Origin of the sequence: Pseudomonas sp. B329 (genome assembly GCF_023127835.1) — a bacterium.
In the GTDB taxonomy this organism is placed as follows: Bacteria; Pseudomonadota; Gammaproteobacteria; order Pseudomonadales; family Pseudomonadaceae; genus Aquipseudomonas; species Aquipseudomonas synxantha_A.
Genome location: NZ_SPKP01000016.1, coordinates 1 through 57,275, shown reverse-complemented (window position 1 = coordinate 57,275; position 57,275 = coordinate 1). Strand labels below are relative to the sequence as shown.

The window sequence follows — 57,275 nt, the reverse complement described above, 5'->3', positions numbered from 1 at the left end:
GCGTCGAGGCGTTCGCGGTCCTTGGCCAATTCCCGTTGCTGGTCCACCAGCAACTGCCGGGTTTGCTGGCTGGCCTCCTGAGCGGCTTGCAACTGCTGCTGAAGGCGCCCGGCGTTTTGTTGCAGGTTGAGCAGGGCGTCCTGGCGTTGTTCGTCCTGAGTGAGGCTCTGGGTCAGTTGGGCCAGTTGCTGAGCCAGCCAGCCGCTGCGTTTGGCCGCGTCCTGATTGAACAACGAGGCGTACAGCGGATGGGCCTCCAGGCTCTGTGCCAGGCCTTGCTGTTGTATCGCCAGCTGTTCCTGTTGGCGCAGGAACTCCTTCTGTTCGGCGATCAGTCCACCGACTTCACCGCGCAGTTCATTGAGTTTTTCCTTGAGGTCGTCGACCGCCTTTTGCGCCGTGGCTTCTTCGTTCTCGTCATGGCGACCCAGGCTCTGCAACAGGGCTTCGGGCTGGTGATACGGATGCTCGTGGCTGCCGCACACCGGGCAGGGCTGGTCATCCTGCAATTGCGCGCGCAACTCTTCGACGCTGGCGCTGCGGGCCAGGCGCTGACGTTCCAGCAGTTGCTTGGTCACCGTCAGGGTTTGCTCAGCCACGCTGAGTTCGGCCTTGGTTTGCAAACCGCTCTGGTTCAGTCGCTCGCGGCGTTGCGCGGCATCGGCGAGTTGTTGTGTCAGCGCGCCTGTCTGTTGATCCAGTTGCTGCTGGCTGTCCCACAAGCGGGCCAGGTCTTCGAAAGCACGCTGTTGCTTGCGATTATCCTGCAGCAGGCTGGCCAGCAACTGAATTTGCTCGGCCACCGCGTGGGGTTCGGCACCGGCTTCCTGATAGAGCAGGTCGAGGGCTTCGCGCTGTTGGGTGAACTGATCGGCGGCGGCGCTGGCACGCTGTTCGAGTTGCGGCAGTTCGGCCTCGCCCTTGTTGAGGCGATTGCCGATCACCATCAGCTGTTGCAGACGGTCGCGGTAGGCGTTCCAGGCCTCGCTCAGCGGGGCAAGGGCGGCGCTGTGCTCAAGCTCGGCAGCCAGGCGGTGCAGGCGCTCGGCGACTTGGGTTTGCGTGTCTTGCAAACCCTTGAGCAGGGCGTGGCCTTCGTTGCAGGCGCTTTGCTGTTGTTGTTTTTCTTCGCTGCGCTTGGCCAGTTCCCGGGTCAAGTGGGCGAGGGTGTTCTGTTCTTCAACGGCCTGGCGCAGCAGGGGAGCCGCCTCGGCCTGGTTTTTCAGGGCGTCGGCCAGCGCCGCTTGGGCGGCCACTTGCTGTTGTTGCGCCTGGTCCTGGCGGGTATGCAGGGCGACTTGCTGCTCCAGCTGTTGCTGAATCTGTGCCGCGAGTGGCGTCAGCAGGGTGCCGAGTTCAGCCTGGCGCAGGAAGTGATGACGTTGCGGTGCCAATTGCTCCAGGCGATTGAGGTCCTGGCGTTGCGGGCCTTGGTTGTCCCACTGCTGCTGGGCCTGCTGCAGTTGTTCGACGGCGCTGAGCTGGCGCTCTTGCCACTCACGCAACTCTTTGAGCCAGGTGTGCTGCAACTCCAACTGCTTGAGCTGGGCCTGCTGAGTCTTGAGTTGTTGCTGGGCCTCGGCCAACTGTTGATCGAGTTCGGCGCGAGCTTCAGGTGCCAGGGGTACTACGCCGGTGGCCTGGTCTTGTAGCTGTTTGTGAGCATCCCTGGCCTCCTTGGCCTTGTCGAACGCACGTCGACCCAGTTGGGTGTACAGTGCGGTGTCGGTGAGCTTTTCCAGCAGTTCGCTGCGCTCATTGTCATTGGCCTTGAGGAAGGCGCTGAACTCGCTTTGCGCCAGCAACACCGCACGGGTGAACTGCTCGAAGTTCAGGCCCAGGGCCAGCTCAAGCTGAGTCTTGTATTCGGTTTTCTGGCTGGCCAGCAGTTGCTCGCTGTCCAGGTCGATCAAGCTTTGCCGGCTGTTCTGCAACTTGCCGCTGGCCTTGTCGCGGGCGCGGTTGGCTTCCCAGCGCGCACGGTAGCGACGGCCACTGACGCCGACGAAATCCACTTCGGCATAACCGCCGCCGGTGCCGCGCCGAATCAGCGTGCGCGGATCGCCAATGGAAATATCGGTGTCGGCGTCCGGCATCTTGGCCTGGCCGGTATCGCCCAGGCGCGGCACCGCGCCGAACAACGCCAGGCACAATGCGTCAAGCAGCGTGCTTTTACCCGCGCCGGTCGGCCCGGTGATAGCGAACAGGCCCGCACTGGCCAGGGGCTCGGCGGTGAAGTCGATCTCGAACGGGCCGGCCAGGGAGGCGAGGTTTTTCAGGCGGATAGCGAGGATCTTCATGGCTGTTCGCCCTCCTGTTGCACTTCCTGGAGCAGCACGGCGAAATCCTTCAGGGTTTGTTCATCCACTTCGCTGCCATAGCTGTCCTGCCAGGCACGGCTGAACAATTCCTGGGGCGTGAGCTGGTCGAGTTCGATCAAGCGCTCATCGTCGCTTTCGCTGTTGCCGCGCTGGCCGGCGTATTCGGCGGCGATGCGCACCAGGCGTACGGCCTTGCCTTGCAGGGCGGTTTCGATCTGCTGGCGCAGGTCTGGCTGTGGTTCGTCGAGGCGTACCCGCACTTCCAGCCAAGGGTGACGTTGGGTTTCGGCCAGCAGGTCGATGTCCGGCAGGTCGCGCAGCTGCTTGAGGATGTCCGCCAGCGGTGCGGCTTCCAGACGTTGCAGGTTGACTGAACGGGGGATCAGCAGCGGTTCGACGCCCACCAGCCGTTCACCCTGGAACGTCACGTCGAGCACCTGATGCTTGTAGCCAATCTCGGAAAACGACAGCGGAATCGGCGAGCCGCTGTAGCGAATGCGCTCTTCGCCATTGACCTGTTGCGGCTTGTGCAAATGGCCGAGGGCAACATAGCCGACGGTTTTGTCGAACAGGCTGGCCGGCAGTGCCTCGGCATTGCCGATGATCAGGCTGCGCTCGGAGTCTTCCGATACCGACCCCCCGGCCATGTGCGCATGACTGATGGCTATCAGTGCCTGGCCTTTTTTGCGTTTGGCATTGGCGGCGGCGATCAGCCATTCATGCACCTGGCCGATACCCCGCAAGTAGTCGTCTCCCAGATGCGCACCGGTAACTTCCGCCGGGCGCAGGAATGGCAGCGCCAGGCACCAGGCGGCAATCTTGCCTTTGGCATCCGGCAAGGGGATCAGCAGGCGTTCTGCGTCCAACTGGCCATCGTCGAGCCACAACACCCGGCCCAGGGCATGAGTGCGCAGGCGGCGCATCAATGGCGCGGGCAGCTCGATACGCGAGCCGGAGTCATGGTTGCCGGCGATCATCACAATCGTCAGCGTCGGGTTTTGCTCGTGGGCGCTGATGATGAAGTCATACAGGCGTTCCTGGGCCTTGAGCGGCGGGTTGACCGTGTCGAAGATATCGCCAGCGATCAACAGCGCATCCGGGCGCTGGGCCTTCAGTTGGCCCAGCAGCCACTCAAGGAAACAGGCATGTTCGAAGTCGCGTTCCTGGCCGTGGAGGTTTTGGCCCAGGTGCCAGTCGGAGGTGTGAAACAGACGCAAGGCGAACTCCGTGGAGAAGATGAAAAGGAGGGGAGTTTACCTGTAAACACGCACACAGTGCCTGCCAGTGGCCCAGACCCGATATAGCAGAGGACTTGCCCCGATGACGGTGAATCAGATATGGATTAATTGGCTGATCCACCGTTATCGGGAGCAAGCCCCCTCCCACAGGGGTTATGGGTGTTGACGGGGTTGGGGGGGGGCAGGCAGGCCATTGCGCGGGCCATGTCGAGTTGGGCGCCAGCCGTGGGGAACGGTTGGGCAGGGGAGGACCACACACTCACGTGGACGCCTTAATTAACCTTCGGAATCAGAGACTCACCATGACAGTTTCAATAAATGCATCCCCTATTAGTCCTTTTCACGTGATGCCTCAGCAGGTGAACCCTGAAAAAACCTCACCCTCGTCCAGCCATCGGCAAGCGCGAAGCGCTGAGGCCCAAGCCGGCGCCCCTCACGCACGTCCTTTTGGTGGAGTGACCGACCGGCAACTGATAGGGCTGGTCCGCGACCACTTTCGCGAGTTCGCCGCCGGGGCGACAGACAGCTACGTAAACTTCAATGAATTGAAAGAAGCGGCCGGTCTGATAGCCAGCGACAGGTCATTTTCTCCAGAGGCACACCACACGGCACTGGAGTTGTTGTCACGCCCCGAACTGCTGCGCAAGCTGGATATCGGCATCAGCTTCTTTGGTGGCCCCGGCAAGGAAGATGGCCGGTTCGATATGGATAACCTGAACTATCTGTACAAATTCCCCCATCGTGAATGGAAGGTGCCGCGCCGTAATCACTAACATCCAGATGGATGTCGAACAGGCGACACCGCGCAACTGTGGGAGGGGGCTTGCTCCCGATAGCGGTGGGTCAGTTAAAGATGTATCAACTGAAACTCTGCCATCGGGAGCAAGCCCCCTCCCACATGAGTTTGCGGTATTACTTGGGATACAACGGCGGCAAGCTGGTGGTGTCGGTCGCCGGGTCCTGCTCGCGTTCGGCCACGGGGATGGCCTTGATCGCACGCCACAGGTCTTCACCCAGCCAGTACTGGCCGCTTTCGCTGTACAGCGCGCCGTTCAAGCCATCCAGGGCATCTGACAATGGCACAAACCGCGCCGCCATGTCGGCCAGGGTTTCCGGCTGTTGACGCGCCCAGGCATCGAGGGCCTGGCGGGTGGCTTGCGGATCGTTGGCCTGGGTGGCGCGCTTGAGGTCGTCGAGCAGGGTGCGCGGGCTCGGGCCGGTTTGCGCGGCGCGCTGTACGGCCGGCTGCCGACGGGCGCGCCACCACAGGCCGAAGCCCAGCAACGTGGTGCATGCCAGGATCAGTGTGCTCAGTTGCCACAGCCACAGGCGCTCATCGTCGGGTGCAGTGATGATGGTCGGCGTGGCGGGTGCGTCCACCACCAGGCTGGGATTGACCGCCACTTGCACAGTGCGCGCCGGCAGGCTGGTGCGTTCCAGGTGATCTTCGTGGGTGTTCCACCACACCACTTCCACCGGCGGCAGTTCCAGCTCGCCGGCGCGGGTTGGCACCAGGGCTTCGCGGTCTTCACGGCTGCCGATCAGGCCGCGGTCGCTGGTCTGGTTGCCCAGTACCGGTTGGTCCGGGTAGCGGCGCAGGCCGTTGACGTCGGCGCTGGGCAGCGCCGGCAACTGTGCGCTGGATAAGCCCTCGGCCTGCACGGTGAGGCTGCGAGTCAGAGAGTCGCCGACCTGCACGTGGTCCGGCGTAGGGTTCCAGCCTTCGCTCAGGGTCAGGCTGCGCGCCGGCAGCCAGGGAGCGTCGGCGGGGTAGAGGTCCGGCTTGGGTTTGATCGTCAACGGCAGGGCCGCAGAGCTGACGTGGATCATCTTGCCCGGCTTGGTGCCCTGCAGTGTGTTTTCCTGGGGTGGGCGCGATTCGACCAGGGTAGCGCTGAAGGTCTGCGCCGGAATCACCACCGTGCCGCTGTGCTGCGGGTAGACAGCGTAGCGGGTCTCGATCACGCCATGGCGGATGCTGTTGATGACCTTCTCATAGGTACGCGACTCGCCCAGTTGTTCGACACGTGCATCGGGAATCTGCAAGGGCGTGAGGCTGCTGTCGTCATACAGCGATACCGAGTGGTACACGCGTACGGTCAACAGCGCTTGGGCCTGGACGTACACGGCGGTCTGGTCGAGGTTGGCCTCGATAAATACTGGGGCCAGCTCGGTGCTGGTGTTCTGGCTGGCGGTTTCGACCACTTGCAGGGTGATCGGCTGGGTCTTGAGTGCGCCCACTTGCAACGGCGGGATGATCACGTTGCCGTTTTCCTTGGGCAGCAGGGTGATGATCCAGCGGGTGGTGGCGTGGTTATCGCCGCCCAGGGTGGTGAGCTGGTTGATCTGGCGGGTGCCGCTGACTTCAAACTGTGCGTCCAGGGGCGACAGGTCCGGCTTGCCGAATTGGGTTACATCGCTGGACTCCACCGTCAGCTCCACCGTTTCCCCGGAGTTGAGGCGGTTACGGTCAACGCTGGCAACCAGGTTCGCCGCCTGGGCGTGGCCTGCCGACAACGCGAGCAGAAGCAAAAGGGTGGTGCGGCGGCTCATCGAGTCGTGTCCTGATGTTGTTGCTGTTCGTACCAGAATTTGCGCCGCAGCAGCTCACCGGGATTGTCCGGGATCTCTTGCAGCCATTGCTCCAGCGCCTGGCGGCGCTCACCTTCAAGGCGGGTGTCGACAGGGCGCAGGGGCGGCGTGGTGGTGTGCTCGTCGCCCAGTTCGCTGCCCGGCACTTCATTGTGGCCTGGCTGTGGGGTGGCGCCGGCCTGAGTTTCACCGCTGCTGGCTTCGCCCTGGCCCTGGGGCGATTGTTCGCCGCTCTGGCCCGTTTGCCCGCTGGCCCCCGGTTGCGCAGTTTGGCCGGGTTGGGGGCTTTCGTCATCTTCGTTTTTTGCAGGCTGGGTCGGCTCGGGCTCGGCTTGCTCTTGCATCAGGGTTTCAACCAGGGCCTTGTTTTTCAGCGCCGGTTGCAGATCGGGCTGGGCTTCCAGGGCTTGCTCGTAGGCGTCGATAGCGGCTTCAAGTTCACCGGCTTTGGCCAGGGCATTGCCTCGATTGTAGTGGGAATAAGCGTCGTTGCCCTGGGCAAAACGTTTGATCGCCTCGGCGTAATTGCCGGCTTCGTACAGGGCTACACCTTGCCATTGCGGGTCTTGAAAGTGTTCGGCGGCTTCGGCTGGGCGCTTGTGCTTGAGCAGGTATTGACCTTGCTGGTCGGGGCGCAGCCACAGGTCCTGAAGGCCAAAGGCGTAACTGGGTTGTGGTGCGCCCAGCAGCAGCAAAGGCAGGCAGAACAGCCAGCCGCGACGCCCGGCGCAGGCGGCCAGCAGTAACAGCGGCAGCAGCAGCCAGTAACCCTGATCGGCCCAGGTGTCCAGGTGCAGCACTTGGCCGTCGTTGCGCAGGGCTTGTACGCTGTCGAGCATACCCAGTTGGCGCAGGTCTTTGTCATCCAGGCGCGCCGCACGGTAGCGGCCACCCATTTCACTGGCGAAGGCCTTGAGCGTCGGGCTGTCGAGGCGTGGCACCAGGATCGCGCCCTGGTCGTCCTTGAGGAACTCGCCGCTTTCCTGGGTCACCGGTGTGCCTTCACGGCTGCCGATGCCGAGGATCGACAAGGGCGGTGCCTGGGCGCTTTGCAGTTGCAGGCGGATGCCTTGGCGCTCCTGTTTCGACAGCGAGGAGCCGATCAGCAGCAGGCGCCCCTGGCCGAGCCCGCCTTGCTTGAGCAGGCCGAGGGCTTTTTCCACGGCCAGATCGGCGCGATGGCCGGGCTCGGGCATGATCGAAGGGCGCAGGGCCTCCAGCAGATTGCGGCTGGTGGCCAGGTCGTCCGACAGCGGCACCAGCGTATGGGCGCTGCCCGCATACACGACGATGGCGGTTTGCGCATCGGTGCGTGCTTGCAGCAGGTCATACAGCTTGCGCCGCGCCTGCTCCAGGCGGTTGGGCGGGCTGTCGGTGGCAAGCATTTCCGGGGTCAGTTCCAGCAGTACCACCAGCGGGTCAGCGGGTTTCTGACTGGGCTGTTCAACCCGTTGCCAACTGGGCCCCAGCAACGCCAGCACGGCCAACAGCCAGGCGATGCCCAGCAGCACCCACGGCGATTTGCTCTCGCGGCCGTTGCCGCCACTGAGCAGTACGGCATGGAAGGCCGGTGGCAGGATCATCTGCCAGCGGCCGGCGCGCTTTTGTCGGTGCCACAACTGCCACAGCAACCAGCCGAGCAGCGGCAGCAGCAACAGCCACCAGGGCCGGAACCAGTGCGGCCACAGGGCGATCATCGACGTCTCCGCAAACGCAAGCGCTTGAGGCGCTGGCGCCATTCAGGGTGTTGTTGCAGGAAGATCCCTTTGCTCGACAGCTTGTTGAACCCGCGTTGCAAGGCGTTGTTGGGCCAGCGTTCCTGGATCACCAGCAACAGGCTCAAGATCAGCGCCAGCGCCAGCGGGCCGCTGTACAACGCCTGGGCCGGTCGCGCTTGGGTGGGTTGTTGTTCGACGGGCTCCAGGGTGTCGAGGGTCTCCTTGATCTGCTGCAGTTCCTCGCCGTCATGGGCGCGGAAATATTGACCGCCGGTGGCCTCGGCCATCGCCTTGAGCGCCGGCTCGTCGAGGTCCAGGCTCGGATTTACGCCGAGAATGCCCAGGGAACCGGTTTGCTCCGGGTCGGCGCCAATGCCGATCGGGTAAATCTTCACGCCTTCTTCGGCCGCCAGTCGCGCTGCCGTCAACGGGTCGATCTGCCCGGCGTTATTGGCGCCGTCGGTGATCAGGATCAGCACACGGCTTTGCGCCGGGCGTTGGCGCAGGCGTTTCAAGGCCAGGCCAATGGCATCGCCGATGGCGGTGTTCTTGCCGGCAATGCCGATACGCGCTTCGTCCAGCCAGGTACGTACGGTGCGCCGATCAAAGGTCAGCGGTGCCTGCAGGTAGGCTTGAGTACCAAACAGGATCAAGCCCACGCGGTCACCTTCGCGTTCTTCAAGAAAGTCCCCGAGCAGGTGTTTGACCAGGGCCAGGCGACTCACGTCCTCACCCTGCCAGTGCATGTCGGGGAAATCCATGGAGCCTGACACGTCGACCGCCACCAGCAAGTCCCGGCCACTGGCGGCAATTGGCAAAGGCTCGCCCAGCCATTGCGGGCGTGCGGCGGCAGTCAACAGCAGCAGCCACAGCACCACGAAGGGGGCCTGCTGGCGCCAGCCTGGCAGGTTGGCGCGGGCGCGACGGCGGGCCAAGCCTTCGAGGTCGCTCAGGTAGCTGACTTTCAATGCCGGTTCGCCGCTGTCGGCCACGGGCAGGATCAGGCGCATCAACCAGGGCAATGGCAACAGGGTAAAGATCCACGGCCAGGCGAACTCAAACATGTTTGCGGATCCAGGTGTCGACAGCTTGAGTCAGGCCGGCGATAGCTTTGTCGTCGAGTTTGCATTCGGGCTTGTAGGCGCCTTCCACCAGTACCATCCAGCGCGTCAGGCCGGCGGCGGGGCAGCGGTTGTCGAGGAAGGCCAGCCATTTGCGGCCGTTGAGGGTATGGCTCTGGCTATACGGGTAGTCGTTACGGCACAGGCGCTTGAGCAGGCCGTTGAGTTGTTGCAGCCAGGCACCTGCGGGCGCGCCGTCGTAGGGCTTGGGCATCAAGGCCAGTTCGGCGAGGGCGGCGATGCGCAGCGGGTCCAGCGGTTGTTCGGCGCGGGCCACGGGGCGGCGGGTTGGCAGGAAGCGGCGCAACCACCACAGGCCCCAGCCGAGCAGCGGGATCACCAGCAGCAACAGCCACCAGCCGGGCGCAGGCGGCCAGAAGCCGATGGCCGGCGGGGCGATCAGCGGTTGCAGTTGGTCCAGGCTGCTCATTGTTTTTTAACCGGGCGTTGCGGGTTGAGGTACTCGCGCAGTTGCTCGACCATTTCACTCTGTGTGCTCAACGGCATCAACAGCACCCGCAGCTTTTGCGCGAGCCGTTCCCAGCGGGCGATACGTGCTTCGGCCTGGGCTTTGTAGGCCTGGCGCAAATCAATGTTCAGGGTGTCCAGTTCCAGCTGTGCGCCGCGTTCTGCGAAGCGCAGTAACCCGGCGGCGGGCAGGGCGTGATCAAGCGGGTCGGAAATGGGCAGCAGCAACAGGTCGCAATGTCGCGACAGCAGGCTCAGCTGTTGCTCGGCGCTGTCAGTCAGCGCCCGTTCATCGCAGATCACAATTCCCAGGCTGCCCGGTCGCAACACTTCACGGCCACGGCGCAAGGCCATGCCCAGGGCGTCAGCTTCGGGGCGGCTTTCGGTGTTCAGGCTCTGGTTGACCCGCACCAGGCGGTTAAGCAGCTGCAACAGGCTTTGTTTGCTGCGTCGAGGCTTGATTTCGTAGTGCTCGCTGTCGCCGAACACCAGTCCGCCGACCCGATCGTTATGCCCCAGGGCCGCCCAGCCGATCAGGCTGGCCGCTTGTGCGGCGAGCACCGACTTGAACATCTGCCCCGAGCCGAAGAACAGACGGCAGCTTTGCTCCACCATGATAAAGATCGGCCGTTCGCGTTCTTCGTGGAACAACTTGGTGTGCGGTTCCTGGGTGCGCGCTGTCACGCGCCAGTCGATGGTGCGCACGTCGTCGCCCGCCTGGTACACCCGCACCTGATCGAAGTCCACACCGCGCCCGCGCAGCTTGGAGTGGTGCAGGCCGATCAACGGGCTGCGCTGGCCGGGAGTGGAGAACAGCTGCACTTCGCGCACGTGGTGACGCATCTCAATCAGTTCACTGAGGGTTACGCGTATACCATCGCTGGCGTTCATCGGCTTCAAGCGACGGCAACAACGTCAAGAATGCGTTGCACCACGCGGTCCTGGTCGATCCCGGCAGCTTCGGCTTCGAACGACAGGATGATGCGGTGACGCAGCACGTCGAACAGCACCGCCTGGATATCCTCGGGGCTCACGAAGTCGCGACCGGCCAGCCAGGCGTGGGCGCGGGCGCAACGGTCCAGGGCGATGGAGCCTCGGGGGCTGGCGCCATAGGCGATCCACTCGGCCATTTCCGGGTCGAACTTGGAAGGCGTACGCGTGGCCATGACCAGTTGCACCAGGTATTCCTCTACCGCATCGGCCATGTACAGGCCAAGGATTTCCTTGCGGGCGGCAAAGATCGCCTGTTGGCTGACGCGCCGCTCGGGCTTGGTTTCGCCATTGAGCGCTTCGCCGCGGGCCTGCTGAAGGATGCGCCGTTCGACGGCGGCGTCCGGGAAACCGATCTTCACGTGCATGAGGAAGCGGTCGAGCTGGGCTTCGGGCAGAGGGTAGGTGCCTTCCTGCTCGATGGGGTTCTGCGTGGCCATCACCAAAAACAGCGGCGATAGCTCGTAAGTGCTGCGGCCCACGCTGACCTGGCGCTCGGCCATCGCTTCAAGCAAGGCCGACTGGACCTTGGCCGGGGCGCGGTTGATTTCGTCGGCGAGCACCAGGTTATGGAATATCGGCCCCTGCTGGAACACGAAACTGCCGGTTTCCGGGCGATAGATCTCGGTGCCGGTGATGTCGGCGGGCAGCAGGTCGGGGGTGAACTGGATACGATGGAACTGCGCTTCGATGCCTTCGGCCAGCTCCTTGATCGCCTTGGTCTTGGCCAGCCCCGGTGCGCCTTCGACCAGCATATGGCCGTCGGCGAGCAGGGCGATCAGCAGGCGATCGATGAGTTTTTCCTGGCCGAGAATCTGCGTAGAAAGAAAGGTTCGCAGCGCAAGCAGCGCTTCACGATGTTCCATCGATGACGGTTCCTGGAAAGATGAGCCTGATGGTGGAGCGCGAGCGCCAGGCTTGGGAGGCTTACTTTAATGCATCGAAGGGGGTGGCGACTAACGACGTCACGGGTATTTTCAGAAAAACTTGTAGGCTTTTGGTGTGGGAACACGGTCAATGTGGGAGGGGGCTTGCCGCCGATGCCCGTGTGTCGGGCACCGATGTAATAACTGGCCCGCCGCTATCGGGGGCAAGCCCCCTCCCACATTTGAACCAGGGTGCAGCTCAAGTCCGGATGAAAGTGCCAGTGCCTGCGAGGATTTTCTGCAAGGTTTCCTCCACTTCAGCCAGGTCGGATGCGGCCGTGGCGTGGGTGATCTCCAGATGATCCTTGCCACCCAATGCATCGGCATCACCGGCTGCAAGTTCGATCAGCAACGTCGTGGCACTCAAGGTGATCTTCAGCCCATCCAGCGTCGACGGCTCGTAATCCCAGGTCAGTTCCACTTCCTCTTCATCCGGGTAGCGGCTCAACATGAACATTTCGCCGTTTTTGCCGTGGCAGCAAAGCATGGCCATGTTGTCTTCTTCTTCGTCGCACGGGGTGGCCATCAGGGCGTCGGTTTTCAGCTGCAGCATGGGAAATCCTGTGTGGAGGAGGGCGTTGCGCTGGCAATTGTGCCATTGCGGCGAATTTTATGCTGCAGGGTGTGTCAGATCCAGGGCATGACCTGGCGTGCGGTATCAGTCATTTTCGGTACTCAGAGGGCTGAAAAACGCAGGTTTTTTGCCCGGAAAAACGCGGTTGCCCAAGTTGCAACCTATTGCCTGCTTACCGATGACCGAATATGTCGCAGCGTCGCAAGCAGCGGTCTTCCTACACTCGTTAAGCTGCGCAACGGATGTGCCCCGCGCCCGGCGCCTGACCTGCCCGTCGTACCGTCACCCGGCAAGGTGTGCATCTTGTGGAAGTTGTATGTGACCTGACTGTCCTGTCCAGCTTCACCCACCTGTCGGCCTGATTCGTTTATCGTGACCCACGAACAGAGCTGACGGTCTCCCCGCAAGGGGATAACACGCGACGCTTCCATCAATAACAAGCCCAAGCGGAGTACCACAGATGGCGTTCTTCACCGCAGCCAGCAAGGCCGACTTCCAGCATCAACTGCAAGCGGCACTGGCGCAGCACATCAGTGAACAGGCACTGCCACAAGTGGCGCTGTTCGCTGAGCAATTCTTCGGCATCATTTCCCTGGACGAACTGACCCAGCGTCGCCTTTCCGACCTGGCCGGTTGCACCCTGTCTGCCTGGCGCCTGCTTGAGCGCTTCGATCACACCCAACCGCAAGTGCGGGTCTACAACCCCGATTACGAACGTCATGGCTGGCAATCGACCCACACCGCGGTCGAAGTGCTGCACCATGACCTGCCATTTCTGGTGGACTCGGTCCGTACCGAGCTGAACCGCCGTGGCTACAGCATCCATACCCTGCAAACCACCGTGCTCAGCGTGCGCCGTGGCAGCAAGGGTGAGTTGCTGGAAATCCTGCCCAAGGGCACCCAGGGCGAAGGCATCCTGCAAGAATCGCTGATGTACCTGGAGATCGACCGCTGCGCCAACGCCGCCGAGCTGAACGTGCTGAGCAAAGAGCTGGAGCAGGTGCTGGGCGAAGTGCGCGTGGCCGTGGCCGATTTCGAACCGATGAAAGCCAAGGTCCAGGACCTGCTGGCCGGTATCGACGCCAGCGCATTCACGATCGACGGTGAAGAAAAAGCCGAGATCAAGAACTTCCTGGAATGGCTGGTGGGCAACCACTTCACCTTCCTGGGCTATGAAGAGTTCGTGGTACGTGACGAGGCGGACGGCGGTCATATCGAATATGACGCCAGCTCCTTCCTCGGTCTGACCAAGCTGTTGCGCGCCGGCCTCACCGCCGAAGACCTGCGCATCGAAGACTACGCCGTGGCCTACCTGCGTGAACCGACGGTGCTGTCGTTCGCCAAGGCTGCACACCCAAGCCGCGTGCACCGCCCGGCGTATCCGGACTACGTGTCGATCCGCGAGATCAGTGCCGACGGCAAGGTCATCAAGGAACACCGCTTCATGGGCCTCTACACCTCCTCGGTGTACGGCGAAAGCGTGCGAGTGATCCCGTACATTCGCCGCAAGGTAGCGGAAATCGAGCGTCGCTCGGGCTTCCAGGCCAAGGCGCATCTGGGCAAGGAACTGGCCCAAGTGGTTGAAGTGCTGCCCCGTGACGACCTGTTCCAGACCCCGGTCGACGAGCTGTTCAGCACCGTGATGTCGATCGTGCAGATCCAGGAACGCAACAAGATCCGCGTGTTCCTGCGCAAAGATCCGTACGGTCGTTTCTGCTACTGCCTGGCCTATGTGCCGCGCGATATCTACTCCACCGAAGTGCGCCAGAAGATCCAGCAAGTGCTGATGGATCGCCTCAAGGCTTCGGACTGCGAGTTCTGGACCTTCTTCTCCGAGTCCGTGCTGGCCCGTGTGCAACTGATTCTGCGGGTCGACCCGAAGAACCGCCTGGACATCGACCCGCTGCAACTGGAAAAAGAAGTGGTGCAAGCCTGCCGCAGCTGGCAGGACGACTACGCCAGTCTGGTGGTGGAGAGTTTCGGCGAAGCCCACGGCACCAACGTGCTGGCGGACTTCCCCAAAGGCTTCCCGGCCGGCTACCGCGAGCGTTTCGCCGCGCATTCGGCCGTGGTCGACATGCAGCATCTGAACAGCCTCACCGAAGCCAACCCGCTGGTGATGAGCTTCTATCAGCCGCTGGGCCAGGTCTCCGGTCAGCGCGAACTGCATTGCAAGCTCTATCACGCTGACACCCCGCTGGCGCTGTCCGACGTGCTGCCGATCCTGGAAAACCTCGGCCTGCGCGTGCTGGGCGAGTTTCCGTATCGCCTGCGCCATGCCAATGGCCGTGAGTTCTGGATCCATGACTTTGCATTCATCGCCGCCGAAGGCGTGAACCTGGATATCCAGCAGCTCAACGACACCCTGCAGGACGCATTCGTGCACATCGTGCATGGCGACGCCGAGAACGATGCATTCAACCGCCTGGTATTGACCGCCGGCCTGCCATGGCGTGACGTTGCGCTGCTGCGTGCCTACGCCCGTTACCTCAAGCAGATCCGCCTGGGCTTTGACCTGGGTTACATCGCCAGCACCCTGAACAACCACACCGACATCGCCCGCGAGTTGACAAGGTTGTTCAAGACCCGCTTCTACCTGGCACGCAAGCTCACTGCCGACGACCTGGAAGACAAACAGCAACGCCTGGAACAGGCGATCCTCACCGCCCTGGACGACGTTCAGGTGCTCAACGAAGACCGTATCCTGCGTCGCTACCTGGACCTGATCAAGGCGACCCTGCGCACCAACTTCTACCAGACCGACGCAAACGGCCAGAACAAGTCGTACTTCAGCTTCAAGTTCAACCCGCACGCGATCCCTGAGCTGCCCAAGCCGGTGCCGAAGTTTGAAATCTTCGTGTATTCGCCACGGGTTGAAGGTGTACACCTGCGCTTCGGCAACGTCGCTCGCGGCGGCCTGCGCTGGTCCGACCGTGAAGAAGACTTCCGTACCGAAGTGCTCGGCCTGGTAAAAGCCCAGCAAGTGAAAAACTCGGTGATCGTGCCGGTGGGCGCCAAGGGCGGCTTCCTGCCGCGTCGCCTGCCATTGGGCGGCAGCCGGGACGAGATCGCGGCCGAGGGCATCGCCTGCTACCGCATCTTCATTTCCGGCCTGTTGGACATTACCGACAACCTGAAGGACGGCGCCCTGGTGCCACCGGCCAACGTCGTGCGCCATGACGACGATGACCCCTACCTGGTGGTGGCGGCGGACAAGGGCACTGCAACCTTCTCCGACATCGCCAACGGCATCGCTATCGACTACGGCTTCTGGCTGGGTGACGCGTTCGCTTCCGGCGGTTCTGCCGGTTACGACCACAAGAAAATGGGCATCACCGCCAAGGGCGCGTGGGTGGGTGTGCAGCGTCACTTCCGTGAACGCGGCATCAACGTGCAGGAAGACAGCATCACCGTAGTGGGCGTCGGCGATATGGCCGGTGACGTGTTCGGTAACGGTTTGCTGATGTCCGACAAGCTGCAACTGGTAGCGGCCTTCAACCACCTGCACATCTTCATCGACCCGAACCCTAACCCGGCCACCAGCTTCGTCGAGCGCCAGCGCATGTTCGAGCTGCCGCGTTCGTCCTGGACCGACTACGACACCAGCATCATGTCTGAAGGCGGCGGTATCTTCTCGCGCAGCGCCAAGAGCATCGCCATCTCGCCACAGATGAAAGAGCGTTTCGACATCCAGGCCGACAAGCTGACCCCGACCGAACTGCTCAACGCCTTGCTCAAGGCGCCGGTGGACCTGTTGTGGAACGGCGGTATCGGTACCTACGTCAAGGCCAGCACCGAAAGCCATGCCGACGTGGGCGACAAGGCCAACGACGCGCTGCGTGTCAACGGCAACGAGCTGCGCTGCAAGGTGGTGGGCGAGGGCGGTAACCTCGGCATGACCCAACTGGGTCGTGTGGAATTCGGCCTCAATGGCGGCGGTTCCAACACCGACTTCATCGACAACGCCGGTGGCGTGGACTGCTCCGACCACGAAGTGAACATCAAGATCCTGCTCAACGAAGTGGTGCAGGCCGGTGACATGACCGACAAGCAACGCAACCAGTTGCTGGCGAGCATGACCGACGAAGTCGGCCACCTGGTGTTGGGCAACAACTACAAGCAGACCCAGGCCCTGTCCCTGGCCGCACGCAAGGCTTACGAGCGCGCCGCCGAGTACAAACGCCTGATGAGCGACCTGGAAGGCCGTGGCAAGCTGGACCGCGCCATCGAGTACCTGCCGACCGAAGAGCAGCTCACCGAGCGCGCTTCGACCGGCAAGGGCTTGACCCGTCCGGAGTTGTCGGTGCTGATTTCGTACAGCAAGATCGACCTCAAGGAAGCGCTGCTCAAATCCCTGGTGCCGGATGACGAATACCTGACCCGTGACATGGAGACCGCGTTCCCACCGAGCCTGGTGGCCAAGTTCTCCGAAGCCATGCGTCGCCATCGCCTCAAGCGCGAGATCGTCAGCACCCAGATCGCCAACGACCTGGTCAACCACATGGGCATCACCTTCGTGCAGCGACTCAAAGAGTCGACCGGCATGAGCCCGGCGAACGTCGCCGGTGCCTATGTGATCGTGCGCGATATCTTCCACCTCCCGCACTGGTTCCGTCAGATCGAAGCCCTGGACCACCAGGTGTCGGCCGACGTGCAACTGGAGCTGATGGACGAGCTGATGCGCCTGGGCCGTCGTGCTACGCGCTGGTTCCTGCGCAGCCGTCGCAACGAACAGGACGCCGGGCGTGACACTGCGCACTTCGGTCCGCATCTGGCAGCATTGGGCCTCAAGCTCGACGAACTGCTGGAAGGTCCGACCCGTGAAGGCTGGCAGAACCGTTACCAGGCCTACACCCAGGCCGGCGTACCGGAATTGTTGGCACGCATGGTTGCAGGCACTACCCACCTGTACACCTTGCTGCCGATCATCGAAGCCGCCGACGTGACCGGGCATGACGCCGCCGAAGTGGCCAAAGCCTACTTCGCCGTCGGCAGCGCCCTGGACCTGCCGTGGTACCTGCAGCAGATCAGCGATCTGCCTGTCGCCAACAACTGGCAGGCCCAGGCCCGTGAGGCCTTCCGCGATGACGTGGACTGGCAGCAACGGGCGATTACCATTTCGGTACTGCAAATGGCCGACGCGCCACAAGACATGGAAGCCCGCGTGGCCCTGTGGCTTGAACAGCATCAGGACATGGCTGATCGCTGGCGTGCCATGATGGTGGAAATTCGTGCTGCGGTTGGCACGGACTACGCCATGTACGCGGTGGCCAATCGTGAGTTGCTGGACCTGGCGTTGAGTGGTCAGTCGGTGTTGCAGCCGGCTTGATGCTTCGGTAAACCAAAAGCCCCCGCATCGTGAGATGCGGGGGCTTTTTATTTGATCTGGAATGCGATCAATGTGGGAGCTGGCTTGCCTGCGATAGCGGTGGGTCAGTTAATAATCGAGTCACTGGTGCACCGCTATCGCAGGCAAGCCAGCTCCCACAGTTTGAACTTCATTCGGAATCAGTGGTGTTTCAGTAGCCGGGTTTCCAGGTGATCCAGGTGCTGGGTCATCAGGGCGACAGCCGTGTGGGCGTCGCGCTGTTCCACGGCATCCACAATCGCCACATGCTCCTGCCACGCACAATACGTGCAGGCCTTCGTTTCAAATTGCGCAATGATCAACGACGTCAACGGCACCAGGCTGTTGAGAAACTGTGCCAACGGCGCATTGCCTGCCATGTGCGCCAGTTGCAGATGAAACTCTCCAGAAAACCGGATCGCCGGCCCACGCTGGTCACGCTCAATGGCGTCGCGCTCCTGCGCAATCAGCTCGCGCAGTTGGCGGATTTGCATCGCTGTGGCCTGGGCGCAGGCCAGTTGCACCACGGTCATTTCGGTCAGGCGCCGTGCTTCCAGAATCTGCCGTGTGTGCTGGGCATCCGGCGCGGCGACCTGGGCGCGCTGGTTGGGGCGCAGGATGACCACTTGCTGATGGGACAGCTTGGCGAGCACCCGGCGAATCACGCTGCGGCTCACGCCAAAGAGTTCGCCCAGGCCTTCTTCGGTGAAGCGGCTGGCGGGCGCAATGCGTTGCTCAAGGATCGCGTCGAACAAGCGCGGGTAGATGTCGTCAACCGAAGGCTTCTTGCCCGACACCAGGCGCAGGCAGGGCAGAGGGTCACGTTGCAGGGCGTGGACGTTCATGGCCGGTCTCCAATTATTCAGCTGCCCAGATGGTCATCCGGGATATTCAAGCGAATGCCCATGCGCAAGCCTTCCTGCAGGATGTGCCGACGCATTTCGGCACTGGCCAGGGCGCTGTTCTTGTTGCGGATGGCGCGTACCACGGCTTCGTTCTCTTGCAGGCGTTCGGCCAGGTGTTCAGGGGAGTTGCGCAATACCTGGGCGCTTTGTTTGAGCGCGGTGCTGGTTTGCTGCACCACGTTCTGGAAGATCGGGTTGGAGGTCAGGGCAAACAGTTCTTCGTGAAAGTCGATGTAGGCGTTCATGCCCGCCTCGGCGTCGCCGGCATCCAGGGCTTCGCGCATGTCCATCAGCGTCAGGCGCAGTTGGCCGATTTCCTTGCTGCTGATGGATTGGGCGACCAGGCCGACGATGAAGGGTTCGAGGGTATAGCGCAGTTGCAGGATGTCTTCCAGGCTGGCGTCGGCCACCGCGTCGCTCGATTGCGGCTCGCTGACGCTGGTTTCCAGTACCACCACACCTTTGCCCGGCATGGAACGCACCAGGCCCAAGGTCTCCAGCACGATCACCGCTTCACGCAGGCTCGGGCGGCTGATACCCAGTTGCTCGGCCAGCTCACGCTGGCCTGGCAGCATTTCACCGCGGCGCCACTGGCCTCGCGCCAAGGCGGCGCGCAGTTTTTCTACCACTGAATTGACGACGGTTGAGGTGCTGATCACGTCGAAGGCTCCTTGATGTTGCTCATACAGTATTCAGTCTGGCAAAGGGCCAATGTGGGAGCTGGCTTGCCTGCGATGACTGAGTGTCAGGCACTACATTTGACGCTGACTCACCGCTATCGCAGGCAAGCCAGCTCCCACATTGGATGGGTGTTGTCCTAGAACTCCTGATGCGCCGGCAGCACCGGCTTCTTGGCCTGAAAGGCATAACCCTGCTGGCCGTCGAGCACCTTGTTGGCACGCTGAATATCGATATCTTTTTCCCAGCGAGCAATCGCCACGGTAGCCACGCAGTTGCCGATCAGGTTGGTCAGCGCACGACCGATCCCCATGAACCAGTCCACCGCCAGCACCAACACCAGGCCCACCACCGGAATTGCCGGGATCGCCGTGAGTGTCGCCGCTAGAATCACCAATGCCGAGCCCGGAATGCCGTGGGCGCCTTTGGAGGTGATCAACGATACCAGGAGGATGGTCAGCAAGTCGGTCATCGACAGCGGTGTACCGGTGGCGTTGGCGATAAACACGATGGCCAGGGTCAGGTAGATCGAAAAACCGTCGAGGTTGAACGAGTACCCGGTGGGAATTACCAAACCCACGGTGGAACTGCCAATGCCCAAATGTTCCAGCTTGCGCATGATCTGCGGCAGCACAGCGTCGGACGAAGCGGTGCCCATCACGATCAGCAGCTCTTCGCGCAGGTACTTGAGCAGCGGCAGCATCCGCAGGCCGGACAAGCGCATTACCAGCCCGAGGATCAGCGCGACAAAGGCAAAGCACGTCAGGTAAAACAGCCCAACCAGGCTGCCCAGGTGTTGCAGCGAGTCCAGGCCGTAGGTGCTGGTGGTGAACGCGATGGCACCGAATACGCCAATCGGCGCCAGGCGCACGATCATGCCCATGATGCGGAAGATCACATGGCTAAGCTCATTGATCAGCCGCGAGATACCGCTGGCCGCTTCGCCCACCAGGTTCAGCGCACTGCCGAACAGCACCGAGAACAGCAGCACCTGTAACACGTTGTTATCGGCAAACGCACCGATCACCGAGTTGGGAATCAGGTCCATCAGGAACTGGCTGGTGCCCTTGATGTGTTGGCCCTTGTCGGCCAGCTCATTCAAGCCGGCGGAAGAGAGTTGCTCAAGATGAATATTGGCGCCGCTGCCGATGCCGGTGCTGAAGGCCATGATCAGGCCAAGCACCAGGGCGACGGTGGTCAGCACTTCAAAGTAGATCACCGACTTGAGCCCGATACGCCCGACCTTCTTCAAATCGCCGGCGCCGGAAATACCGCTGACCACGACACAGAACACGATCAGGCCGATCAGCATTTTGATCAGCTTGATAAAGCCGTCGCCCAGGGGTTTGAGTTGTGAGGAAAATTCGGGAAGGGCCAGGCCGCAGGCGATGCCGAGCATCAGGCCAATCACGACTTGCAGGAAAATCGAACGCGAGCACCATCTGAGCATGGGAGGGATCTCTATTCGGTGCCCTGGTGGTTCCAGGGCTTAATTGTTGTGGTCTTACCGGTAAGTCCAGTGCGCGGCCAGTCTACGCTTGGTTTTTTTCAAACAACAAGTAAATATTCAGCGGTTGGCAGGTCCCGGTCTGACCAGTTGGTCGGTAAGTACGGTGCTTGAGCGGTTGACGGGGATTAATTTTTTTTGCGTATCATCGCCTTGGGCATACGAGGTGATGGATGGACCAATCAGGGCTTACAACCGACGAAGCAGGGCGCATGTATTGCGCCTGGCGCACTGCAGCGCCTGCGTACCTGCATTACCACGACCACGAGTGGGGGGTGCCGGTGGCGGATGACATCGCGTTGTACGAGAAGATCTGCCTGGAGGGGTTTCAGGCGGGGATGGCGTGGATCACCATTCTGCGCAAGCGCGATAACTTTCGGCAGGCGTTCGAGGGTTTTGATTTTCGCCGGGTGGCGCAGTACGGCGAAGCGGACATTGAGCGGTTGATGAGCGAGCCGGGCATCGTGCGCAATCGGGCAAAGATCATCTCGGCCATCAACAACGCACGCCGGGCCTCTGAACTGGTGGAGGAGACCGGCTCGCTGGCGCGCTGGCTGTGGGCGTTCGAGCCCGGCGCAGAAGAGCGGCCGGCAGTGGTGGACATGGCTTACTGGACGGCCAATCCGACCTCAGCGGCTTCGATGCGCTTGTCCAAGGCCCTGAAGAAACGCGGCTGGACCTTCGTCGGCCCGACCACGATGTATGCGTTGATGCAGGCGATGGGGATGGTCAATGATCATCTGGAGGGTTGCGAGTGCCGGCTGCGCATTGAACACCAGCGCGACCTATTCAAACGTCCCTGACCAGACACGGTTAAAACTGTGGGAGCAGGCAAGCCAGCTCCCACATGGGTTTTGTGGTGTTGCTGATTATTTGGGAAGCGGGGTGAGTACCTCAGCCTTGTCATCCAGCACCATCACCACCAGCAGCCTGGCCGGTTGGGTCTGGCTGGCATTGCTTGACTCAAAATGCCGCGAGCCGGCCGGTTCGTAGAACGATTGCCCGGCCTTGTAGGTGATCGCCTTTTCATCATTGACCCGCGAGGTGATCGCGCCTTCGAGCACATAAGCCACCGCGGTGCCGGTGTGGCTGTGGGGCACTGTGGCCTGGCCGGGGGCGTAGTCCACGGTGAGCATGATGGTTTTCTTGCCGGGCACGTTGGTCAAGGGGTGCTCCTGCAGCACCTTGAGCGTTTCCTGGTTGTATACCGGGTCGTGGGCAAATGCGCTGAGGGAGGTGAGCATCAGCGTGGTGGCGAGCAATCGTTTCATGATCAGGATTCCGCGTAGTTCGAGACCTCTTCACCCTACGCCGTAGCCTGTACGCCACCAATGACCAATACGCCGGAAAACCCCTTAGCCAATCTGCCGGAGAATATCGCGCACCTTGTCCAGCGCCGGGTCGATGTCCAGGGTCTCGATGGCGCCGAAGCCGAAAATCAGCCCCGAGCGTAATGGCACGTCGTGGAAGAATACGTCCAGAGGGTACAACCCCACCTCGACCTGACGCGCCTGTTCTATCAGCGATGGGATATTCAACGCCACCTTGCACAATGCCGCCAGGTGAAAGCCCGCCACCGTCGGAACCGCCTCGAACCACGGTGACAGATCGCCCGCCAGACGCTGCAGTATTCGTTCGCGACGCCCCGCGTAGATGCTGTGGCAACGGCGAATATGCTTGAGCAGGTAGCCTTCGCTGATGAACTTGGCCAATGCCCACTGCGGCAGGGTAGAGCTGTGCTGGTCGGTCAACTGCTTGGCCTTGAGCACCGCGCCATAGATCGCTGGCGGCAGCACCGCGTAGCCCAGGCGCAACTCGGGCAACAGGGTTTTGGAAAAGGTCCCGACGTAGGTGACCACGCCTCGGGTGTCCAGGCTTTGCAGGGAGTCGGTGGGGCGCCCTTCGTAGCGAAATTCGCTGTCGTAGTCGTCTTCGATGATGATCGCACCCAGCTCGATTGCGCGGTCCAGCAGTGCCTGGCGGCGCCTCTGACTCATCGGCATGCCGAGGGGGAACTGGTGGGACGGGGTTACGTAGATCAGACGGGTGCCATCGGGGATCTGATCGACCTGGAGGCCCTGTTCGTCGACGGCCACGCTGGCGACGCTGGCGCCCATCGCTACGAACATTTGGCGCGCGGGGCTATAGCCTGGGTCTTCCATCGCGACCATGCTGCCGGGTTCCAGCACCACGCGGGCAATCAGGTCCAGCGCCTGCTGCGCGCCATTGGTGACCACGATATCGCTGGCGCGGCATTTGACCCCTCGGGAAAACGCGATATGCCCGGCGATGGCCTCGCGCAATGCCGGTAACCCTTCCGGTTGGCTGTAGAAACCACTGTTCTGGGCGATACGGCGCAGCGCATCCTGGGTGCAGCGTCGCCATTCGTCCTGAGGGAACTGGTTGCGTGCAGTCGCGCCGCCGATAAATTCGTAGCGCAGGATGCCCTCACGGGAAGGGTGGCCCATGGGCGAGGGCAGTGCTGCCCACTTGCCCAGGTTGGCGGCGCAGGCCAGGTCGGTGGCGGTTTGCACGCGATCGGGTTGGGGCGCCCACGCATTGACGAAAGTGCCGCGGCCGATCTTGCCGATCAGCAGGCCTTCGTACGTGAGGGTGGTGTAGGTATCCGACACCGTCTTGCGCGATACGCCCAGTTGTTCGGCGAGCAGTCGGCTCGGTGGCAGTTGCGTACCCGCCGACAGTCGCCCGGTGGCGATAGCTTCGCGCAGTTGCTGATAAAGCTGGGCAGCCAGGTCCTTGCGGCCATTGATGACGAGGTGCAGTTCCATGTTTCATCCTGGAGACAGATCGATCCGCGCCAAGGTTACGCGCAAATCGATCTGAAGAAACCAGGCAGTGTCAGGACAGGAAGCCGCCGTCTACATTCAACGACACACCGGTGGTGTAGCTTGACGCATCGCTGGCCAGATACAACACCGCGCCGGCCATTTCGCTGGGGTCGGCGACGCGCTTGAGGGGGATCTGCGCCAGGGCCACTTTCAGGATCGAATCGTTCTTGACCAGCGCCGAGGCGAATTTGGTATCAGTCAGGCCCGGCAGCAGTGCGTTGCAACGGATGCCGAATGCCGCGCATTCCTTGGCGAACACCTTGGTCATGTTGATCACGGCAGCCTTGGTGACCGAGTAGATGCCCTGGAACACGCCCGGCGAAATGCCGTTGATCGACGCCACGTTGATGATGCTGCCGCCGCCGTTCTCGCGCATCAGCTTGCCGGCTTCCACCGACATGAAGAAGTAACCGCGGATATTCACGTCGACCGTCTTCTGGAATGCGCCAAGGTCGGTATCCAGCACGTTGCAGAACTGCGGGTTGGTCGCGGCGTTGTTGACCAGAATATCCAGGCGGCCGAACTGTTCGCGGATGCCGGCGAACACCTGGGTAATCTGCTCCATTTCACCGATATGGCAGGCAATCGCCGTGGCCTTGCCGCCGTCGGCAATGATCGCGTCGGCGACGTGCTGGCAACCTTCCAGCTTGCGGCTGGAGACGATCACGTGGGCGCCTTGCTGGGCCAGCAGCTTGGCAATGGCCTCGCCGATACCACGGCTGGCGCCGGAAACGAAGGCGATCTTGCCGTCAAGGTCAAACAGGTTGGTCTTGGACATAAGGGTTCCTTGTGGTTGCGATCAGAGCGCTGATTTGCCAATGACATTCAGGCTCATTTGCTCCAGCAGCTTGTTCATGTGGATGAACTGCGCAAAGCGTTTGTCCTGGGTCTGGCCGTGGAAAAAGCGGTAGTAGATCTGCTGCACGATGCCGGCCAGCCGGAACAGGCCGTAGGTGTAATAGAAATCGAAATTGTCGATCGCAAGCCCCGAGCGCTCGGCGTAGTAGTCGACAAACTGACGGCGGGTGAGCATCCCCGGGGCGTTGCTCGGCTGGCGCCGCATCAGTTGCACCGGCGCCGGATCTGCGGCTTCGATCCAGTAGGCGAGGGTGTTGCCCAGGTCCATCAGCGGGTCGCCCAGGGTGGTCAGTTCCCAATCCAGCACGCCGATGATCTGCATCGGGTTGTGGGGGTCGAGGATCACGTTATCGAAGCGGTAGTCGTTATGCACGATGCTGGACGTGGGCGAATCGGCTGGCATTTTGTCGTTGAGCCAGGCGCGTACCGCTTCCCATTTTGGCGCATCAGGGGTCAGGGCTTTTTCGTAGCGCTCGCCCCAGCCACGAATCTGCCGCGCCACGTAGCCTTCAGGCTTGCCCAGGTCGGCCAGGCCGCAGGCGCTGTAGTCGACTTGATGCAGTTCGACGAACTTGTCGATAAAGCTTTTGCACAGCGCTTGAGTCTTGGCCGCGTCCAGGCCCAGTTCGGGCGGCAGGTCAGAGCGCAGGATGATGCCGTTGACCCGTTCCATCACATAGAACTCGGCACCGATCACTGATTCATCGGTGCAGTGCACGTATGCCTTGGGGCAATACGGAAAACCATCTTTGAGCTGGTTGAGAATGCGGTATTCGCGGCCCATGTCGTGGGCGGACTTGGCCTTGTGGCCAAACGGCGGGCGACGCAGCACGAATTCCTGGCCTGGATATTCCAGCAGGTAGGTCAGGTTCGATGCGCCGCCGGGGAACTGACTGATCGCAGGCGTGCCGTTCAAGCCCGGAATGTGGGCCTTGAGGTAGGGATCGATCAGGCTGGCATCAAGTTCTTCGCCGGGGCGAATCTGGGTCGATTGGTCGTTCAGCGCCATGCTTATCCCTTCTGCTTATTCTAAAGGCCTTGGACTATTTCCTAATCTAATGCGCACCGCCGCCCAGCGACAAGGTCGGGGCGGCTTAATAGGTTAGCGTGTTGAAGGGTGATCAGCGTGCCTGATCGGTCATTTTGCGGGCGCTGGCAGTGCAACCGGCGTGAGCACCGGACGGCCGGCGAAGTATTCCACCAGGTTGTCGGCCACCCGCTGCACGGTGTCATGGGCCGCCTCCGGTGACAGGCCGGCCACATGGGAGGTCAGGACGGTATTGCTCAGGCGCTTGAGGGCGTCGGGCACCTTGGGTTCGTCGTCGAATACATCCAGCGCGGCGCCGCCGATACGCCGTTGCTCCAGGGCAGCCACGAGGTCAGCGGTCACCACCACGCTGCCGCGGCCAATGTTCACCAGATAGCCATTGGGGCCCAACGCATCCAGCGCATGTTTATCGATCAGATGGCGAGTGCTGGCCCCACCTGGCGTGGCCAGGATCAGGAAGTCCGAGGTGCGCGCCAGTTCGACGGCCGTTGAACAGTAGGTGTAATCCACGTCATCGCGGGGTTGGCGGTTGTGATAGCTCACCTCCATGCCGAAGCCGAGGGCGGCGCGCCTGGCGATTTCCATCCCCACGGCACCGAGCCCGAGAATTCCCAGTTGCTTGCCGGCCAGGGAAGGGCGCATGACCTTCGGCCATTCGCTGCGCCGCACGGCGGCATCGGTCTGGGGAATCCCGCGCACCAGCGAGAGCAGCAGCGCCATGGCGTGATCGGCCACCGAGGGGGCGTTCACGCCGGCACCGTTGGTGACCACGATCCCACGGTTGCTTGCCGCTTGCAGGTCTACATGTTCGTAGCCAGCACCGATCACGCAGATGATCTCCAGCAATGGAAGCGCGGCGATTTCCTCGGCATACAGCCCCAGCGGCCCGCGGGTCAGCACGGCCTTGATCTGCCCTGCGTGGGCCTTGATCGCCTGGGCCCGTTCTGCGGGCGTCGGCGCCAGGATCACGTGAAAGTCATTGCTTTCGATGATTTGCAGGTATTCGTTGATGGTTTCAACCAGGACTAGAACGGTGGTGGGCATGGGGCAGCTCTCCGGTGAGTTCGATGCTCGGATTATGCTGCATTTGTGTTGTGTGAAATGCTGAGGGCGCAGAGAAAGCGCCACTGATTTTGCGAAAAGTGCCAGCGTCTCGGCGAGTGGGAGACGCTGTTTGCGCGCGTGCGAATTATTTAGCGGGTACGGGCTTGCGCACCTTGCTCTGTTCGGCCGCTACGATGTCCATGTAATCGTAGGTAGGAAAGAACTCCGTCCTGAAGGGGCCCCATGCAGAGCGTTCGATGGCGAGATTGACTTCCCGCAGGCGCGAGGCGGGGAAGCGTAGAACGATGACGTGACCGATCCCCATGGCGATGTTCCAACTGACAATCTCTACCCCTTCAGGAGGGAATACTTTAAAGAGTTCCTGTTCGGTGAGTTTTGTTCTTATTTCGTTCAAGTTGCGAGATTGGTCATGTTTGAGGAAGACGGTCAACATGACCGCATTGTCAGCGCTGATGGCGACAGGTTTTCCTGACGTGGAAGCCTGCGCATGAAGGCCGCCTGAAACAAGGGTAGAGAGCAATAAAACAGACGCCAGTAAAGGCTTTAATAGTGTTTTCATTGAGTGAGGCCTTTTATGAGTATTGTCGCTACTCGTGGGATGAGTGTTGAGGGTTAGTGGGTGGGGGTGGTTTTGACTGATCCGGTATAGGGCGCATGAACCACATGTATTCGAACAAGAGGGTTGGCGTCGATCATGTCGCGCGGCACTTCACGAGAATAAGTGAATTCCTGATTGTTCAACGTCTCAAGTTTTCTGACGATGGTTTTCGTTGCACCTTTATCCGGTATCAGGATATGGTTTTTCTTGTCACCCGTTACCATGAAGTAACCGCCGCCGCCGTTGTCATATTTTGATAGCCCGGTATCGGTGTAGAAAAATTCGTAGCGATTACGTTCAGGGTCCCACACTGATATTCCAACGACACCTGGGTACTTGTCCTTTACGTCGATCTCCGGGGCGCCTTCTATATAAACTTTTGTCGTCAGCCAGCGGGGGGATGTGCCCAGGGCACTTGCGTCTGAGTTTTCTACTGCCGGTTGTGCTTGACTGGCCAATGGGCTGAGTATTCCGGTGGCAAGTATCAGGGAGAAAATAAGGTTGTGTTTGTTCATCTAGTCGCTCCTGATGAGTGAGGTTTTTAATTCTGCTGTGGTGGGTTTAGATGCTTTTGTTTTTTTGAACTGGACTGGAATATAAACGTGATAGAAGGGGCTCTCAATGCCTGGGAAAACCCTTGCAACAAATGCCGCAATCATTAGAGTTTCAATCGAGAGGCGTTGATTAACTGTATGTAAGAACTTTCTTATATGTGAGGGTGTTTAACTTTAATTGATATTGGGTCTCTGTCAGCGGCTCCCCACTGGCGAACTTTGAGTGACTGGGTTTATTTAAACAAAGCTTCGTCGGCCTTGCGTGATCGACCCTCCCAATGCCCCGCTGGCAGGGGCGTTCGTGAGGTGGGTAAAGGCGGTGGACATCTGGCGTTGAATCAACTGAGCCGCCCCATGGGCTGCCTTCCAGCCTTTGCACTGCATTACCGTTCCTCATCTAAGTCTTTGCTTATTCAAGAGAATCCCGGACAATCCGGCCCTTGTTACGGCCAGGGCGCTGCCTGTCAGGTTTTTCTGACTCGTGCTGGCCATGTGAATGCGGAGATCCGACCGGATGAATGATCAGGCCAATAGCGTCGACGAACGCTATGCAACGACACCTGCAACCCTCACAAGCTGGAGCCGCCAGGACACCACCTGGATGCTCGGGCTATTCGGTACCGCCATTGGCGCCGGTACTTTGTTTCTGCCAATCAACGCGGGCCTGGGGGGCTTCTGGCCGCTGGTGATCCTGGCGTTACTGGCGTTCCCGATGACGTTCTTTGCCCACCGTGGGCTGACCCGTTTCGTGCTGTCTGGCCGTGAAGGCTCAGACATCACCGACGTGGTCGAAGAGCATTTCGGTATCAAGGCGGGTGCGTTGATCACCTTGCTGTATTTCTTCGCGATCTTCCCGATCCTGCTGATCTACAGCGTGGCACTGACCAATACCGTGAGCAGCTTCATGGAACACCAACTGCACATCATGCCGCCGCCTCGTGCGATCCTGGCGTTTGTGCTGATCCTCGGCCTGCTGGCCGTGGTGCGCTGCGGTGAGCAAGTGATCGTCAAGGCCATGAGCCTGATGGTGTATCCGTTTATCGTCGCCTTGCTGTTCCTGGCCGTGTACCTGGTGCCGCACTGGAATGGCGGCATTCTCAGCACTGCCAGCGAGGTGCCGGCACCGTCGGCGCTGCTCAATACGCTGTGGCTGGCGATTCCGGTGATGGTGTTCTCGTTCAACCATTCGCCGATCATCTCGGCCTTTGCGGTTGACCAGAAGCGTCAGTACGGCGCACACGCCGAGGAGCGCAGTTCGCAGATCCTGTCCCGCGCTCACTTGCTGATGGTGGCGATGGTGCTGTTCTTCGTGTTCAGTTGCGTGCTGACCCTGTCGCCCGCGCAACTGGCCGAGGCGAAAGCGCAGAACCTGTCGATCCTGTCGTACCTGGCCAACCACTTCGACAACCCGACCATCGCCTTTGCCGCCCCGTTGATTGCGTTCGTGGCGATTGCCAAGTCGTTCCTGGGCCACTACATCGGTGCCAGTGAGGGTCTCAAGGGGCTGGTGGTCAAGACCGGTCGCCGCCCGGCACCGAAGACCCTGGACCGCATGACCGCCGCCTTCATGCTGGTGGTGTGCTGGATCGTCGCCACGCTCAACCCGAGTATCCTCGGCATGATCGAGACCCTGGGTGGGCCGGTGATTGCGTCGATCCTGTTCCTGATGCCGATGTACGCGATCCGCAAGGTTCCGGCCATGGCCAAGTACCGTGGGCAGGCATCGAATGTGTTTGTCACCGCCGTCGGCCTGGTGGCGATTACGGCATTGGTGTATTCGCTGGTTGCCTAAGCCCTGATGCGGTCTATCTGACTGCACAGCTCCCACATTGGTTTTGTGTTGGCAGTAAAGGTTAGTTCCAGGCATAAAAAAACGCCGCGTATCTTGCGATACGCGGCGTCTTTCACATCAACACACCCTTAAGCTTGAATCACCGGGATGTTGGCGCTTGCTGCGATCTTGCGGAACTCGGCGATCTGGTCGAAGTTCAGGTAGCGGTAGACGTCACTGGCCATGGTGTCCAGTTTCGCTGCGTAGCCCATGTACTCTTCGACAGTCGGCAGGCGACCCAGGGTAGAGGCCACTGCCGCCAGTTCGGCCGATGCCAGGTAGACGTTTGCACCGTCACCCAGGCGGTTCGGGAAGTTACGGGTCGACGTCGACACGACGGTGGAGTTCGGTTCTACACGTGCCTGGTTACCCATGCACAGCGAGCAGCCCGGCATTTCCATGCGTGCGCCAGCCTTGCCGTAGATGCCGTAGTAGCCTTCTTCGGTCAACTGGTGAGCGTCCATCTTGGTCGGCGGCGACAGCCACAGACGAGTCGGCAGCTGGCCCTTGACCTGCTCCAGCAGCTTACCGGCAGCGCGGAAGTGACCGATGTTGGTCATGCACGAACCGATGAACACTTCGTCGATCTTCTCACCGGCAACGCTGGACAACAGACGGGCATCGTCCGGGTCGTTAGGGGCGCAGAGGATCGGCTCGTTGATTTCCGACAGGTCGATCTCGATGATTTCGGCGTATTCGGCGTCGGCATCGGCTTCCATCAGTTCCGGGTTGGCAACCCAGGCTTCCATCGCTTGGGCGCGACGTTCCAGGGTGCGGGCATCGCCGTAGCCTTCACCGATCATCCAGCGCAGCAGGGTGATGTTGGAGTTCAGGTACTCGGTAACGGACTCTTTGGACAGCTTGATGGTGCAACCGGCAGCCGAACGTTCAGCCGAGGCGTCGGACAGCTCGAAAGCCTGTTCCAGCGTCAGATCGTTCAGGCCTTCGATTTCCAGGATGCGGCCGGAGAAGGCGTTTTTCTTGCCTTTCTTCTCTACGGTCAGCAGGCCAGCCTGGATCGCGTAGTAAGGAATGGCATGAACCAGGTCACGCAGGGTGATGCCAGGCTTCATCTTGCCTTTGAAGCGCACCAGGATCGATTCCGGCATGTCCAGTGGCATTACGCCAGTGGCTGCGGCGAACGCGACCAGACCGGAACCGGCCGGGAACGAGATGCCCATCGGGAAACGGGTGTGGGAGTCGCCACCGGTACCGACGGTGTCCGGCAGCAGCATACGGTTGAGCCAGCTGTGGATGATGCCGTCGCCCGGACGCAGCGATACACCGCCACGGGTCATGATGAAGTCAGGCAGGGTGTGGTGGGTGGTCACGTCGATCGGCTTCGGGTACGCCGCGGTGTGGCAGAACGACTGCATCACCAGGTCGGTCGAGAAGCCCAGGCACGCCAGGTCTTTCAGTTCGTCACGGGTCATGGGACCGGTGGTGTCCTGGGAGCCCACGGTGGTCATCTTCGGCTCGCAGTAGGTACCAGGACGAACGCCTTTGCCTTCTGGCAGGCCGCACGCCTTGCCGACCATCTTCTGTGCCAGGGTGAAGCCCTTGCCGGTGTCGACAGGCGCTTCAGGCAGCTTGAACAGGTCGGTAGGGCCCAGGCCCAGTTCGGCGCGGGCCTTGTCGGTCAGGCCGCGACCGATGATCAGCGGGATACGGCCGCCGGCGCGAACTTCGTCCAACAGTACCGGAGTCTTCATTTCGAAGGTGGTCAGGACTTCGTCGGTGCCGTGTTTGCAGACTTTGCCAGCATGAGGGTACAGGTCGATCACGTCGCCCATGTTCATGTTGGTGACGTCGAATTCGATTGGCAATGCGCCAGCATCTTCCATGGTGTTGTAGAAGATCGGAGCGATCTTGCTGCCGAAGCAGAAACCGCCGGCACGCTTGTTCGGCACGTAAGGCACGTCGTCACCGAAGAACCACAGTACCGAGTTGGTGGCCGACTTACGCGACGAACCGGTACCGACCACGTCACCGACGTAGGCGATCGGGAAGCCTTGGCCGCGCATTTCTTCGATCTGCTTCATCGGGCCGGTCTTGCCTTGCTCGTCCGGCACGATGCCTTCACGAGCCATTTTCAGCATGGCCAGGGCGTGCAGCGGGATGTCAGGGCGGGACCAGGCGTCCGGCGCCGGGGACAGGTCGTCGGTGTTGGTTTCGCCGGTGACCTTGAACACGCGCAGGCTGATCTTGTCGGCCAGGGTAGGGCGGTTGCGGAACCACTCGCCGTCAGCCCAGGACTGGATCACGCCTTTGGCGTGTTCGTTGCCGTTGCGGGCTTTTTCGGCGACGTCGTGGAACGCATCGAACATCAGCAGGGTGTGCTTGAGTTGGGCGGCCGCGACGGGCGCCAGGGTGGCGTCGTCCAGCAGCTCGACCAACGTCACGATGTTGTAGCCGCCTTGCATGGTGCCGAGCAGTTCAACAGCGCGTTTCTTGTCGATCAGGGGGGAAGTGGCTTCGCCCTTGGCCAGGGCAGACAGGAAACCGGCCTTGACGTAGGCAGCTTCGTCAACGCCTGGTGGAATGCGGTTGGTGATCAGGTCAACGAGGAATTCTTCTTCGCCAGCCGGAGGATTTTTCAGCAGCTCGACCAGGCCTGCGGTTTGTTCGGCGTTAAGCGGCTGGGGAACGATACCCAGTGCTGCACGCTCTTCGATATGTTTGCGGTAGGCTTCAAGCACAGTTATTACCCTCATCAGTGGTCCCACGGGACGCTCATCCAGAAATGAACGGCACGCATGCGCTCAGGGGCTTTTTGGGCCGCAAAGCCAGCGCTGCCGGCATTCCTTTACAGAAGCTGCTTTCAAAGTTTTACGCCTGCAGAACGGAGCTGATGAGGGTTGGCGTGGGCTCTGACCTACCGGGTCGAAACCACGCCAACACCGTTCTGAAGGAACGACTGTGCTCGTGACGCTTTGAAAACAGCTTCCAGCGGATTATTGGCGCCTTACAAGGCCGGGTGATTCTACGGCAAAAAAAATCTAAAGGTAAGTTGCCTGGCCAAGTTTGCTGGGTGATCAACCTTAGACAAAGGGCTAACATGGCGCACTGTTTCGCTGATTTGCGTGTTGTCGCCCATGTCCAACCAAACCATCAAGACCCCCTGCGTCGGCCTGTGCTCCACGGTCTACGGCGACCTCGTGTGCCGCGGCTGCAAGCGTTTCCACCATGAAGTGATCCAGTGGAATGGCTATAACGAAGAAGAAAAGCGTGCAGTCTGGCTCAGGCTTGAGCAACTGCTGGTGCAGGTGATGGCCGGCAAAGTGGAGGTGTTTGACCCCAAGACCCTGCGCGGGCAGTTGGAGCAACGCAAGATCCGCTTCGTGCCGCACCAGTCCGAGTATTGCTGGGCCTACCAGTTGATCGCACGCGGGGCGCGGGTGATCAATAACCTTGAGGCGTACGGCATGGTGCTGTTGCCGGAGTTTCGCGACTGGCCCTTGCCGGACCTGCGCGATGCGATTGATCGGGAGTTCTTTATCCTCTCTGAAGCGCATTACCAGCGCTATATCGCCCCGGGGTTCCTGAGAGATGCGCTGTCTACCTGACAGCATGCATCCAAATGTGGGAGGGGGCTTGCTCCCGATAGCAGTGTGTCAGTCAGCCCATCCTTCACTGACCCACTGCTATCGGGAGCAAGCCCCCTCCCACATTTTGCCCTCTATTGTTCTTCAGGGCTTGGTTGCCAGTTCTTGCAGATGATCCATCAACGTCTGCGGCTTGAGCACCAGTACATCGCTTTCCACCGCATCGAGCACCACCTCTGCCGTATTACCGATCAACGCCCCCGAAATCCCGGTGCGGGCCACGGTGCCGATGATGGTCACCGCCGCGTGCAGCTGATGGGCCATATGCGGGATCAGCACATCGGCCGGGCCTTCCTTGATATGCAGGTGCCTGCCGTCCACGTCGAACTCGTCCTGGAATGCCTTGCATTGTTCGCGATAGCGCGCCTCGATGGTTTCCTTGAGCTGGAAGGTCGGGTCGGCTGCCGACAGCATCGGCGACGGGTGGGCGCTGATCACATGCAGTTGCGCCTTGGCCAGGCTGGCGATATCAAAGCCATGGTCGATGATCGCATTGTGCAGTGAGCGGTGTTCGCTGTCGGTATTGCCCACATCGATGGCCGCCAGAATCACTCCGCCAGCCCATGGCGTAGCAGTCTTGACCAATAGCACCGGCGTCGGGCAATAGCGCAGCAGCTTCCAGTCCGCCGGCGTCAACAGGGCTTTTTTCAGCGGGCTGTCGGGAAAATGCTGTTTGATCACCAGGCCGCAGCCTTCGGCTTGCTGCACCTCGATAATGGTGTCATGCAGGCTTTCGTTCCACGCCTGCTCGGTGGTTACGCTGTAACCGTCGTTCTTTAAACCCTCCTTGAGCACACTCAACAGCGCCGAATGCTCGTGTTTCTTGTCGCAGACCAGCAAGTGCAGATGTGCGTCGGTCACCCCGGCAATCAGCTTGCCACGCTTGAGGGCCAGGCTTTCCGAATGCTCGGGCTCGATGACCACCAGGATGCTGCGGATGGCTTGCATGATCGGGATCTCCAGGAAGGGGCATGCAACAACTATAGTTGCTGCCCGCCAGACGTCATGTTGATGCACATCAAGGACGGTGGCTGGTGGTCTGCGGCGGGGTCGGTATAATCGGCGCCCTTTTGTGATCCTTTGCGCGTGAGCCCGATGAACCTGCCCGAAATCCACGAATTCCTCGGCTGCCGCACCCCCGACGCCTGGGTCCAGGCCGCTCTGGCCGATCAGGAAACCCTGCTGATCGACCACAAGAACTGCGAATTCAAAGCCGCCAGCACCGCCCTGAGCCTGATGGCCAAGTACCACGGCCATGTTGACCTGATCAATATGATGTCGCGCCTGGCCCGCGAAGAACTGGTGCACCACGAGCAAGTCATGCGCCTGATGAAGAAGCGCAAGGTTGAACTGCGCCAACTGCACGCGGGCCGTTATGCCTCGGGTTTGCGCAAGGTGGTGCGCAGCCACGAGCCGGTCAAGCTGGTGGACACCCTGGTGGTCGGCGCCTTTATCGAAGCACGCAGTTGCGAGCGTTTCGAAGCATTGGTGCCGCATTTGGACGAAGAGCTCGGCAAGTTCTATTTCGGTTTGCTCAAAAGCGAGGCGCGGCACTTCCAGGGTTACTTGAAGCTGGCCTACCAGTACGGCGACGCCAAGGACATCGCCCAGGTGATCGAGCGGGTGAGGGCGGCCGAGCAGGAGCTGATCGAATCACCCGACATCGAGTTCCGCTTTCACAGTGGCGTGCCAGCCTGAGGCCACCGCCACGCCGATCAAGGCGGTGATCCCGGCGAGCAGCAGGATCACCGTTTGCGTGCCCAACGGCGCTGCCAGCACGGCGATCATCAGGCCCGCCAACGGCTGCGGCAGGTTGTTGAGCAAGGTGATCACGCCTACCGTCTTGCCGAAATCCTGCACCGGGATCACTTTTTGACGGGTGCTGCGCAGGTACACGTTGAACATCTTGTCAAAGCCCGTCACCAGCAGGAAGCCCACGGCATACGCCCACACACCGGGGCTGACGGCGGTGATCAGCGCGCCGACTGCAATCATCGAATACGATAGCCCACCCATCACTTTCAACGGCAGTGACGAGCGTGCCAGGTAAAACAGAATCCCGATGGTGACCAGCGCGCCGGCGGCTTGCAGCAGGGCGTAGGCATCCTTGTCGGCGGCGTATTGGCCGGTAACCATGGCGGCCGAGGTGGCCAGTGTGACCCCTATAATCAGGTTCACGCCGACTGCCAGAATGATGATGCGCTTGAGTTCCACCAGGTTGCGGATGTGGCCAAACGCGGTGCGCAGCGGTTGCAGCCAGATACCCGGGTGCTGCTCATGGCTTTGCAGGCTCACCGTGGTGTTGCGCTGCCAGATCAGCATTGCCAGGTCAGCGAGAACAAACAGTGCGGCGATGGCCAGCACCACCCAGGGCCAGGCCCAAACCTGCAGCATCAACGCTGCCAGCAACGGCCCGAGCACCAGGCCGCTCTGGTCGGCAATCTGCGAATAGGACAAGGTCTTGGCGTAGGTGTAATGCTGGAAGACATGCGGCATCACCACCTCCCGCGCCATGATGCCTTGAGTGGTCAATACCCCGCACAACGCGGACAGCATCACCAGCCAATGGATCCCGTCGAACAGCCCATACAGCGCCACCGCCACCACGCAGGCCAGTGCCCGATACACCTGGCTGATATGCAGAATGCGTACGGGTGAAAACCTGTCGCACAAGGCTCCGCACACCGGAAATGCCAGATAGCGCGGCAGCGATTCGACAAAAAACGCCAAGCCCGCCCAAGACACGCTTTGAGTGGTCTGGAACACGATCAGCGGCACGATGAACAGCAGGATCTGGTCGGCCAGCCGCGAGAGGAACAGCGAAACGAAGAACGCCAGATAATCCTTGCGCATACAACTCCTTGAGAATGGCGTTAAAGATTGCAGGCTATTTGTTAAAAACTCTTAAAAGCATGAAGCTTCATCAGCTCGTACTGGCCAGCTGCTTCTGTGCGCCTGCTTGCCACCTATAATGCGCGCACTTCAATCTGCGTTTCTACACTGAGAACTTATGGAAAACCTGGGTCTGGGCAAGGTCCTGCTCGTTGAGGACGATGAAAAGCTGGCAGGGCTGATCGCGCAGTTCCTGTCGCAGCATGGTTTTGAGGTGCGTGTCGTGCACCGGGGCGATGAAGCCCTGGCAGCGTTCCTGGACTTCAAACCCAGGATTGTCGTGCTCGATTTGATGCTTCCGGGCCAGAGCGGGCTGCATGTTTGCCGCGAAATTCGCAATGTGTCAGACACGCCCATCGTGATCCTGACAGCCAAGGAAGACGATCTGGACCATATCCTGGGCCTTGAGTCTGGTGCTGACGATTACGTGATCAAGCCGATCAAGCCGCCAGTGCTGCTTGCACGTTTGCGTGCGTTGCAGCGCCGCCAGGTGCCCGAGCCCGCGGCGCGGGGTGCCCTGGAGTTCGGCCGCTTGTCGATTGATCGCAGCTGCCGGGTCGTCAGCCTGGGCGGTCAGACCATCGATCTGACGACCATGGAGTTCGAGTTGCTGTGGTTACTGGCCAGCAGCTCGGGCAAGATCCTCTCGCGCGATGACATCCTCAACCGTATGCGTGGCATTGCCTTTGATGGCCTCAATCGCAGCGTTGACGTCTACATCAGCAAATTGCGCGGCAAGCTCAACGACAACCCACGCGAGCCGGTGTGCATCAAAACCATCTGGGGCAAGGGTTACCTGTTCAATCCGTTCGCGTGGGAGGTTTAGATGCTGCGCTTGTATCTGCGCCTCTATGTGATCCTCGCGCTCGGCCTGGCCGGGTCGGTCTGGCTGGTCAACTATGGCCTGGACGCTTACATGCCCGAGTCCAACGAGACGTATAACCGTGAAGCCTTGCGCGGCCCGGCGTGGGCCCTGGTGGAACAATTGCGACCGGTACAGGGAGAGGCGCGCCAGGCACGCCTGGATGAGCTGCAGCCGCATTATGGCTTGCGCCTGAAACTGGTGCAGCGCGACGCCCAGCACCTGAGCGAGCGCGAACAGAAACTCCTGGCGAGTGACCAAGTGGTGGTACGCGAGGATTTTATGAAGTTCCTGTCAGCGATTGACGGCGGCCCGCAATTACTTGAGATTCAGCTGCCGGAAGAACCCAAATGGCTGTATTTGTGGGCTTATGGCTTTCTGGGCGCAGGCCTGGCCATCGTCCTGTATTTCTGGGTACGCCCGCACTGGCGTGACCTGGAGCATATCCGCCTGGCGGCGCAACGTTTTGGTGACAATGACCTCGGCTCACGCATCCTGTTGCCAAGGCGCTCCACCGTTCGCGAACTGGCAGGGCACTTCAACCAGATGGCCGAGCGCATCGAGAGCCTGATCGCCAACCAGCGCGAACTCACCAACGCCGTATCTCACGAATTGCGCACGCCGATTGCGCGCTTGTCGTTTGAACTTGATCAACTGCGCCAGCAGATCGATCCACGCCAGAGCAGCGAGTTGATTGCCGATATGTACGCCGACCTCGGCGAGCTGGAAGAAATGGTTTCCGAACTGTTGACCTACGCCAGCCTGGAGCGCGGTGCCACCCAGGTCACCCGCGAGAACATCGAAGCCCACAGCTGGCTCGACAGCGTGATCGGCAGTGTGGCCCTGGAGGCCGAAGCACAGGGGGTGCAGTTATCGCTGCGTACCTGTGAGGTCGACTTTATCCGCATCGAGCCACGCTTTATGGCGCGGGCGGTGATCAACCTGCTGCGTAACGCCATCCGTTATGCCGATCGCCGCGTGGAAGTGTCGCTGGTCAAGTTCGGCAACGGCTATGAAGTACGGGTCAATGACGATGGCCCAGGCGTGCCGCTGGAGGGCCGCACCAAGATCTTCGAACCGTTCCTGCGCCTCGATGCCAGCCGCGACCGCCGTACTGGAGGGTTTGGCTTGGGCCTGGCATTGGTCAAACGCGTCAGCCAGTGGCATGGCGGGCAGGTGGAAGTGCTGGATTCGGAGTGGGGCGGGGCGTCGTTTCGGATGACCTGGGCGTATGGCGAGTAACACCTTTTGAATACTGCACTGCCCCTCCCACATTTTGATTGGGTTACCAACTTGAATCAGAAGGTGTATTCCACCATCCCCATCACCGACGTCTGCAAGCGGCGCTCCACAATCGGGCTCTTGCCCGCTTTATCCGCCAGGTACTGCACATCCAGCAGCGTCGAGAACTGTGTGTGCTCGCTGATTGGCAAGCTCCACGTAAGGTTCATGCCATTGCTGATATTGCCGCCGCTGGCCTTGTATGCCTTGAAGCGGCTGCGCGCGGCTTGGCCGGTGGTCACGCCGTACCAGGTCTGCAGGTAGTCGCGGTCACCAAAGTGGCTGTTGATGGCGGTATCGACGGAACCGTAACGGCCTTCATAGAGATTGGTCCCCAGGCTCAACTCCAGATGAGTAAAAACCTTGCCGGTGTCCTTGTGTTTATCTTCTTCAAGCGCATGTTCCAGGGTGGCGCCAATGATCACACCGCCGAGGTTGTAGGCGGCACTCACCCCCAGTTGCGGGCGTGACTTGATCTCGCCCATGCCTTTGAGGCGTTTGGAGCCGGCATGCATGCTTTCGTTTTTATCCTTGCGCGAATCGCTTGCGCCAACGTATGCGCTGAAGCTCAAGGCATTGCCTTCATAACCCCAGCCCAGGCCCGTATCAGTGTCGAGGAAGACGCCCCAAGGGCTGATGATTTTGCCGCCCAGCACAGGCGCCGTCATGCGTTCGTCGCTGCCACTGTAGCGGGGGGCGTTGGCTATGCCGGCCTTGAGGCTGTATTGCCAGTCTTCGGCAAGCGCCGTGTCGGCGGCGGCAAGCAGGCACAGTGAGGTCACTGACAGGCACAGGTTTTTTGCGTGCATCAGGTGTTTCTCCAGGTTAGAAATTCAAGGGTGTGTGGGGGGACTGGGTGCGTTTGAAGGAATAACCCGAAGCGCTCAGCCCGTTGACCTGGCGGCTGACGGTGTCGCCCAGGCCGTAGCCGGTGCCGGCGAGTACCGCGTGGGCGTTGTCGACCGGCAGCAGGATGTAGTCAGTCAGAGGCTCGTCGTGCAATTGGCCGCGTATCACCAGGAAGCCGTCTTCCAGGCGCACGCTGATACCGCTCAACGGTGCGTCGGGTTCATGGCTGTTGAGTACCTGATAGGTGCCGATGGTGTCGGCCCAAGCCGTAGACAGGGTCGGCGGCTCGATGCGCTCACCGATAGCAATGCGTTGGCCGTGGCTGCGGGCCGTGAGCATCTGCCGGCCTTGTACCGTCACTACATCAAGCTGGATGCGACCCAGGTCGCCCAGGTCCTTGAGCCAAAAACCCAGGACCTTTTTCTGCGCACGCAGCCAGCCCTGGTCATCGCGCAACAAGTCGAAGGTGTAGCCGGCCAGTTCGCCGGCCAGGCGCTCACGGTCATCCTTGATACGGAATACGCCCCAGGGGGTCGCGTAGAACCCGGCCAGGCGCTTGCGGTCGACGGCCGCTGGCACGTGGCGCAGTTTTAGACCGTGGCCGGGAGCCTGGCAGTCGTCGGCGCAGGCGCGCTCGCCGGTTTGTGCTTCAAGCATCAGGCGCAGGCTGTCGGTGGACAGCGACACCACCATCTCTTCGGCATTGCTGTCGTTGGCCATGATGATCACGGCCAGTTGCTGGTCCGGCAGCAGGGTCACCTGGGCGGCGAAATCATCGCCGCCGCCGCTGTGCTGGTAAGTACGCACACCGGGGGCAATCGGCTCGTCACCGCATGGCGCCAGAAACCAGCCCAGGCCCATCTGGCAGTCAAAATCCAAGGCGTTGCCGGTGTTTTGCTGGGTGAACATTTGATCTATTGAAGCGCTGCCCAGCACGCGGTTGCCCTTGTAGGTGCCTTTGGCAAACAACATCTGCACGTAGTGACTCAGATCCTTGGGGCTGGCCCACAGGCCACCGGCGGCAAGGTCGCGTACCTGGGCGTCGGTGCTGGCGTTGCCGTCCTCATAACCCAGGGCGCGAAAGCTCAATTGCGCGCCGGTGCCGAGGAAACTGGACTGGTTCATGTGCAAGGGGGTCAAGAGGCTGCTTTGTAGCTGGGGTTCGAAGCTTTTGCCGCTGCTGCGCTCGATGGCGGCACCCACCAGCGAATAGCCGAGGTTGGAATAAGCCACCTGAAAACCGGGCGGGCTGCTCAGCCATACGCCCGACACGCGCATCGGCATCTGCCCCATGGCATAGGTGCTGTGCAGGTCACGCAGGTGCTCACTGGGCAGGCCGGATTGATGGCTGAGCAAACGCCGTAACGTGATGGCGCGATCTGCTTCGGCCTGGTCGTCATGAAAGCGCGAGCGTACGTAAAATTCACGCAGGGTTTGCTGGATCGGTGCATCCAGTGCCAGGCGCTGTTGCTCCACCAACTGCAACGCCGCCGTGGCGGTGATCAGTTTGGAAATCCCCCCGGCGCGAAACGCCGTGTTGGGCGTCACCGGCACACCCTGGGCCTTGTCGGCCAGGCCAAAGCCACGGGCCCAGATCAACTCCTGGCCATTGACCAGGGCAATCGACAAGCCTGCCACATTTTCCCGGACCATCTCCCGGGGTATGCGTGTTTGCAGGTAACGGATGATCGCGCCGTAATCGCCTTTTTGAATCGGCGGCGGAGCAGGCGGTTGCGAGTGGCAACCGATACTGCTCAGCAGGCAACCCAATAGCGGGATACCGCGCAGTCTGCGAAACATCAAGAGCACCCGAATGATGATTTGGATGCTGGAATGCTAGGGCGGCGGGGGCTGAGAATCTTTGAGTGCTTTGTCGGGAAACTGTCAAAGACTGTTAACGGCCAACTGTAGGAGCGAACTTGCTCGCGCCTACAAGATCAGGGCATCAATGTGGCGATCAGTGCCCGAATGGTCCCCGGTAATGCCTCCAACTCGCGCACCAGAATGCTGCGCTCGCGAATCGCCCAAGGCTCGTCCAGCTTCACCGTCACCAACTGCATGGTGCGGCTATGGCGCTGGGCGGCGGACTCGGGAATGATCCCGATGCCCACGCCGGTCTCGACCATCCGGCAGATCGCCTCGAAGCTCGACACCTGGATGCGCAGCGACAACTGCTTGCCCAGGCGCTCGACATGTTCGCGCAGGAAACTCAGCAGCGTGCTGCCTTCATGCAGGCCGATATGCTGGTAGGCGAGGGTTTGTTCGAGGGTGACCGAAGGCTGATCGGCCAAGGGATGCCCGACGGGCACCATCAGCACCAATTCATCCGTACTGAAATGCAGCACCTGCAAGCCAGCAGCTTCCACGGGACCGGCAATAATGCCCATGTCGCTGGTGCCATCGAGTACGCCGCGCACGATGTCCCGAGACAGGCGCTCCTGCAGGTCGACGGTCACGCCTGGGCGCTGGGACAAAAAGCCCGCCAGCACTTCCGGCAAGAACTCGGTGACCGCCGTGGTGTTGGCGAAGATGCGGATATGCCCGGCTGAGTCCACGCCGTATTGGGTGAACTCGCTTTTCAGGTAGTCCACCTGACGCATGATCAATCGCGCATGGTGCAACAGGCGCTCGCCCGCCGGGGTGATCTCCACGCCACGGCTGTCGCGGTACAACAGGCGGGTGTCGAGCTGACCTTCCAGGGCCTTGATCCGCGCACTGGCGGCGGCCGGCGACAGAAACGCGCGCTTGGCGCCCTGGGTCAGGCTGGGGGATTCGGCGATATGGATAAACAGGCGCAGGTCGGCGAGATCAAAGTGCATGCAAGACTCCCGGTACAGGGTGGCAGCGTTCAGCATAACCGAACGCTGGTTTATTGAAATGCAAATTCTCAGAACGGGCAGGCCCTTGCATGATCGGCAGCAGACACCCACTGCCTGAGGATCTGCACCCGATGAGCGCCACTGATTGGATCGGCCGAAGCGAGACCGCCCACGACCACCTGAGCTATAACCTGCTCAAGCGCATCGCCGCCACGTTCGGTGAAGGGGTGCCTGCCGACGGTGCAGCCGTACCCGCATTGTGGCAATGGTGCTTTTTCCAGGACCCGCTGCCGGAGTCGGCCCTGGGCAGCGATGGCCACCCGGCTCGCGGCGGGTTCTTGCCACCGGCCGATAACCGTAATCGCATGTGGGCCGGTGGGCGTATCGAGTTTGTGCACCCGCTGCGAGCCGGCGAGGCGGCGACCCGCGTGTCGACCATCACTCAGGTCGAAGAAAAGACCGGTCGCACCGGTTCGCTGTTGTTTGTCACGGTGCGCCACGACTATTCCCAGGCCGGGCGCCTGGCGATCCGCGAGGAACAGGACATCGTCTATCGCGAGCCCACGCCGCCCAAACCCGGCAGCGGCGATGCCCTGGTCCGGGGCGAATGGACAGAAGCGGTGGAACCGACACCAACCCTGTTGTTCCGCTACAGCGCCGTGACCTTCAACGGCCACCGCATCCATTACGACTATCCCTATGTCACCGCCACTGAAGGCTACAGCGGCTTGGTGGTGCATGGCCCACTGATCGCCACCTTGAGCCTGCGTGCGTTCTGCCGGGCGCACCCTGAAGCCACGCTGCGCCGTTTCATCTATCGCGGCGTGCGCCCGTTGATTGCACCGCAGCCGTTTGAAGTCGGCGGGCGCATCAGCGCAACCGGCGTCGCAGAACTTTGGGCTGGCAACGCTGAAGGTCTGGCGCAGACCGCCCAGGTGCATTTCGAATAACCCAAGAACAACAGGCGGAGAGCCGCGCATGAACCCCAATGACAACGAAGAACTCAATGCCATCCGCGAAGGCTTGCGCGCCTTGTGCGCCGAGTTCGATGCCGCCTACTGGCGCAGGATCGACGAAGACAAAGGCTTCCCCGAAGCCTTCGTCAAGGCCCTGACCGCTGCCGGCTGGCTGTCGGCAATGATCCCCGAAGAGTACGGCGGTTCCGGCCTGGGCCTGGCCGAAGCGTCGGTGATCCTCGAAGAGGTCAACCGTTGCGGCGGTAACTCCGGCACCGTGCATGGCCAGATGTACAACATGTTCACCCTGTTGCGTCACGGCAGCGCGGCGCAAAAGCGCTTCTACCTGCCCAAGCTGGCCAGCGGTGAACTGCGCCTGCAATCAATGGGCGTCACCGAGCCCACCACCGGCACTGACACCACCAAGATCAAGACCACCGCGATCAAACGCGGCGACAAGTACGTGATCAACGGCCAGAAAGTCTGGATCTCGCGAGTGCAGCATTCCGACCTGATGATCCTGCTGGCGCGCACTACACCCTTGGCCGAGGTGAAGAAAAAGTCCGAAGGCATGTCGATCTTCCTGGTCGACCTGCGCGAGGCCATCGGTAACGGCCTGAGCGTGCAGCCCATCGCCAATATGGTCAACCATGAGACCAACGAACTGTTCTTCGACAACCTGGAACTGCCGGCCGACAGCCTGATTGGCGAAGAGGGCAAGGGCTTCAAATACATCCTCGATGGCCTCAATGCCGAGCGCACCCTGATCGCCGCCGAGTGCATCGGCGACGGCCGCTGGTTTATCGAAAAGGCCAGCGCCTATGCTCGCGACCGCGTGGTGTTTGGCCGGCCAATCGGGCAGAACCAGGGCGTGCAATTCCCGATTGCCGAAGCGCATATCGAGATCGAAGCGGCCGACTTGATGCGCTGGCGTGCCTGCGAGGAATACGACAGCGGCAAGAACGCCGGGGCCAGCGCCAACATGGCCAAGTACCTGGCGGCCAAGGCGTCGTGGGAGGCAGCCAACGCTTGCCTGCAAACCCACGGTGGCTTTGGTTTTGCCTGCGAATACGACGTGGAACGCAAATTCCGCGAGACGCGCCTGTACCAGGTGGCGCCGATTTCCACCAACCTGATCCTGTCCTACGTGGCCGAGCACCTGCTCGAACTGCCACGCAGTTTCTGAGGGCCTGAGCATGCGTCATACCCAAGCCCTGTGCCAATTCCTCGCTGATCTGACCTACTCGCAGTTGCCCGAGCACGTACTGGATCGCATCGAGGAGCTGTATCTGGATTGGCTCGCCTCGGCGCTGGCCAGCCAGGGCGCACACCCGATTCCCCTGTTCGAGCGCTATGCGCAGAAGATGGGGCCGAGCAGCGGCCCGGCCCAGGTGATCGTCAGCGGCGCCAGCAGCAGCGCGTATTTTGCGGCACTGGTCAATGCGGCATCGTCGCACCTGGTGGAGCAGGATGACCTGCACAACAGTTCGGTGCTGCACCCGGCCACGGTGGTGTTTCCCGCCGCGCTGGCGGCCGCCCAGGACCTGGGCAAATCGGGTCGCGATCTGTTGCTGGCTGCGGTGGCCGGTTATGAGGCCGGGATTCGCATCGGCGAGTTCCTGGGCCGCTCGCACTACCGCATCTTCCACACCACGGCCACCGTCGGCACCCTGGCGGCGGCGGTCGCCGTGGGCAAATTGCTCGACTTCAACCAGGAACAGTTCATCAACCTGCTCGGCAGTGCCGGCACTCAAGCGGCAGGGCTGTGGGAGTTCTTGCGCGATGCCGCCGACTCCAAGCAACTGCACACGGCCAAAGCCGCAGCGGATGGCTTGCTGGCAGCTTACCTGACAGCCGATGGATTGACCGGTGCGCGCAATATCCTTGAAGGCGATCAAGGCTTGGCGGCGGGCATGTCGAGTGATTCAGAACCTAGCAAGTTGTCCGCTGATTTGGGTAGCCGCTGGGCGCTGGTGGAAACCTCGTTCAAGTTCCACGCCTCCTGCCGCCACACCCATCCCGCTGCGGATGCGCTACTGGACGTGATGCAGCGTGAAGGCTTGAGCGTTGAGCAGATCTCCCGGGTGGAAACCCGCGTGCATCAAGGCGCCATCGATGTGCTCGGCCGGGTGACGGTGCCGGCCACCGTGCACCAGGCCAAATTCTCCATGGGCACCGTGCTTGGCCTGATCGCGGTGCATGGCAAAGCAGGGTTGCCCGAGTTCCATGAACTGGCGTTGACCGACCCTGCGGTCGCGGCCTTTCGCGACAAGGTCAGCATGACCCTCGACCCCGAGGTCGATAGTGCCTATCCGCAACGCTGGCTGGGCCGTGTCATCGTCACCACCACTGACGGGCGCACGCTGCACGGTGCCATCGACGAGCCCAAGGGCGACCCGGGCAACACCCTGAGCCGCGTCGAACTGGCGGATAAGTTCCAGCGCCTGACTCACTTCAGCGGCGCCCGTACCCCCGCCCAGGCAAGTGGCCTGATCGAGCAGGTATGGAACCTGCGTAACACCGTGTCCATGGCCCATTGGCTTTGAGGGATTTGTCATGAGTAATCAACGACCGCTGGACGGCATCACGGTTGTCAGCCTGGAACACGCGATTGCCGCGCCATTCTGTACCCGCCAATTGGCCGATCTCGGCGCCCGCGTGATCAAGGTCGAGCGCCCCGGTGTCGGTGACTTTGCCCGAGGTTATGACGAACGCGTGCGCGGCCTGGCATCGCATTTCGTCTGGACCAACCGTTCAAAGGAAAGCCTGACCCTGGACCTCAAGCAGGACGAGGCGGGCGCAATCCTTGAAGCGCTGCTGGCCGATGCCGATGTGCTGGTGCAAAACCTTGCACCCGGCGCGGCGGCGCGCATGGGCTTGTCGTTCGAGGCACTGCATCAACGTTTTCCAAGGCTGATCGTCTGCGATATTTCCGGTTATGGCGAAGGCGGGCCCTACGAGAAAAAGAAGGCCTACGACTTGTTGATCCAGAGCGAAGGCGGCTTCCTGTCGGTGACTGGCGGCCCGGGTGATGAGCAGATGGCCAAGGCCGGCTGCTCCATCGCGGATATCTCCGCGGGCATGTATGCCTACAGCGGCATTCTTTCGGCGTTGCTGCTGCGGGGCACGACCGGCAAGGGCAGCCGTATCGATGTGAGCATGTTGGAAAGCCTGGTGGAGTGGATGGGCTACCCGATGTATTACGCCTTCGACGGCGCGCCGCCGCCCCCGCGTGCGGGCGCTGCACATTCGACGATTTACCCCTATGGGCCGTTTCCCACCGGTGATGGCGGCACGGTGATGCTCGGGTTGCAGAATGAGCGCGAGTGGGCGGCGTTCTGCGACAAGGTACTGCTCACCCCGGCGCTGGCGAAGGACGAACGTTTCAGCGCCAACTTCAAGCGTTCGGCCAACCGCGAGGCGCTGCGCCAGATTATCGTGGACAGTTTTGCCCGGTTGGACGCCGAGGCGGTGATTCAGCGTCTGGAGGATGCGCAGATCGCCAGCGCGCGGGTCAACGATATGCAAGGCGTATGGGCCCACCCTCAACTCAAGGCCCGCGACAGTTGGCGTGAAGTCGACAGCCCGGCCGGGCCGTTGCCCTCGCTGCTGCCACCAGCGCGTAACGCCGCGTTTACCCCGCGCATGGATGGTGTGCCGGCACTGGGGCAACACAGCCAGGGCATTCTCGACCAGCTGGGTTATTCCGGTGAGGCCATCGACAGCCTGCGTGCGCGCGGCGTTATCTGATCAGGAAGTGTGCGATGCCAAAGCCTTTAGTTCGTTCAGCGTTGTTTGTGCCGGGCAGCCGCCCGGAGCGGTTCGCCAGAGCCTTGGCCAGCGGCGCCGACGCAGTGATTGTGGATTTTGAAGACGCCGTGGAAGAGCCGCTCAAGCGCCAGGCCCGGGACAATCTGGGGATGTTCCTGCAGGCCCACCCCGAGGCTCAGGTGTGGGTGCGCATCAATGCGCCGGAACACGTCGAGCATTTTGAGGATGTGGCGTTCTGCAAGGCTCATGCAAATGTCGCGGGTGTGCTGCTCCCCAAGGTCGAGAGCGCAGCCCAGGTCGCCGTAGTGGCTGCCACCGGCAAACCCATCTGGCCGATCATCGAAAGCGCTCGCGGCTTGTTGGCGGTGGCCGAGATTGCCCATGCTCCGCTGGTAGAGCGGCTGTCGTTCGGTGGCTTGGACCTGGCCCTGGATCTGAACCTGAGCAGCCATTCCCGCGCTGCTGAGTTTGCCCTCGACCAGGCGCGCCTGTCACTGATCGTGCATTCCCGCGCCGCCGACCTGGTGGCACCGCTGGACGGCGTACATCCGGCCATCGACGACCCTGAGGGCCTGCGCAGTTCGATCCGGCACGCCTATGAAATGGGCTTTGCCGGGGCGTTGTGTATTCATCCCAAGCAGGTGCCGGTGATTCACCAGGCGTTGGCGCCCAGCGCCGAAGAACTGGCCTGGGCCAAGCGGGTAGTGGAGGCGAGTGCCCATGGGGCAGGGGCCTATCAGATTGATGGGCAGATGGTGGATGCGCCGGTGTTGCTGCGGGCACAGAGACTGCTGGCTGCCCAACCCTGACTGGATAAGCCTTCCCACAGGATCGACATGCTCCTTGAGGTTGGTGTTCGGCCAGGCCGAACGCAGGTATCTAAAATTCGAAATTCTCAATATGCAGCACATCAGGCACTTTGCCTTACAACACAACAATAAGAAGGTGATTTCCCATGCTCAAGCTCTCTCGGGCGCTGCTGTGCGCCGCCACCTTGTTCGCCGCGGGCCTGGCCCAGGCGGCTGACCCGATTGTGATCAAGTTCGCCCACGTGGTGGCCGAGAACACGCCCAAAGGCCAGGGCGCGCTGCTGTTCAAGAAGCTCGCCGAAGAACGCCTGCCCGGCAAGGTCAAGGTCGAGGTGTACCCCAACTCGTCGCTGTTCGGCGATGGCAAGGAAATGGAAGCGTTGCTGTTGGGTGACGTGCAGATGCTGGCGCCGTCCCTGGCCAAGTTCGAGCAGTACACCAAACAGGTGCAGATCTACGACCTGCCGTTCCTGTTCAACGACCTGGCTGCCGTCGACCGTTTCCAGGCCGCCCAGGGCAAGCAACTGCTGACTGCAATGCAGGACAAGAACATTCTCGGCCTGGCCTATTGGCACAACGGCCTCAAGCAACTCTCCGCCAACAAGGCCCTGCACGAACCCAAGGACGCCCGTGGCCTGAAGTTTCGCGTGCAAGCCTCCAGCGTGCTTGAAGAGCAGTTCAAGGCGATCCGCGCCAACCCGCGCAAGATGAGCTTTGCCGAGGTTTACCAGGGCTTGCAGACCGGCACCGTGAATGGCACTGAGAACACCTGGTCGAACTATGAAAGCCAGAAGGTCAACGAGGTGCAGAAGTATTTCACCGAGTCCAACCATGGCCTGATCGACTACATGGTGATCACCAACGCCAAGTTCTGGAACGGCCTGGCGCCGGATGTGCGCAGCACGCTGGAGCAGATCATGGCCGAAGTCACTGTCGAGGTGAACAAGCAGGCCGAAGCGCTGAACCAGTCTGCCAGGCAGAAGATCATCGATGCCAAGACCAGCGAGATCATCGAACTTACCCCCGAGCAACGCACGCTCTGGCGCGAAGCCATGCGCCCGGTGTGGCAGAAGTTCGCAGCCAGATCGGGGCTGAGCTGATCAAGGCAGCGGACGCTTCCAACCAATAATCCCAGGGTGTACTGAGATCCAATGTGGGAGGCGGCTTGCTCCCGATAGCGGTGGATCAGAGACAGATCTGCAAGCTGACACACTGCTATCGGGAGCAAGCCCCCTCCCACATTTCGGGCAAGTTCCACCCTGGTATTTCATTTGCCTCGCGAGGTTTTGCCATGCAAACGCTAAGGCGCGTCTGGGAGCACCTGGAGGAAGGCTTTATTGCCTTCCTGCTGGCCGCCATGACCCTGGTGACATTCGTCTACGTCATGCTCAATAACATCTACACCCTGTTCTTTGCTCTGGCGGATAAATGGGCCTGGAGCAGTCACTTCTTCAATGCCCTGGGCGACACCACCATGACCTGGGCCCAGGACATGACCTGGAGCGTGGCGCTGACCAAGGCCATGTTCGGCTGGTTGATTTTCTTCGGCATTTCCTACGGAGTACGCACCGCCGGCCACCTGGGCGTGGACGCGCTGGTCAGGTTGACCAAACGCCCGGTACAACGCTTGCTCGGGATGCTCGCCTGCCTGTGCTGCCTGGCCTACGCCGGCCTGTTCATGGTCGCCAGCTACAAGTGGGTGAGTGCGGTAATGACCGCGCATATCGGTGCCGAGGACCTTGACCAGTTCGGTATCGACGTCGGTGACATCGTGGTGATCGTGCCTATCGGTTTTGCCTTGGTATTGATTCGCTACCTGGAAATTTTCTACCGCATTTTTACCCACCGCCAGGTCGGGTTGGGATTGGCCGATGAGGCCGGGGAGGCCAGCAAGTTGGCCGGCAGCCATGAGGAGCGTCACTGATGGCCGTGCTCTGTCTGTTTCTGCTGTTGTTCGTGTTCATGTTCCTTGGCGTGCCGATTGCGATTTCCCTGGGGCTGTCCGGCGCGGTGTCGATCCTGATGTTCAGCCAGGACTCGGTGAGCTCCCTGGCGATCAAGCTGTTTGAAACCAGCGACGCCTATACCTTCCTGGCGATCCCGTTCTTCCTGCTGTCCGGTGCCTTTATGACCACTGGTGGCGTGGCTCAGCGGCTGATCGACTTTGCCAATGCCTGTGTCGGTCATATCCGTGGCGGTCTGGCGATTGCAGCGGTGCTGGCCTGCATGTTGTTTGCCGCGCTGTCCGGCTCGTCACCGGCCACGGTGGCGGCGGTGGGCTCGATTGCCGTGGCAGGCATGGTGCGTTCCGGTTATCCAAAGGAGTTTGGTGCGGGGATCATCTGCAACGCCGGGACCTTGGGTATCCTGATTCCGCCTTCGATTGTGATGGTGGTGTATTCGGCGGCGACCGAAACCTCAGTGGGCAAGCTGTTCATGGCTGGGGTGATCCCGGGACTGTTGCTGGGCCTGATGTTGATGATCGCGATCTACATCGTCGCGCGTATCAAGAAGCTACCCGCGCAACCACGGGCGACGTTCCGCGAGTGGTTGAGTTGCGCACGCCGGGCGTTCTGGGGCCTGTTGCTGTTGGTGATCATCCTCGGCGGTATCTACAGCGGCATGTTCACCCCGACTGAAGCCGCAGCGGTGGCGGCGGTGTACTCGGCGTTTGTCGCGCTGTTCATCTACAAGGACATGACGCTGCGCGACTGCCCCAAGGTGCTGCTGGAGTCGGGGCGCTTGTCGATCATGCTGATGTTCATCATCGCCAACGCCATGCTGTTTGCCCATGTGCTGACCACTGAGCAGATCCCCCAGGAAATCACTGCGTGGGTGATTTCCGAAGGGCTGACGCCGATTGGTTTCCTGATCATGGTCAACGTGGTGCTGCTGATTGCCGGCAGCTTTATGGAGCCTTCGGCCATTGTGTTGATCCTGGCGCCGATCTTCTTCCCGATCGCGATGAAGCTTGGGATTGACCCGATTCATCTGGGGATCGTGATGGTGGTGAATATGGAAATCGGCCTGGTGCACCCGCCGGTGGGGTTGAACCTGTTCGTGACTTCGGCGGTGACCGGGTTGACGCTGGGGCAGACCATTCGCGCGGCGATGCCGTGGCTGATGATTTTGCTGGTGTTCCTGATCATGGTGACTTACTTGCCGTTCATTTCCCTTGCGCTGCCGCAGTGGCTGGGGATGTAGGGTGGGAGGGGGCTTGCTCCCGATAGCAGTGGGTCAGTCACAGATGTGCTTGCTGACACCCCCTCATCGGGAGCAAGCCCCCTCCCACATGTTTTGTGTTGGGCGCTATTGATCCATCGCACTCAAGATCGCATGGGCCACTTTTACCCGCTCGGCATTCGGGTAGTTCTTGTTGGCCAGAATCACCACGCCCATATCCTTGCTCGGCACATACGCCACATACGCACCAAAGCCACCGGTAGAGCCGGTCTTGTTGTACAGCACGTTGGCCGGCTGCGCCTGGGCCGGGTTGAGCCAGGTGACCTTGTGCGGCTCCATTGCCATCGGTGTGGAGTTACCGTCGATCAACGCTTGCAGGGTGATGGGGTAGGGGTAGCGCTCCCAGCCCAGGCCCTGGGTCATGCCGTTCACGGTGTAGTAGCCAGCGTGGGTGGCGGCGATGGCCTGTTGCACGGGCTGTTCCAGGGTTTGCGGGTGCATGTTCGCAATGACATAGCGGGCGAGGTCCTGGCTGGTGGTCTTGAGCCCGTAGGCTTCACTGTCCAGCGCGCCGGGGCTGACGCGCACAGGTTTTTGCTGCTTGTCATAGCCTTGGGCATATTGGCTGGCTTTGTCCGTGCGCACGCTGACATACGTGTTGGTCAACCCTAGCTTGGGCAGCAGCGTCTTCTCCATGGCAACGTTGAACGGCTGGCCCAGGCTTTGCGCGGTCAGGTAGCCGAACAGGCCGATGCTGGGGTTGGAGTACAAGCGTTGTTCACCCGCAGCGTAAGTGGGCTTCCAATGCTGGAAGTAGCCCAGCATGGTCGATGCACTGTCGGCTGCATCCGGAAATTGCAGCGGCAAGCCGCCAGGGGTATAGGTCGCCAGTTGCAGCAGGCTGATGCGATCGAACGCGCTGCCGGCCAGGGACGGCAAGTACTGGCTGGCTGTGTCCGACAGCTTGAGCTTGCCGATGGCCTGGGCATAACCACCAAGGGTAGCGGTGAAGGTTTTACTTACCGAGCCGATTTCGAACAGCGTGTTTTGAGTGACCGCGGCCTGGGTGTCCTTGGCGGCTACGCCGTAATTAAAGTATTGCACCTTGCCCTGGTTCACCACCGCGACCGCAAGGCCGGGGATGCCTTGCTGTTGCATCAAGGGTTTGACGTTGCTGTCCACGACCTGGCGTATATCGGTGGCGGCCATACAGCCGCCGGATACGAGCAGCAAAGCTGAAACCAGGTACTTTGGCTGATATTTCATGGTGATTCGCTTCCATGTAAAAGTGGCAATGATGATCAGAGCCTGCGCAGGCGTGGCAAATCTAGGTGGATTTTATACCCGGAGCAAACGATGATATCTCGCACCAGCCATTAGAAAAATTGGGGTAAGCCTTGTTGCGTTCCCATCTGCCCCTCAATGCCCTGCGCGCTTTTGAAGCCTCGGCGCGCCATTTGAGCTTTACCCGCGCGGCCATCGAGCTATGCGTGACCCAAGCCGCAGTCAGCCATCAAGTCAAAAGCCTCGAAGCGCAGCTCAATGTCACGCTGTTCAAGCGCCTGCCACGCGGCCTGATGCTCACTCGCGAAGGCGAAACCCTGTTGCCGGTGTTGCGTGAAGCCTTCGACCGTATTGCCCACACCCTGGGCCAGTTCGAGGGCGGTCACTACCGCGAGGTGCTGACAGTGGGCGCGGTCGGCACCTTCGCCGTGGGCTGGCTATTGCCTCGTTTGGCGGATTTCCACAGCCGCTATCCGTTTATTGATTTGCGCCTGTCCACTCACAACAACCGCGTTGATGTCGCTGCCGAGGGCTTGGATTACGCCATTCGGTTTGGCGCAGGCGCCTGGCATGGCACCGAGGCCTGCCCTTTGCTGGAAGCCCCGCTGACGGTGTTGTGCGTGCCGCAGATTGCCGAGCAATTGCACAGCCCGGCCGACGTGTTGAAGCACACCTTGCTGCGCTCTTACCGTGCCGATGAGTGGAGCCTTTGGTTGCAGGCTGCCGGGTTGCCGGCAGACACCCTGGTACCGCGCAGTATCGTGTTCGACTCGTCGCTGGCGATGATGGAGGCCGCCCTGCAAGGCAGCGGTGTGGCCCTGGCGCCAGCGTTGATGTTTTCACGCCAGTTGGAAAGCGATGTGATCCGCCAGCCGTTCGATGTGGGGATCACGACCGGCAGTTATTGGTTGACCCGTTTGCAGTCACGCAACGAGACACCCGCGATGTCGGCGTTCAAGGGGTGGTTGCAGACGTGTATTGAATAAGAATGTGGGAGGGGCGGCTAGGCGAGGTATTTGCGGAACCAGCCCAGGGTGCGCTCCCAGGCCAGGTTGGCTGCTGCCTCGTCATACCGCGGCGTTGAGTCATTGTGAAAACCGTGGTTGGCGCCTTGGTAGATGTAAGCCTCATACGTCGTGCCCGCAGCTTTCAACGCCTGCTCATACGCCGGCCAACCCTCATTGATCCGCGTATCCAGTTCCCCGAAATGCAACATGATCGGTGCCTTGATGCGCGGCACGTCTTTGGCCTCGGGTTGGCGCCCGTAGAACGACACCGCAGCGCCCAGTTCCGGGTAGGCCACCGCCGCCGCGTTGGTCACGCCGCCGCCGTAACAGAAGCCGGTGATGCCGACTTTGCCGGTACTGCTGTCGTGGTGCATCAGCCATTCGATGGCGGCGAAGAAGTCGTTCATCAGTTTGGTCGGGTCGACAGTCTGTTGCAGCGCCACGCCTTTTTCATCGTTGCCGGGGTAGCCGCCCACGGACGTCAGGCCATCGGGTGCCAGGGCAATGAAGCCGGCTTTGGCCAGGCGCCGGGCCACGTCTTCGATATAGGGGTTCAGGCCACGGTTTTCATGCACCACCACCACGGCGGGCAGTTTTGCCGCAGCCTTGGACGGGCGCACCAGGTAGCCGCGCACCGTGCCGTTGCCCTTGGGCGAAGGGTAGGTGATGTAGTCGGCGACGATATCCGGATCGGTGAATTTGACCTGTTCGGCCAGGGCGTAGTTGGGGCTCAGGGCTGCCAGCAGCGCCGAGGCGGTGAGGCCGCCCAAGGTGAACAGCGCGGCACGGTCGAGAAACTCGCGGCGGTTGATCTTGCCGTGGGCGTAGCCGTCGTAGAGTTCCAGCAGTTCGGGAGCAAAGTCCTTGGCGGTAAGACGGGGCATGGGTGCAGTCCTCGATCAGCGGTTGCAGTCACTGTAGACCAGGATCACACCTCGCGACCATGGGCGGCCGCGGCCAATTGACCGGTGTCGACGCGTACGAAAACTGAATCGCCGATGGCCGTGAGCACGTCACCGGCGTACACCTCGCAGACCACGCGGCTTTTGCGCCCGATGTCGCCTTCGACCCGTGCGCGCAGGGTCAGTGGCACGCCCATCGGTGTGGGCTTGATGAATTTGATCCCCAGGTTGCCGGTGACGCAGTCGATGCGCGGCAGGCTGCCGGGTTCGCGCTGTTCGGCGCGGTAGTGGTAGGCCATGGCGGTCCAGTTGGAATGGCAATCCACCAGCATGGCGATCAGGCCGCCGTAGACCAGGTCTGGCCAGCCGCTATATTTGGCTTCGGGTTGATGCTCGGCGACCACGTGTACGCCATCTTCGGCCCAGCGGCTCTTGATATGCAGGCCATGGGGGTTGCTGCTGCCGCAGCCGTAGCAGATGCCTTCTGGAGCGGTGATGTCTTGGAGAGAAGCGGTGGTCATGCAAAGTCCTTGTTATTGTTCAGGCGACTTCCCTGTTTAGCAGGCCACGCGTCAGCGGGCAAACTTCTTCGCCCCGGCCACGCAGCCGATCACCGCGAACGTCACCAGCACCATGCCCAGGCTGACCTGCTCATGCAGCAGGCCCGCGGCCAGCGCCAGGCCGAAGAAAGGTTGCAGCAGCTGCAACTGGCCGACTGCGGCAATGCCGCCCTGGGCCAGGCCGCGGTACCAGAACACAAAGCCGATCAACATGCTGAACAGCGCCACGTACCCCAGGCTCAGCCACGCCGGCAGGCTAATGCCGCTGAGGGTCGAAGGCGCCAGCAGCAGGCTCAACGGTGCCACCAGCGGCAGCGACACCACCAGCGCCCAACAAATCACCTGCCAGCCACCCAGGCTGCGCGACAGCTTGGCGCCTTCGGCATAACCCAGGCCGCAGACCAGCACCGCCAACAGCATCAACAAGTCGCCTGCAGGGGCGGCGCTCAAGCCTTGGGCAAGGGCGTAACCCATCACCAACAGGCTGCCCAGGATGGAAAACAACCAGAACACTGGCTTGGGTCGCTCGCCGCCACGCAGCACGCCAAATACCGCCGTGGCCAGGGGCAGCAGGCCGATGAAGACGATGGAGTGGGCCGAGGTCACGTACTGCAGGGCCAGGGCTGTGAGCAGTGGAAAGCCGATCACCACGCCCAGAGCGACGATCACCAAGGGCGCCCATTGCTGACGGGTGGGGCGTTTTTGCTTGAATAGCCACAACAGGCAGCCCCCCAGCAGGGCGGCGAGGGTGGCGCGGATCATGGTCAGGAACACCGGGTCGAACTCCATGACCGCCAGGCGCGTGGCCGGCAGCGATCCGCTGAAAATCACCACGCCGATAAAACCGTTGATCCAACCCTGAGTGCTGACATCCAGGGTGCCGAAGCGGGCGATGCGTTCCATGACGGTATGTCCGAAAGTGGGGTTGCGTGCGGCTCATCCTAGGGCTGAAGATTAGGACAATCAAAAAATTGTCATGGATACATCCCGATGCCCCGTGCGCGCTACAAATCGCTGGTCGATACCTTCGCCGAGGCCATTCGCAGTGGACGAATGCCCGCCGGCACGCGCTTGCCTACTCATCGCCAGTTGGCCGCTGAGCATGGCTTGGCACTGGTCACGGCAAGCCGGGTGTACAGCGAGTTGGAAGCCATGGGCCTGGTCAGTGGCGAGACCGGTCGCGGTACCTTCGTGCGTGAAATCACCTTGCCGCCGGGGCAGGGCAGCGGGCAGATGACGGTGGCGCCGGGCCTGCTCGACCTGAATTTCAACTACCCGTCCTTGCCTGGGCAGGCCGAGCTGTTGCGCACGGCGTTGCGCCAGTTGGCGTTGTCGGGCGATCTGGAGGCACTGCTGCGTTACCAGCCCCATGCGGGGCGTGTGCATGAGCGCGCCGCCATGGCCCGGCACTTGTTGAGCCGCGGACTCACGGTGGACGCCGAGCAGGTGCTGGTGGTCAGCGGCGCCCAGCACGGCTTGGCGGTGACCCTGATGACGTTGCTCAAGCCTGGGGATGTGATCGCGGTGGATGCGCTGACTTATCCGGGCTTCAAGGCGCTGGCCGAAACCCTGCACCTGGAAATCGTCGCCATCCCGGTGACCACGGCCGGCCCGGACCTGGACCATCTGCATAGCCTGTGTCGCCAGCGCCCGGTACGTGCGGTATACAGCATGCCAACCCTGCATAACCCGCTGGGCTGGGTACTGAGCCTGGAGCAGCGCGAGCGTTTGGTGGCGATTGCCCGGCAGCACAACCTGATGATCGTCGAGGATGGCGCCTATGCGTTTCTCGCCGAAGATGCACCTGCGCCGTTGGCGGCACTGGCCCCGGAGCGCACGGTGTATGTGGGTGGGCTGTCCAAGAATGTCGCCGCCGGTTTGCGCATAGGGTTTATCGCGGCGCCTTCAGCTTGGGTGAGCAGGTTGGAACGTACGATCATGGCCACCACCTGGAGCGTGCCAGGCGTGATGAGTGCCATTGCAGTGGCCTGGCTCGAAGACGGTACGGTGGCGCAACTGGAGGCGCAAAAACGCGCGGATGCCCAAGCCCGCCAGGCACTGGCAGCCCAAGTGCTGACGGGCGTGCGGTATGTCAGCCATCCGTCATCGTATTTTCTGTGGCTGCCTTTGGCAGAAGAGGCTCGCGCCGATCAAGTCGCCATGACCTTGCAGCGCGAAGGCATTTGCGTGTCCACCGCCGAACCGTTCGCAGTCTCGGCCCAGGTGCCCCACGCACTGCGCGTGGCCCTGGGATCGGTGCCGATGGCGCAGTTGCGTGGGGCCCTGGAGACGATACGCAAAGTGGTGGCGTGGTGAGCTGTGCTCAGTATTTGTAAGCCTGGCGCCCTATCAGCAACCACTTGCCGTGTTGCTTCTGCCAGACCTGGAAGTTGTCGATATCGGTTGGCGTGTCCACACCACTGTTAACCGCCAGGGCATGGAAGTGGTTGCGCACCAGGGCGGTATCGCCATTAAGGGTGATGGTCTGGTTCTGCATTTCCAGAGTCTTGAAGGCGCTGGTGTGGGTTTGCAGGTCGGCGATAAATTGCGCCTTGTTCTGCACTTTGCCGCTGGAGTGGCCGTAGGTGAGCGTGTCGGATGTCAGCGCGTGAAGTTGCTTGACGTCCAGATGCAACATGGCTTGGGTCAGTTGGTCGACTGCCTGGGCCACTTCCTTTTCAGCGGGGGCAGCGGCGACGTAGCCGGAGAACAGGCACAGGAAGCCGATCAGCACTTTGAGGTTGGGCATGGGTGTTCCTTGTTTTTGTTGGGTGGATACGACGAGGTATGTCGTCGTACAACCATGCAATAATTTCGGCAGGGAAGGAAAGTGAAATTTTGAAATGGGCTGAGATGATTCGAGGTTAGAGTGGTAACCACCACCCCATAGCCGAGGTAAAAATGGCTTTTGACTGGCACAGCGACCCTCTCACCCGTGGGACACCGGTGACCCCGGGCTATAAAAACACTCAGAACGTGCGCCGTTTCATGCGTGAACAGTGCGGGCCGACGTTCAAGTTCAACCGCCCCTTTATGGCGTGGATTCTCAATGGCGTCCCCAAGACTATGGGTGATGTGGTGGACGAGTGGCAGCGTCGCGAGGTGACGCTGCCCTAAGCCACGGTGCTTGATTGCAAATACAGCAAAATGTGGGAGGGGGCTTGCTCCCGATGGCGGCCTCAGGGCCGACCAGGGTGCTGGGTCAGACCGAGTACATATCCGTTATTTGGGTAACGACTGCTATTGGTTCCGCTCTTACAGCGGCTCACTTTTGAAAAGCGCAAAAGTAACCAAAACGCTCTTGCCC

General features: G+C 61.2%; 48 protein-coding genes and 1 pseudogene (1 of these 49 running past the window's edge). 19 read left to right on the top strand and 30 right to left on the bottom strand.

What is annotated here, in order from left to right; all coding sequences use genetic code 11:
* On the bottom strand, positions 1-2,300 hold the 5' portion of the coding sequence (locus E4P00_RS10945; protein ID WP_248131415.1) for an AAA family ATPase. It extends 1,339 nt beyond the left edge of the window; the window shows 2,300 of its 3,639 coding nt (coding positions 1-2,300); it begins with the start codon at positions 2,298-2,300; its stop codon lies off the left edge, out of view.
* Positions 2,297-3,538 carry an exonuclease SbcCD subunit D C-terminal domain-containing protein gene (locus E4P00_RS10940; protein ID WP_078821214.1) on the bottom strand — a complete coding sequence of 414 codons (1,242 nt, stop codon included), beginning with the start codon at positions 3,536-3,538 and terminating at the stop codon, positions 2,297-2,299. Before E4P00_RS10940 ends, E4P00_RS10945 begins: the two co-directional genes overlap by 4 nt.
* Before the next feature lie 323 nt (positions 3,539-3,861).
* Here E4P00_RS10940 and E4P00_RS10935 point away from each other — a divergent pair, with 323 nt between their 5' ends.
* The gene (locus E4P00_RS10935; protein WP_177327417.1) at positions 3,862-4,332 is read left to right on the top strand and encodes a hypothetical protein; all 471 of its coding nucleotides are present in this window, start codon (positions 3,862-3,864) and stop codon (positions 4,330-4,332) included.
* Positions 4,333-4,471: 139 nt separating this feature from the next.
* Here the strand turns inward: E4P00_RS10935 and E4P00_RS10930 are convergent, their stop codons facing one another.
* From E4P00_RS10930 to E4P00_RS10900, 7 genes are all read right to left on the bottom strand, one after another.
* Positions 4,472-6,112 (bottom strand): BatD family protein, encoded by a 1,641-nt coding sequence (locus tag E4P00_RS10930; protein ID WP_032880828.1) that lies wholly within the window; start codon positions 6,110-6,112, stop codon positions 4,472-4,474.
* Positions 6,109-7,848: a tetratricopeptide repeat protein gene (locus tag E4P00_RS10925; RefSeq protein ID WP_078821215.1), complete on the bottom strand. Its 1,740-nt coding sequence runs from the start codon at positions 7,846-7,848 to the stop codon at positions 6,109-6,111. Before E4P00_RS10925 ends, E4P00_RS10930 begins: the two co-directional genes overlap by 4 nt.
* A complete protein-coding gene (locus E4P00_RS10920; RefSeq protein WP_032880830.1) occupies positions 7,845-8,933 on the bottom strand; it encodes a VWA domain-containing protein in 1,089 nt (362 codons plus the stop codon). Before E4P00_RS10920 ends, E4P00_RS10925 begins: the two co-directional genes overlap by 4 nt.
* Positions 8,926-9,420 (bottom strand): DUF4381 domain-containing protein, encoded by a 495-nt coding sequence (locus E4P00_RS10915; protein WP_017136650.1) that lies wholly within the window; start codon positions 9,418-9,420, stop codon positions 8,926-8,928. The genes E4P00_RS10920 and E4P00_RS10915 overlap by 8 nt, the downstream gene beginning before the upstream one ends.
* A complete protein-coding gene (locus tag E4P00_RS10910; protein ID WP_005787858.1) occupies positions 9,417-10,349 on the bottom strand; it encodes a DUF58 domain-containing protein in 933 nt (310 codons plus the stop codon). Before E4P00_RS10910 ends, E4P00_RS10915 begins: the two co-directional genes overlap by 4 nt.
* Before the next feature lie 5 nt (positions 10,350-10,354).
* Entirely contained in the window at positions 10,355-11,314 is a 960-nt protein-coding gene (locus E4P00_RS10905) for a MoxR family ATPase (RefSeq protein ID WP_005787860.1), read from the bottom strand.
* A gap of 259 nt (positions 11,315-11,573) precedes the next feature.
* Positions 11,574-11,927 (bottom strand): hypothetical protein, encoded by a 354-nt coding sequence (locus tag E4P00_RS10900; RefSeq protein WP_078821216.1) that lies wholly within the window; start codon positions 11,925-11,927, stop codon positions 11,574-11,576.
* Positions 11,928-12,408: 481 nt separating this feature from the next.
* Here E4P00_RS10900 and E4P00_RS10895 point away from each other — a divergent pair, with 481 nt between their 5' ends.
* Positions 12,409-17,277, top strand: coding sequence for an NAD-glutamate dehydrogenase (locus E4P00_RS10895; RefSeq protein WP_032880832.1), 4,869 nt, complete (start codon positions 12,409-12,411; stop codon positions 17,275-17,277).
* Between the two features lie 179 nt (positions 17,278-17,456).
* Here E4P00_RS10895 and E4P00_RS10890 read toward each other — a convergent pair whose 3' ends face one another.
* From E4P00_RS10890 to E4P00_RS10880, 3 genes are all read right to left on the bottom strand, one after another.
* Positions 17,457-18,140 carry a GntR family transcriptional regulator gene (locus E4P00_RS10890; protein WP_078821218.1) on the bottom strand — a complete coding sequence of 228 codons (684 nt, stop codon included), beginning with the start codon at positions 18,138-18,140 and terminating at the stop codon, positions 17,457-17,459.
* A gap of 17 nt (positions 18,141-18,157) precedes the next feature.
* A complete protein-coding gene (locus E4P00_RS10885) occupies positions 18,158-18,859 on the bottom strand; it encodes a FadR/GntR family transcriptional regulator (RefSeq protein ID WP_014718317.1) in 702 nt (233 codons plus the stop codon).
* 158 nt (positions 18,860-19,017) lie between these two features.
* On the bottom strand, positions 19,018-20,343 hold the full coding sequence (locus E4P00_RS10880) for a C4-dicarboxylate transporter DctA (RefSeq protein WP_177327440.1): 1,326 nt from the start codon (positions 20,341-20,343) through the stop codon (positions 19,018-19,020).
* 215 nt (positions 20,344-20,558) lie between these two features.
* On the opposite strand from E4P00_RS10880, the gene E4P00_RS10875 reads away from it, so the two are divergent.
* Positions 20,559-21,188 carry a DNA-3-methyladenine glycosylase I gene (locus tag E4P00_RS10875; protein ID WP_282443210.1) on the top strand — a complete coding sequence of 210 codons (630 nt, stop codon included), beginning with the start codon at positions 20,559-20,561 and terminating at the stop codon, positions 21,186-21,188.
* Between the two features lie 66 nt (positions 21,189-21,254).
* On the opposite strand, the gene E4P00_RS10870 is transcribed toward E4P00_RS10875, so the two are convergent.
* The 7 genes from E4P00_RS10870 to E4P00_RS10840 all read right to left on the bottom strand — a co-directional run bounded on the left by E4P00_RS10870 (position 21,255) and on the right by E4P00_RS10840 (position 27,318).
* Positions 21,255-21,656, bottom strand: a complete 402-nt coding sequence (locus E4P00_RS10870) for a cupin domain-containing protein (protein ID WP_032880835.1) — start codon at positions 21,654-21,656, stop codon at positions 21,255-21,257.
* Between the two features lie 84 nt (positions 21,657-21,740).
* Entirely contained in the window at positions 21,741-23,174 is a 1,434-nt protein-coding gene (locus E4P00_RS10865) for a PLP-dependent aminotransferase family protein (RefSeq protein WP_248131413.1), read from the bottom strand.
* A 70-nt stretch (positions 23,175-23,244) separates the two neighbouring features.
* Positions 23,245-24,012, bottom strand: coding sequence for an SDR family oxidoreductase (locus E4P00_RS10860; RefSeq protein ID WP_032880837.1), 768 nt, complete (start codon positions 24,010-24,012; stop codon positions 23,245-23,247).
* 21 nt (positions 24,013-24,033) lie between these two features.
* A complete protein-coding gene (locus E4P00_RS10855; RefSeq protein WP_032880838.1) occupies positions 24,034-25,101 on the bottom strand; it encodes a phosphotransferase family protein in 1,068 nt (355 codons plus the stop codon).
* A 129-nt stretch (positions 25,102-25,230) separates the two neighbouring features.
* Positions 25,231-26,184 carry a 2-hydroxyacid dehydrogenase gene (locus E4P00_RS10850; RefSeq protein WP_032880839.1) on the bottom strand — a complete coding sequence of 318 codons (954 nt, stop codon included), beginning with the start codon at positions 26,182-26,184 and terminating at the stop codon, positions 25,231-25,233.
* 145 nt (positions 26,185-26,329) lie between these two features.
* The gene (locus tag E4P00_RS10845; protein WP_032880840.1) at positions 26,330-26,764 is read right to left on the bottom strand and encodes a hypothetical protein; all 435 of its coding nucleotides are present in this window, start codon (positions 26,762-26,764) and stop codon (positions 26,330-26,332) included.
* A gap of 53 nt (positions 26,765-26,817) precedes the next feature.
* Positions 26,818-27,318 carry a DUF4822 domain-containing protein gene (locus E4P00_RS10840; RefSeq protein ID WP_032880841.1) on the bottom strand — a complete coding sequence of 167 codons (501 nt, stop codon included), beginning with the start codon at positions 27,316-27,318 and terminating at the stop codon, positions 26,818-26,820.
* A gap of 553 nt (positions 27,319-27,871) precedes the next feature.
* Between E4P00_RS10840 and E4P00_RS10835 the strand changes: the two genes are divergently transcribed.
* On the top strand, positions 27,872-29,149 hold the full coding sequence (locus E4P00_RS10835; protein ID WP_005787881.1) for a serine/threonine transporter: 1,278 nt from the start codon (positions 27,872-27,874) through the stop codon (positions 29,147-29,149).
* A gap of 128 nt (positions 29,150-29,277) precedes the next feature.
* Here the strand turns inward: E4P00_RS10835 and acnB are convergent, their stop codons facing one another.
* Complete coding sequence (gene acnB, locus E4P00_RS10830) at positions 29,278-31,887, bottom strand: bifunctional aconitate hydratase 2/2-methylisocitrate dehydratase (protein ID WP_005787883.1); 2,610 nt, start codon at positions 31,885-31,887, stop codon at positions 29,278-29,280.
* 396 nt (positions 31,888-32,283) lie between these two features.
* On the opposite strand from acnB, the gene E4P00_RS10825 reads away from it, so the two are divergent.
* Positions 32,284-32,754, top strand: coding sequence for a DUF1289 domain-containing protein (locus E4P00_RS10825; RefSeq protein ID WP_078821225.1), 471 nt, complete (start codon positions 32,284-32,286; stop codon positions 32,752-32,754).
* Positions 32,755-32,877: 123 nt separating this feature from the next.
* Here the strand turns inward: E4P00_RS10825 and E4P00_RS10820 are convergent, their stop codons facing one another.
* Positions 32,878-33,741, bottom strand: a complete 864-nt coding sequence (locus E4P00_RS10820) for a universal stress protein (RefSeq protein ID WP_248131411.1) — start codon at positions 33,739-33,741, stop codon at positions 32,878-32,880.
* Between the two features lie 147 nt (positions 33,742-33,888).
* Between E4P00_RS10820 and miaE the strand changes: the two genes are divergently transcribed.
* Positions 33,889-34,491 carry a tRNA isopentenyl-2-thiomethyl-A-37 hydroxylase MiaE gene (gene miaE / locus E4P00_RS10815; protein WP_032880843.1) on the top strand — a complete coding sequence of 201 codons (603 nt, stop codon included), beginning with the start codon at positions 33,889-33,891 and terminating at the stop codon, positions 34,489-34,491.
* On the opposite strand, the gene E4P00_RS10810 is transcribed toward miaE, so the two are convergent.
* Positions 34,447-35,646 carry an MFS transporter gene (locus E4P00_RS10810; RefSeq protein ID WP_248131409.1) on the bottom strand — a complete coding sequence of 400 codons (1,200 nt, stop codon included), beginning with the start codon at positions 35,644-35,646 and terminating at the stop codon, positions 34,447-34,449. The two genes, miaE and E4P00_RS10810, sit on opposite strands and share 45 nt — an antisense overlap.
* 157 nt (positions 35,647-35,803) lie before the next feature.
* Between E4P00_RS10810 and E4P00_RS10805 the strand changes: the two genes are divergently transcribed.
* Both E4P00_RS10805 and E4P00_RS10800 read left to right on the top strand, forming a co-directional pair.
* A complete protein-coding gene (locus tag E4P00_RS10805; RefSeq protein ID WP_032880845.1) occupies positions 35,804-36,511 on the top strand; it encodes a response regulator in 708 nt (235 codons plus the stop codon).
* Positions 36,512-37,789 carry an ATP-binding protein gene (locus E4P00_RS10800; protein WP_248091640.1) on the top strand — a complete coding sequence of 426 codons (1,278 nt, stop codon included), beginning with the start codon at positions 36,512-36,514 and terminating at the stop codon, positions 37,787-37,789.
* Positions 37,790-37,845: 56 nt separating this feature from the next.
* Here E4P00_RS10800 and E4P00_RS10795 read toward each other — a convergent pair whose 3' ends face one another.
* The 3 genes from E4P00_RS10795 to E4P00_RS10785 all read right to left on the bottom strand — a co-directional run bounded on the left by E4P00_RS10795 (position 37,846) and on the right by E4P00_RS10785 (position 41,496).
* Complete coding sequence (locus E4P00_RS10795; RefSeq protein ID WP_248131407.1) at positions 37,846-38,637, bottom strand: MipA/OmpV family protein; 792 nt, start codon at positions 38,635-38,637, stop codon at positions 37,846-37,848.
* A gap of 16 nt (positions 38,638-38,653) precedes the next feature.
* Entirely contained in the window at positions 38,654-40,477 is a 1,824-nt protein-coding gene (locus E4P00_RS10790; RefSeq protein WP_248131405.1) for a serine hydrolase domain-containing protein, read from the bottom strand.
* Between the two features lie 137 nt (positions 40,478-40,614).
* The gene (locus tag E4P00_RS10785; protein ID WP_216091276.1) at positions 40,615-41,496 is read right to left on the bottom strand and encodes a LysR family transcriptional regulator; all 882 of its coding nucleotides are present in this window, start codon (positions 41,494-41,496) and stop codon (positions 40,615-40,617) included.
* 131 nt (positions 41,497-41,627) lie between these two features.
* Between E4P00_RS10785 and E4P00_RS10780 the strand changes: the two genes are divergently transcribed.
* From E4P00_RS10780 to dctM, 8 genes and pseudogenes are all read left to right on the top strand, one after another.
* A complete protein-coding gene (locus E4P00_RS10780) occupies positions 41,628-42,446 on the top strand; it encodes a MaoC family dehydratase N-terminal domain-containing protein (RefSeq protein ID WP_248131403.1) in 819 nt (272 codons plus the stop codon).
* A 28-nt stretch (positions 42,447-42,474) separates the two neighbouring features.
* Positions 42,475-43,638, top strand: a complete 1,164-nt coding sequence (locus tag E4P00_RS10775) for an acyl-CoA dehydrogenase family protein (protein WP_248131401.1) — start codon at positions 42,475-42,477, stop codon at positions 43,636-43,638.
* Positions 43,639-43,648: 10 nt separating this feature from the next.
* Positions 43,649-44,998 (top strand): MmgE/PrpD family protein, encoded by a 1,350-nt coding sequence (locus E4P00_RS10770; RefSeq protein ID WP_248131399.1) that lies wholly within the window; start codon positions 43,649-43,651, stop codon positions 44,996-44,998.
* Positions 44,999-45,008: 10 nt separating this feature from the next.
* On the top strand, positions 45,009-46,202 hold the full coding sequence (locus tag E4P00_RS10765; protein ID WP_248131397.1) for a CaiB/BaiF CoA-transferase family protein: 1,194 nt from the start codon (positions 45,009-45,011) through the stop codon (positions 46,200-46,202).
* A gap of 14 nt (positions 46,203-46,216) precedes the next feature.
* On the top strand, positions 46,217-47,032 hold the full coding sequence (locus E4P00_RS10760; RefSeq protein ID WP_248131395.1) for a CoA ester lyase: 816 nt from the start codon (positions 46,217-46,219) through the stop codon (positions 47,030-47,032).
* Positions 47,033-47,178: 146 nt separating this feature from the next.
* Positions 47,179-48,161, top strand: a pseudogene (locus tag E4P00_RS10755) (TRAP transporter substrate-binding protein).
* Between the two features lie 162 nt (positions 48,162-48,323).
* Positions 48,324-48,956: a TRAP transporter small permease gene (locus E4P00_RS10750; protein ID WP_005787907.1), complete on the top strand. Its 633-nt coding sequence runs from the start codon at positions 48,324-48,326 to the stop codon at positions 48,954-48,956.
* Positions 48,956-50,236: a C4-dicarboxylate TRAP transporter large permease protein DctM gene (gene dctM, locus E4P00_RS10745; protein WP_122732263.1), complete on the top strand. Its 1,281-nt coding sequence runs from the start codon at positions 48,956-48,958 to the stop codon at positions 50,234-50,236. The genes E4P00_RS10750 and dctM overlap by 1 nt, the downstream gene beginning before the upstream one ends.
* 105 nt (positions 50,237-50,341) lie before the next feature.
* On the opposite strand, the gene ampC is transcribed toward dctM, so the two are convergent.
* Entirely contained in the window at positions 50,342-51,481 is a 1,140-nt protein-coding gene (gene ampC, locus E4P00_RS10740) for a class C beta-lactamase (RefSeq protein WP_032880862.1), read from the bottom strand.
* Between the two features lie 131 nt (positions 51,482-51,612).
* On the opposite strand from ampC, the gene E4P00_RS10735 reads away from it, so the two are divergent.
* Positions 51,613-52,485 (top strand): LysR family transcriptional regulator, encoded by an 873-nt coding sequence (locus E4P00_RS10735; RefSeq protein ID WP_032880863.1) that lies wholly within the window; start codon positions 51,613-51,615, stop codon positions 52,483-52,485.
* A 17-nt stretch (positions 52,486-52,502) separates the two neighbouring features.
* Here E4P00_RS10735 and yghX read toward each other — a convergent pair whose 3' ends face one another.
* The 3 genes from yghX to E4P00_RS10720 are packed head-to-tail and all read right to left on the bottom strand — an operon-like array spanning position 52,503 to position 54,871.
* Positions 52,503-53,390: a YghX family hydrolase gene (gene yghX, locus E4P00_RS10730; protein ID WP_005787912.1), complete on the bottom strand. Its 888-nt coding sequence runs from the start codon at positions 53,388-53,390 to the stop codon at positions 52,503-52,505.
* 44 nt (positions 53,391-53,434) lie between these two features.
* Positions 53,435-53,929, bottom strand: a complete 495-nt coding sequence (locus E4P00_RS10725; RefSeq protein ID WP_122732266.1) for a PaaI family thioesterase — start codon at positions 53,927-53,929, stop codon at positions 53,435-53,437.
* A gap of 51 nt (positions 53,930-53,980) precedes the next feature.
* Positions 53,981-54,871, bottom strand: a complete 891-nt coding sequence (locus E4P00_RS10720; RefSeq protein ID WP_248131393.1) for a DMT family transporter — start codon at positions 54,869-54,871, stop codon at positions 53,981-53,983.
* 87 nt (positions 54,872-54,958) lie between these two features.
* Here E4P00_RS10720 and E4P00_RS10715 point away from each other — a divergent pair, with 87 nt between their 5' ends.
* The gene (locus tag E4P00_RS10715) at positions 54,959-56,284 is read left to right on the top strand and encodes a PLP-dependent aminotransferase family protein (RefSeq protein WP_248131391.1); all 1,326 of its coding nucleotides are present in this window, start codon (positions 54,959-54,961) and stop codon (positions 56,282-56,284) included.
* Between the two features lie 7 nt (positions 56,285-56,291).
* Here E4P00_RS10715 and E4P00_RS10710 read toward each other — a convergent pair whose 3' ends face one another.
* Complete coding sequence (locus E4P00_RS10710) at positions 56,292-56,717, bottom strand: nuclear transport factor 2 family protein (protein ID WP_032880870.1); 426 nt, start codon at positions 56,715-56,717, stop codon at positions 56,292-56,294.
* A 152-nt stretch (positions 56,718-56,869) separates the two neighbouring features.
* On the opposite strand from E4P00_RS10710, the gene E4P00_RS10705 reads away from it, so the two are divergent.
* A complete protein-coding gene (locus tag E4P00_RS10705) occupies positions 56,870-57,085 on the top strand; it encodes a DUF6434 domain-containing protein (RefSeq protein WP_032880871.1) in 216 nt (71 codons plus the stop codon).
* Positions 57,086-57,275 lie beyond the last annotated feature (190 nt).

Excerpts from the sequence above, each read along its gene's own strand:
- ampC (WP_032880862.1), bottom strand. The coding sequence starts at position 51,481 with ATGAAATATCAGCCAAAGTACCTGGTTTCAGCTTTGCTGCTCGTATCC.
- E4P00_RS10770 (WP_248131399.1), top strand. The coding sequence starts at position 43,649 with ATGCGTCATACCCAAGCCCTGTGCCAATTCCTCGCTGATCTGACCTAC.
- E4P00_RS10900 (WP_078821216.1), bottom strand. The coding sequence starts at position 11,927 with ATGCTGCAGCTGAAAACCGACGCCCTGATGGCCACCCCGTGCGACGAA.
- E4P00_RS10865 (WP_248131413.1), bottom strand. The coding sequence starts at position 23,174 with ATGGAACTGCACCTCGTCATCAATGGCCGCAAGGACCTGGCTGCCCAG.
- E4P00_RS10895 (WP_032880832.1), top strand. The coding sequence starts at position 12,409 with ATGGCGTTCTTCACCGCAGCCAGCAAGGCCGACTTCCAGCATCAACTG.
- E4P00_RS10915 (WP_017136650.1), bottom strand. The coding sequence starts at position 9,420 with ATGAGCAGCCTGGACCAACTGCAACCGCTGATCGCCCCGCCGGCCATC.
- E4P00_RS10855 (WP_032880838.1), bottom strand. The coding sequence starts at position 25,101 with ATGGCGCTGAACGACCAATCGACCCAGATTCGCCCCGGCGAAGAACTT.
- E4P00_RS10930 (WP_032880828.1), bottom strand. The coding sequence starts at position 6,112 with ATGAGCCGCCGCACCACCCTTTTGCTTCTGCTCGCGTTGTCGGCAGGC.
- E4P00_RS10710 (WP_032880870.1), bottom strand. The coding sequence starts at position 56,717 with ATGCCCAACCTCAAAGTGCTGATCGGCTTCCTGTGCCTGTTCTCCGGC.
- E4P00_RS10775 (WP_248131401.1), top strand. The coding sequence starts at position 42,475 with ATGAACCCCAATGACAACGAAGAACTCAATGCCATCCGCGAAGGCTTG.
- E4P00_RS10820 (WP_248131411.1), bottom strand. The coding sequence starts at position 33,741 with ATGCAAGCCATCCGCAGCATCCTGGTGGTCATCGAGCCCGAGCATTCG.
- E4P00_RS10905 (WP_005787860.1), bottom strand. The coding sequence starts at position 11,314 with ATGGAACATCGTGAAGCGCTGCTTGCGCTGCGAACCTTTCTTTCTACG.
- dctM (WP_122732263.1), top strand. The coding sequence starts at position 48,956 with ATGGCCGTGCTCTGTCTGTTTCTGCTGTTGTTCGTGTTCATGTTCCTT.
- E4P00_RS10790 (WP_248131405.1), bottom strand. The coding sequence starts at position 40,477 with ATGTTTCGCAGACTGCGCGGTATCCCGCTATTGGGTTGCCTGCTGAGC.
- E4P00_RS10925 (WP_078821215.1), bottom strand. The coding sequence starts at position 7,848 with ATGATCGCCCTGTGGCCGCACTGGTTCCGGCCCTGGTGGCTGTTGCTG.
- E4P00_RS10760 (WP_248131395.1), top strand. The coding sequence starts at position 46,217 with ATGCCAAAGCCTTTAGTTCGTTCAGCGTTGTTTGTGCCGGGCAGCCGC.
- E4P00_RS10800 (WP_248091640.1), top strand. The coding sequence starts at position 36,512 with ATGCTGCGCTTGTATCTGCGCCTCTATGTGATCCTCGCGCTCGGCCTG.
- E4P00_RS10750 (WP_005787907.1), top strand. The coding sequence starts at position 48,324 with ATGCAAACGCTAAGGCGCGTCTGGGAGCACCTGGAGGAAGGCTTTATT.
- E4P00_RS10935 (WP_177327417.1), top strand. The coding sequence starts at position 3,862 with ATGACAGTTTCAATAAATGCATCCCCTATTAGTCCTTTTCACGTGATG.
- E4P00_RS10870 (WP_032880835.1), bottom strand. The coding sequence starts at position 21,656 with ATGAAACGATTGCTCGCCACCACGCTGATGCTCACCTCCCTCAGCGCA.
- E4P00_RS10875 (WP_282443210.1), top strand. The coding sequence starts at position 20,559 with ATGGACCAATCAGGGCTTACAACCGACGAAGCAGGGCGCATGTATTGC.
- E4P00_RS10840 (WP_032880841.1), bottom strand. The coding sequence starts at position 27,318 with ATGAACAAACACAACCTTATTTTCTCCCTGATACTTGCCACCGGAATA.
- E4P00_RS10795 (WP_248131407.1), bottom strand. The coding sequence starts at position 38,637 with ATGCACGCAAAAAACCTGTGCCTGTCAGTGACCTCACTGTGCCTGCTT.
- E4P00_RS10720 (WP_248131393.1), bottom strand. The coding sequence starts at position 54,871 with ATGGAACGCATCGCCCGCTTCGGCACCCTGGATGTCAGCACTCAGGGT.
- miaE (WP_032880843.1), top strand. The coding sequence starts at position 33,889 with ATGAACCTGCCCGAAATCCACGAATTCCTCGGCTGCCGCACCCCCGAC.
- E4P00_RS10780 (WP_248131403.1), top strand. The coding sequence starts at position 41,628 with ATGAGCGCCACTGATTGGATCGGCCGAAGCGAGACCGCCCACGACCAC.
- E4P00_RS10725 (WP_122732266.1), bottom strand. The coding sequence starts at position 53,929 with ATGACCACCGCTTCTCTCCAAGACATCACCGCTCCAGAAGGCATCTGC.
- E4P00_RS10835 (WP_005787881.1), top strand. The coding sequence starts at position 27,872 with ATGAATGATCAGGCCAATAGCGTCGACGAACGCTATGCAACGACACCT.
- E4P00_RS10810 (WP_248131409.1), bottom strand. The coding sequence starts at position 35,646 with ATGCGCAAGGATTATCTGGCGTTCTTCGTTTCGCTGTTCCTCTCGCGG.
- E4P00_RS10765 (WP_248131397.1), top strand. The coding sequence starts at position 45,009 with ATGAGTAATCAACGACCGCTGGACGGCATCACGGTTGTCAGCCTGGAA.
- E4P00_RS10785 (WP_216091276.1), bottom strand. The coding sequence starts at position 41,496 with ATGCACTTTGATCTCGCCGACCTGCGCCTGTTTATCCATATCGCCGAA.
- E4P00_RS10890 (WP_078821218.1), bottom strand. The coding sequence starts at position 18,140 with ATGAACGTCCACGCCCTGCAACGTGACCCTCTGCCCTGCCTGCGCCTG.
- E4P00_RS10705 (WP_032880871.1), top strand. The coding sequence starts at position 56,870 with ATGGCTTTTGACTGGCACAGCGACCCTCTCACCCGTGGGACACCGGTG.
- E4P00_RS10825 (WP_078821225.1), top strand. The coding sequence starts at position 32,284 with ATGTCCAACCAAACCATCAAGACCCCCTGCGTCGGCCTGTGCTCCACG.
- yghX (WP_005787912.1), bottom strand. The coding sequence starts at position 53,390 with ATGCCCCGTCTTACCGCCAAGGACTTTGCTCCCGAACTGCTGGAACTC.
- E4P00_RS10845 (WP_032880840.1), bottom strand. The coding sequence starts at position 26,764 with ATGAAAACACTATTAAAGCCTTTACTGGCGTCTGTTTTATTGCTCTCT.
- E4P00_RS10920 (WP_032880830.1), bottom strand. The coding sequence starts at position 8,933 with ATGTTTGAGTTCGCCTGGCCGTGGATCTTTACCCTGTTGCCATTGCCC.
- E4P00_RS10805 (WP_032880845.1), top strand. The coding sequence starts at position 35,804 with ATGGAAAACCTGGGTCTGGGCAAGGTCCTGCTCGTTGAGGACGATGAA.
- E4P00_RS10850 (WP_032880839.1), bottom strand. The coding sequence starts at position 26,184 with ATGCCCACCACCGTTCTAGTCCTGGTTGAAACCATCAACGAATACCTG.
- E4P00_RS10860 (WP_032880837.1), bottom strand. The coding sequence starts at position 24,012 with ATGTCCAAGACCAACCTGTTTGACCTTGACGGCAAGATCGCCTTCGTT.
- E4P00_RS10910 (WP_005787858.1), bottom strand. The coding sequence starts at position 10,349 with ATGAACGCCAGCGATGGTATACGCGTAACCCTCAGTGAACTGATTGAG.
- E4P00_RS10715 (WP_248131391.1), top strand. The coding sequence starts at position 54,959 with ATGCCCCGTGCGCGCTACAAATCGCTGGTCGATACCTTCGCCGAGGCC.